Here is a 57,671-nt window from a genome sequence, read left to right as displayed (position 1 = left end):
GGCCTCAGGCGTGATCGCAAGTCTCGCCGGCCCGAGATTCAACTCGAGCGCTTCGCGAGAGCCATTGAACGCCGCCGGGCCGTTCTTCCAGTGCAAGGCATGAAGGGCGTCGTCGTAACCGCTTTCCGTACCGTCCAGATAAAGGCGACGCGTCAGCGAAGCCTGGGTCGAGGCGGGTGGAAACCGATTACCGTTAAGCCCGAACAACGCCACGGATTGAGCGCCGCCCTCGCCGCCGCCATGGTTCAGCAACAGGCATTGCTCGCCGACCGAGGGGATCCGCGACTCGCTTTGCGCCCCGGCGCTGGGGTTGAAAAAACGGATGGCGGGCGTCAGCAATCCTGAGTGACTGACCCGGCAGGTATTGCTGGCCGCATCGACTTCCTGGCACACGCCGATACGACACAGGCTGTCTGTGCGCCGGTGCACGTCTTCAAGTTCGGCCTCCATCTCGGCCAGACGCTCAATGATCGGGCCGAGCTGCTGACGTAAAAGCGCATCGAACATGGCTCAGTCCTCAAGTGCGGTGTATTGGTCCGGGTCATCGATGTTCGAGACTTCCCAAGTTTTGGCGAATTTCGGGATGCCCAGCGGGTCCTCCAGCAGCAATGCGCCGAGGTAAATCGTCTGGGTGAAGGAAAGGGTCCAGGCGAGGTACTCCTGCGAACCGCTGATGAGCGTCGACGGCAAGGCATCGATGTTCATGGGCAGGTCGCATTGGCTACCCGGCAGGCCCCAGCGGTTATCCGTGGCCAATCCCTTGAGTACGCTCGCCAGATCGCCAGCGGCCAACCCCGGATTACTCAGGGTCGGCGGCACAATGATTTGCAGCGAGATCGACAAAACATGGGCGATGCGCCCGTCATGGGCGCGGTCGCCGGCTGCATTGCGTTCGATGGCGATCAGGACCCACGCCTGATCGAACGTGCCGTCGAAGTCCTGACGGCCTCCGACCTTCAAACCCGGGCCAACCGCACGCAGCGCGTCGGCAATGGCAAAAAACAGACGCGACGGTTTATCGATGTCGGGGGACATAAGGGGCTTCCATTCAAATTTCGAGGCGTCCGGCTGCGTGGGTTCATGCAGCGGACCGGGGATGCCGGAACGGCAAAGGGACCTGGCTTTATTGATCCGGGCGGGAATCACGCGGCGGCACTTCACACACGCCGATCCGCTTGGCCGCCCAGCGTTCATAAAGGCCAATGGCGACATCGGCGCCGGCCATCGCCGTAAGGCAGCCAAACGCGCCGGCCGCCCAGATCGACAGGCCGGCGGCGTACAGCAGCATGATGGCCGACACCCCGCAAATCATGCAGGCCCCGGACCGCAAGGCCAGGCGCCGCAGCAATGACCAGCCGCGCGCGCCCTCCTTGTCGGCACGCCACATTTCGCCGGTTACCCCGCCCACCAGGGCGAGCACGATGACCAGCCAGATCGGCATGTCCAGCAACGCTTGTTGCTCGTTTGTCATGTCTCGCCTCCTGGGGTGAATTGCGTAACGAAAAGGCCCCGCGAATACGAGGCCATAAATAAGGGGCGCGTGTCTTTCCACGCTACCTGTCGAAGACCATCGTCCTGATTTTGCTTCGGATAGCAGGCCTGCCCATCGACAAGCCTGCCCTTCAACCACGTTACCGGGCGCAGAACTCAGGCAATGCCGGTGAGTTGCCCCCATCGCATACCCGCTATCAAACGTTTTCGTTACGGCGCATAGCCTGCAGCAACGCATAACCCTTCCACGTCAGTTGATAAAGTGGCGTGCCCTTCGGGCCAACGCCTTCGTTGGAGAAATAACCTCCGTCCATCAGTAATTTGAATTGGAACATCTCCTCTGCCTGCGCTGGACGATTGAAGGTTTTCTTGACCAGATCCTCCATCTCCACACCCGCAACGGGTGCGATCGCTTCGCACGCATTCATGAACGATTGGGCTACACCTGTAAAACGTTGCATATGTTTCTCCTGAACGATTAACCCAACAGCTCTATGCCAATTGGGAAGTTGCGGCATGTGCCGCTTCTTTGTCGCTCAACGGCGATCGCTCAAGGCTCGTGGCCTTCACGTGATTCAATGTTCCGCATCGGGAGCATTTGATCTGGAGCTCGGTGTACTCACCCACCCGGGCGAGCAGTCTTTTGCACTGCCCACATCTGCAATCTTTCAACATCACGACGCCTCCTGGCTTGTGCCGAATCCTTTCTGTGGATGAGGTTGATCGACCTCGTACGAGGTAGGCATTCCAAAAAGCCCGGCGCTTGCCGGGCTTTTCAGTAATGCGATCCTTCGCGTTGACCTTTCGGCGCTACTGGCGCGGTACGGGTCCATTCAGATTGTTTTTCCGACCGCGGTCCCTGCCCGCCGGATAACTGCTTCTGGTGCTTTACGCTGCACACCCGGGTCAGTTGCCAACCCTCTGAACCGTTGAGGCCGGTTCATCGCTGCCTTTGTCGTGGAACTAAAGAACTTCGTTTCGAGCTGCTTTGTTGAGCGGCTTGAGACAAAGAATATGCATGGATGCATATACAGTCAATGCATAAATGCATTTATTTATGCATTGCAAATGCACTGACGCATGGAAGCCCCACAGACAAAGGCGTTGGCGGTTTTCAGCAGGCGAAAAAAAACCCGCACGATGGCGGGTTTTATCTGACAGCGATGAGGTTAGCGGGCGTACATGCCCCACCAGAAGACGTGGCCGAGGATGACAATCTGCTCTTCCTGGATCTCCTGGAAGGTGTAGTCCTCGTCCGGATGTTCATCGCGATTGAAGCTGCGCAGGCGAATCCCCGTCGGCAAACGATAAAGCTGTTTAACCCGCAGCTGACCGTTGTGGTTGATCGCATAAAGGTCGCCATCGACGATATCGCCGATCCCGCACTTGCCGGCATTGACCCCCACGGTGGCGCCGTCGCGCAGTACCGGCAGCATGCTGTTACCACGCACCGTCACGCATTTGGCCTGGTCGAACTGCACACCGTTGTGGCGCAAGCTGCGCTTGCCGAAGCGCAGGCTAGAGCGCTCGCTTTCTTCGATGACGAATCTTCCTGATCCAGCAGCCAATTCAACCTCGCGAAGAAAGGGGACCGACACCTCGTCGTCATCGACAGGCGTATCGTCGTCCCACAGGCTTATGTCCTTGAGTTCGGAATGCAATTCATCGCGACCGGAATGGGCGGCAGGCGCGACATCCGCGCGGCCACGCAACTGATCGGTGCTCACGGCGAAGTACTCGGCGATCTTCGAAATGTGCTTATCCGAAGGATCGACAATCTTCCCGCTGAGGATCCGCGAGAGAGTGGATTGAGGCACGCCGGTGCGACGGTGAAGCTCCGTGGGGGAGATCCCGTGCTGATCGAGCAGCGCTCTTAATACGGAAGAAACATTGCGTTTTTGCATAACGCGCATAGTGCTTGATCTTTTTTACGGAGGCAAATGCAGAATTGCATAATTAGTGCATAGACAGCAGAAATGTATCGCACAGCTTTAGTTGCCTGCGTCGGGCGGACCGCCCATGGTAACCTTGCGCCCATCGCGGAAAAGCCGGGCCGATGTCCCTCCTTTGCCCTACACCTTTCAACGAATTTGCCTGATTATCCGATGAATAAAGCACTCTCCGATCTGTCCTCTCACACGCCAATGATGCAGCAGTACTGGCGCCTGAAGAACCAGCACCCCGACCAGTTGATGTTCTATCGCATGGGTGACTTCTACGAGATCTTCTATGAAGACGCGAAGAAGGCCGCCAAGTTGCTGGACATCACCCTGACCGCCCGTGGGCAGTCGGCCGGTCAGGCGATTCCGATGTGTGGGATTCCTTACCACGCCGCGGAAGGTTACCTGGCGAAACTGGTGAAGCTCGGCGAATCGGTGGTGATCTGTGAACAGGTCGGCGACCCGGCGACCAGCAAAGGCCCGGTGGATCGGCAGGTAGTGCGGATCATCACGCCGGGCACGGTCAGTGATGAAGCGCTGCTGGATGAGCGTCGGGACAACCTGATCGCCGCGGTGCTGGGTGACGAGCGTCTGTTCGGTCTGGCGGTGCTGGATATCACCAGCGGCAACTTCTCCGTGCTGGAGATCAAGGGCTGGGAAAACCTGCTGGCGGAACTGGAGCGGGTCAATCCGGTGGAGTTGATGATCCCGGATGACTGGCCGAAGGATTTGCCGGCGGAGAAACGCCGTGGGGTTCGTCGTCGTGCGCCGTGGGATTTCGAGCGCGACTCGGCGCTGAAAAGTCTCTGCCAGCAGTTTTCGACCCAGGACCTGAAGGGTTTTGGCTGCGAGAACCTGACCCTGGCCATCGGCGCTGCCGGCTGCCTGCTCAGCTATGCCAAGGAAACCCAGCGCACCGCCCTGCCCCATTTGCGCAGCCTGCGCCATGAGCGCCTGGACGACACCGTGGTGCTGGATGGCGCAAGCCGTCGCAACCTGGAACTGGACACCAACCTGGCCGGTGGTCGCGACAACACGCTGCAATCGGTGGTCGATCGCTGCCAGACCGCCATGGGCAGCCGCTTGCTGACTCGCTGGTTGAATCGTCCGCTGCGGGACCTGAACGTTTTGCTCGCGCGCCAGACCTCGATCACCTGTCTGCTCGACGGTTACCGTTTCGAAAAGCTGCAACCGCAGCTCAAGGAAATCGGTGACATCGAGCGGATTCTCGCGCGCATCGGTTTGCGTAATGCGCGCCCTCGCGACCTGGCGCGCCTGCGCGATGCCCTCGGTGCATTGCCTGAGCTGCAAGTGGCGATGGCAGAGCTGGAAGCGCCGCACATTATTCAACTGGCCAAGACCACCAGTACTTACCCGGAACTGGCGGCCCTGCTGGAAAAAGCCATCATCGACAACCCGCCTGCGGTGATCCGTGACGGCGGCGTGTTGAAAACCGGTTACGACAGCGAACTCGACGACCTGCAATCGCTCAGCGAAAACGCCGGGCAGTTCCTGATCGATCTGGAAGCACGCGAGAAGGCCCGCACCGGTCTGTCGCACCTGAAAGTCGGTTACAACCGCATTCACGGCTACTTTATCGAGCTGCCGAGCAAGCAGGCTGAATCGGCGCCGGCCGACTATATCCGTCGCCAGACGCTCAAAGGCGCCGAGCGCTTTATCACGCCGGAACTGAAGGCGTTCGAGGACAAGGCGCTGTCGGCCAAGAGCCGCGCCCTCGCCCGCGAGAAGATGCTCTACGAAGCGCTGCTCGAAGACTTGATCAGCCAATTGCCGCCGCTGCAAGACACCGCTGCTGCCCTGGCCGAGCTGGATGTGCTGAGCAACCTCGCCGAACGCGCGCTGAACCTCGACCTGAACTGCCCGCGCTTCGTCGACGAGCCGTGCATGCGCATCAGCCAGGGTCGTCACCCGGTGGTCGAGCAAGTACTGACCACGCCGTTCGTGGCCAACGACCTGAGCCTCGACGACAACACGCGCATGCTGGTGATCACCGGTCCGAACATGGGCGGTAAATCCACCTACATGCGCCAGACCGCGTTGATCGTACTGCTGGCGCACATCGGCAGCTTCGTGCCGGCGGCCAGTTGCGAATTGTCGCTGGTGGACCGGATCTTTACCCGGATCGGTTCCAGCGATGATCTGGCCGGTGGGCGTTCGACCTTCATGGTCGAAATGAGCGAAACCGCCAACATTCTGCACAACGCCACCGAGCGCAGCCTGGTGCTGATGGACGAAGTCGGTCGCGGCACCAGCACCTTCGACGGCCTGTCCCTGGCATGGGCGGCGGCTGAACGCCTGGCGCAGCTGCGGGCTTACACGCTGTTTGCCACGCACTATTTTGAACTGACGGTGCTACCGGAGGCGCAACCGCTGGTGGCCAACGTGCACCTCAATGCCACTGAGCACAACGAGCGCATTGTGTTCCTGCACCACGTGCTGCCTGGGCCTGCCAGCCAGAGTTATGGCCTGGCCGTTGCACAACTGGCCGGCGTGCCAAGCGAAGTGATCGTGCGCGCTCGCGAGCACCTGGGTCGACTGGAAGCCACCGCGCTGCCGCATGAAGTGCCCAAGGCTGCCAAAGGCAAATCGGCCGCGCCACAGCAAAGCGACATGTTCGCCAGCCTGCCGCATCCGGTACTCGAAGAACTGGCCAAACTGGATCTGGACGACCTGACACCGCGTCGTGCACTAGAAATGCTCTATACACTAAAGACACGGATCTAACGCACTTGCCTGCAAGCTGTTAGAATCTCGCGCGGTTTGGGATGCTGCAGGCTAATAGCCTGGCCTGCAGACTATCGCTCCCAAACCTGGCGACCCCAACGTGAAGGGGCTCCGCTGCCGCCGCCTGAGGAGAAAATTAGAAATGACCTTCGTCGTCACCGACAACTGCATCAAGTGCAAGTACACCGACTGCGTAGAAGTCTGTCCGGTGGACTGCTTTTACGAAGGCCCGAATTTCCTGGTGATTCACCCGGATGAGTGCATCGACTGCGCACTGTGCGAACCAGAATGCCCTGCCGTGGCCATCTTCTCCGAAGATGAAGTCCCGGAAGAGATGCAGGAATTCATTCAGCTGAACGTTGAGTTGGCCGAAATCTGGCCGAACATCACCGAGAAGAAAGAATCGTTGCCCGACGCCGAAGAGTGGGATGGCGTCAAAGGCAAGATCAAAGACCTCGAACGCTGATTGACCCTGCGTTCCCGAAAAGGCCCCTTGCGGGCCTTTTTGCTTTTTTGCAGGCAAAAAAATTGATAACGCAAAAACCTGTAGGAGCCAGCTTGCTGGCGATGGATTCAAGTGCGCCGCGTCTATCCAGGCAGCACGCGTTACCGTTGACCACCATCGCTGGCAAGCCAGCTCCTACAGATTCTGTGTCGTGTGAGAGAACCGGGATCACGCCACTCCTGTAGGAGCCAGCCTGCTGGCGATGGATTCAAGTGCGCCGCGTCTATCCAGACAGCACGCGCTACCGTTGACCACCATCGCTGGCAAGCCAGCGCCTACAGAGGGGCACGTACGCTTTTGATTCTCACCACTCATCAGGCCGAGCGTTAGCTCGCCTTCAGCTTTTGATCTTGAGGTACACGCCCCCTCGAGAGGCCGAGCGCAGGTTCTGCGCAGTGGGCAACCCGGCATGGATGCCGGGTTAGCCGCCCCCGGCCATGGATGGCCGATGGCGGCGGGCCCACGGAGCAGGACCGGAGTGAGGACATGCCGAGCCTAGGCGAGGCACCGAACGAAAGGGGCAAGAGCCCTTGGTTACTTGGGGCTCTTCCAAGTGACTCGCCGTAAGGGCGAAACCAATAGCCGCCGTTACCGCAGAAACGGATATGTACACCAGGAAGAAAACGGTCGGCTATCAAGCCGCCATCGCCAGCAAGCTGGCTCCTACAAAGAACAGTGCCCACGCGGAAAATAAAGTGGCACCCAAACCAAAAAAAGACAAAAAAAAGGGGCGGTTTGACCCGCCCACATTTTTTCCCTATTCCCTGTGTTCCTTTTCATCGTCCTGATGAATCGCATCCTGCAATGTCCTTTCCCCTCATCCTTGAAGGGCGTGTCTGTCCGTCGACACAACCTGAATACTAGAGAATTCCCGAGCAAGAGCAATCGCCCTCCCCCGCAAAAATCCGCTGTCATATGTTCCTAGCTTTTATAAATATTTATATAAATCAAAGCATTAAAACCAGCCTCGGCGAACAGTAGTCGTCTTCCAGGGTGTAAAAATAGCGAACACTTACGCAAGAGTAAGCCAAGACTTACACCGCAAGACTACAAACATATCGTCATTGCAGGCGCGTCAGCCAGACAACAAAAAGCCCCGAACCAGTCGGGGCTTTTTGCATGCCGCTCAAGCGATTTGCTTATTGGAACAGCGACTCACTCGACAAGCCATTTTTCTCCAGAATCTCCCGAAGACGCTTCAGGCCTTCAACCTGAATCTGTCTGACGCGTTCCCGGGTCAGGCCAATTTCCAGGCCTACATCTTCCAGCGTGCTGCTCTCGTGCCCGCGCAAGCCGAAGCGGCGTATGACCACCTCGCGCTGCTTGTCGGTCAGTTCCGAGAGCCATTGATCGATGCTCTGGGACAGGTCGTCATCCTGCAGCAGTTCGCATGGATCGGTCGGACGGTCGTCGGTAAGGGTGTCCAGCAGGGTTTTATCCGAATCCGGACCCAGTGAGACATCGACCGAAGAAACCCGCTCGTTCAGGCCCAGCATGCGCTTGACCTCGCCCACCGGTTTTTCCAGCAGGTTGGCGATTTCTTCGGGTGAGGGTTCATGATCGAGTTTTTGCGTCAGCTCCCGTGCGGCCCTCAGGTACACGTTAAGCTCTTTGACCACATGGATCGGCAACCGGATGGTCCGGGTCTGATTCATGATCGCGCGCTCGATGGTCTGACGAATCCACCAGGTTGCGTAGGTCGAAAAGCGGAAGCCACGTTCGGGGTCGAACTTTTCTACCGCCCGAATCAGTCCGAGGTTGCCCTCTTCGATCAGGTCCAGCAGCGACAAGCCACGATTGACATAGCGTCGGGCGATTTTCACCACCAGCCGCAGGTTGCTTTCAATCATGCGTTTGCGCCCGGCCGGATCGCCACTTTGCGACAAGCGTGCAAAGTGAACTTCTTCTTCGGGGGACAGCAGAGGGGAAAAGCCGATTTCATTGAGGTACAGCTGCGTGGCATCGAGCGCACGCGTGTAATCGATGTACTTGTGTTGCTTTAACGAGGCGGAGTGTCTGGATTTGGCACGAACGGAAGGTGGAGCAGCCCCTTCATCATTCGACATCGAATCCGTACCGATGCCGGTCTCCATCAGGAGAACCTCATCGTCGATGTCAAACTCCGGCACTTCTTTACTGAGAGCCATTGTTATAGTCCTTTGGTGAGTTCGACCTCAGGCTCAAGCGGCGCCTTTATCCTTGGCAACGCTGGAGCCTGTTCCCTCTACGTGACGGAACAGGCTGGTAACAAATCAACGACGTGGCAGGAACTGCAGCGGATCTACAGGTTTACCTTGTCGGCGAATCTCAAAATGCAGTTTCACCCGGTCTGTACCCGTTGACCCCATTTCGGCAATTGTCTGTCCGACCTTGACCTGCTGCCCCTCCCGAACCAACAGCCTGCGGTTGTGACCGTAGGCACTGACGTAGGTGTCGCTGTGTTTGATGATGACCAATTCGCCGTAGCCCCTTAAGCCACTCCCGGCGTATACCACCGTCCCATCAGACGCAGCTAAAACAGGCTGTCCCAAATCCCCGGCGATATCAATTCCTTTATTCAAACTACCGTTTGAAGAGAATTTTCCAATGAGAATGCCATTAGAAGGCCACCCCCAGCCGGTCGGGGCCGGGCCTGCAGGAGGCATCGGAGCGGGTGCTGGCTTGTTGGCGACGGACGGTGCAACCACCGTTGTCGTCGTAGTTGCGCCATTCGGCTGGCGCCGGATTACTGTGGTTTTACTCGACGATGAAGGCGCCGAATCGGCCGGGCTGGCCACCGCCGTCGGCGTTGAACCGGTGCGACCGTCAAAGCGAATCGTCTGACCCGGATGTATCGTGTAAGGCGCAGGAATGTTGTTGCGTGCGGCGAGGGCTTTGTAGTCCCAGCCGTAGCGAAAGGCGATGGAAAACAAGGTGTCTTTAGGTCGAACCACATACTGGCCCGTGGTCACTGCCGGACGCTGGGCCACGGCATTGTTGCGATCGACGACGCGTACGTCGCTCGACTTGTTGCTGGAACAACCGACCAGCAAGGTACTCAAGACTAGGCCAGTCACCAGGCGCTGAAAGCTCGTTATACCCATTCGCTGCGCAATGACTGTGAGACTCACCCGCCGCTCCCTTTGTGGTGGCTGAAATATTGAATTGCCGCGCTCCCGGCATGAAGTGTCACCAGTATAACGGGCTGTGCAGGCTTTACCTTTAATGAAGCGAAGCACACGTTTGCTACCTGACGATGAAACCCGTTTAACCGATCGACGCCGCTGTAAGACAGAGGCAATCGAAGAGAATTCACCGCGCCCGGACAAATGCTCAGGCCAGGGGGCCGTTGAGCAATGGAACGAAACGCACCGCCCCCAGAACACGCCTGGAAAACCCGTGCTCTTCGCGGATGATCAGCATCAACTGTTGCACTTCACCCGAGCCGACCGGTATGACCAGTCGCCCTCCAGGTGCCAACTGATCAAGCAAGGCCTGAGGCACATCGGTCGCCACCGCCGTCACGATAATGCCGTTGTACGGCGCCAGCGCAGGCCAGCCTTCCCAGCCATCGCCCCAGCGGAAAACCACATTGCGCAAGTTCAGATCAACCAGGCGTTCCTTGGCCCGGTCCTGCAGAACCTTGATGCGTTCGACGGAAAAAACCCGCTCGACCAGTTGCGACAGGATTGCGGTCTGATAACCCGACCCCGTGCCGATTTCCATTACCTTGTCCAGAGGCCCCGCTTCCAGCAGCAGCTCGCTCATGCGGGCCACCATGTAAGGCTGGGAGATCGTCTGGTTGTTACCGATCGGCAACGCCGTGTCTTCGTAGGCACGGTGTGCCAGCGCTTCGTCGACGAACAGGTGTCGTGGCGTAAGGCGGATCACTTCCAGCACCTTGGTGTTGGAAATGCCTTCCTCGTACAACCGCTGAATCAGGCGCTCGCGGGTACGTTGCGAGGTCATCCCGATACCGCGATGCATCGGGTCTTGTTCACGAGCCATCAGCGCAGTCCCTCCAGCCAGCCGTCGAGACTTGCGAAAGCATCATTGAAGGTGCGATCCAGTTGCAGCGGCGTGATGGATACATAGCCTTGCATCACCGCATGGAAGTCGGTGCCCGGGCCGCCGTCTTCGGCGTCCCCGGCGGCGGCGATCCAGTAACCGGACTTGCCGCGCGGGTCGACCACTTTCATCGGTGCCGCGGCGCGGGCGCGATGGCCGAGGCGCGTCAGCTGGATTCCGCGGATGTGGTCCAGCGGCAAATTGGGAATGTTCACGTTCAGCACCGTGCGCGGTGGCAGGTCAAGGTCAGCGTGGGCTTCCACCAGTTTGCGCGCAAAGTAAGCGGCTGTGGGAAGGTTCTCGACCTGCCGTGAGACCAACGAAAAGGCAAACGATGGCCGCTTCAGGAAACGCCCCTCGAGGGCCGCTGCCACGGTACCGGAATACAACACATCGTCCCCCAGGTTGGCGCCCAGGTTAATGCCGGAAACCACCATGTCCGCTTCGCGTTCCAGCAAGCCGTTGAGGCCCAGGTGCACGCAATCGGTCGGTGTGCCATTAAGGCTGATAAAGCCGTTGGCCAGGGTTTGCGGGTGCAACGGACGATCGAGCGTCAGCGAACTGCTGGCGCCGCTTTTGTCCTGGTCCGGGGCGATAACCACGCATTCGGTGTAATCTGCCAGCGCAGCATAAAGCGCGGCGAGACCGGGTGCGGTTACCCCATCGTCGTTAGAAATCAGAATACGCATGGGCTGTCCGTCTGCCCCACCGGCACCAGATCAACAAGCTCGCGCACCAATACAGTGGCAAAGCATCCGGCCGGCAGGACGAATTCCAGTTGCAGAATGTCAGGCTCGGGATAATGCCACGTCAACCCACCAATGGGCAGTCGCAGGATGCGACGTTCGTGGCTCATTCCGGCGTTAATCAACCAATCGCGAAGGTCTGCTTCGCGGGCGGCGATTGCCTGCTCCAGTTCATGGACAGCGCCCATCGCCGGCGAGTCACCTTCACCCCACTGCGGGCCGGTCGGGTGCAGGTCTAGAATCGCCAGTCGCGGGTCGCTGCACTCGGCCTCACCGGCCGGGAAAAAACTGCGGCTGTCGGTAAACGCCAACAGATCGCCAACCTGCGCTTGCTGCCAGGTGCCATCAGCAACGCGCGCCGCCAACACTTGGTTAAACAGAAAACTGCGGGCGGTGGAAAGCAGACGCGAACGCACGTTGCGCTGCTCCGGCAAGGCCTTGCGCGCGGCCCAGCTACGGGCATCGACCACGTTGCCACCGTCAAAGCCGAAACGCTGGGCGCCGAAATAATTCGGAATACCTTGTTTGGCGATCAGTTGCAGACGCGCTTCGATCGCCGCTTTGTCGCCAGCGAATTGCGTGAGACGCAAGGTGAAACCGTTGGCCGAGTGGGCACCGCGTTGCAGCTTGCGTTTGTGCCGACCGGTCTTGAGGATTTTCAGCGTATCGTTTTCCGCCGCCGACAGATCAGGGTCGGCCTTGCCCGGCAGTTGTACGCTGAACCACTGACGCGTCAGCGCCTGACGATCCTTGAGACCGGCGTAACTGACGGTGCGCAATGGCACGCCCGCCGCCTTGGCGATTCGACGTGCTGCCTCTTCGGTATTCAGGCCGCGTTTTTCCACCCAGATCCACAGGTGCTCGCCGTCGCCGCTGAGCGGAATATTGAGGACTTCATCGACCTGGAAATCTTCCGCCGTAGCTTTCAGTACAGCGGTGCCGAGAGCTTCACCATAGGCACGCGGGCCAAGCAATTGCAGTTCGTTCATGCGCGCAGCAACAAGGCAACGGAGTGCACGGCAATACCTTCTTCGCGACCGACAAAGCCGAGCTTTTCGGTGGTGGTAGCTTTCACGTTCACTTGATCCAACTCAACTTGAAGATCCGCGGCAATCAGCGCACGCATCGATTCGATATGCGGGGCCATTTTCGGCGCCTGGGCGACGATGGTGTTATCAACGTTGCCGACCTTCCAGCCCTTGGCGTGGACCAGTGCGACGACATGACGCAACAGCACACGGCTGTCGGCACCCTTGAATGTCGGGTCGGTGTCCGGGAAATGCTTGCCGATATCACCCAGCGCAGCAGCGCCGAGCAAGGCATCGCTCAAGGCGTGCAGCAGGACGTCACCGTCGGAATGAGCGAGCAGCCCGAAGCCGTGTGCAATGCGCACGCCGCCCAGAGTAATGAAATCGCCTTCAGCGAAACGGTGCACATCATAGCCGTGGCCAATACGCATAAAAAAACGCCCCGATTTTTGTCAGGGCGTGATTCTACCTGCTTTGTCAGTCATTAGGCGCTTAGAGCACGTCCATGATGCTGCAAGTGTTCATCGATGAAGCTGGCGATGAAGAAATAGCTGTGGTCGTAGCCCGGTTGCAAGCGCAACGTCAGCGGATGACCGGCCAGTTTGGCCGCCTGTTGCAAGGCTTCAGGCTTGAGCTGGGTGGCGAGAAAATCATCTCGATCACCTTGGTCGACCAACAGCGGCAGCTTCTCGTCAGCCTCGGCAATCAGCGCACAGGCATCCCACTCGCGCCACTTCGAACGGTCTTCGCCCAGGTAACGGGAAAAGGCTTTCTGCCCCCATGGGCAATCCATCGGATTGTTGATCGGCGAGAACGCCGACACCGACTGATAGCGCCCCGGATTGCGCAACGCACAGACCAGCGCGCCGTGACCGCCCATGGAGTGGCCGCTGATACCGCGCTTGTCCGAAGCCGGGAAATGGGCTTCGACCAATGCCGGCAATTCCTGCACGACATAGTCATGCATCCGATAATGCCGCGACCAGGGTTCCTGCGTGGCATTCAGATAAAACCCGGCGCCTAGGCCGAAGTCCCAGGCACCGTCCGGATCACCCGGCACATCGGGACCGCGCGGACTGGTGTCCGGGGCAACGATGATCAACCCAAGCTCGGCGGCCATGCGCATGGCGCCGGCCTTTTGCATGAAGTTTTCGTCGGTGCAGGTCAGGCCGGACAACCAGTACAGCACCGGCAGTTTGCCGCCCTGCTCCGCTTGCGGCGGCAGGTACACGGCAAACACCATGTCGCAACCGAGCACGTCGGAACGGTGCCGGTAGCGTTTGTGCCAGCCGCCGAAGCTTTTCTGGCAGGAGATATTTTCCAGGCTCATGACCGACCTCAGAAATGAATGACGGAACGGATGCTTTTTCCTTCATGCATCAGGTCGAAAGCCTTGTTGATATCTTCCAGGCCCATGGTGTGGGTGATGAACGTATCCAGCGGGATCTCGCCGGTCTCGGCCATTTCGACATAGCTCGGCAACTCGGTACGACCGCGCACACCGCCGAACGCCGAACCGCGCCAGACGCGACCGGTGACCAACTGGAATGGGCGGGTAGCGATTTCCTGACCGGCACCGGCGACGCCGATGATCACCGACTCGCCCCAGCCCTTGTGGCAGCACTCAAGTGCGGCGCGCATCAATTGGACATTGCCGATGCACTCGAAGGAAAAATCGACGCCGCCATCGGTCATGTCGACGATGACTTCCTGGATCGGACGGTCGAAGTCTTTCGGGTTCACGCAGTCGGTTGCACCCAACTGTTTGGCGATCTCGAATTTGGCCGGGTTGATGTCGATGGCGATGATGCGCGCAGCCTTGGCTTTTACCGCGCCAATGACCGCCGACAGACCAATACCGCCAAGACCGAAAATTGCCACGGTATCACCCGGTTTCACCTTGGCTGTATTGAGTACCGCGCCAATGCCGGTAGTGACGCCGCAGCCCAGCAGACAGACTTTTTCCAGTGGCGCTTCTTTAGGAATCTTGGCGACGGAGATTTCCGGCAGCACGGTGTATTCGGAGAACGTCGAAGTGCCCATGTAGTGGAAAATCGGCTGGCCCTTGTAGGAAAAACGCGTGGTGCCATCTGGCATCAGGCCTTTGCCCTGGGTCGCACGAATCGCCTGGCACAGGTTGGTCTTGCCCGACAGGCAGAATTTGCACTGGCGGCATTCCGGGGTGTACAGCGGGATCACATGATCGCCGACAGCGACCGAGGTCACGCCCTCGCCAATCGCCTCAACCACCGCGCCACCTTCGTGGCCGAGGATCGACGGGAAGATACCTTCCGGGTCAGCGCCCGACAGGGTGTAGGCATCGGTATGACAGACACCGGAGGCAACCACACGCAACAGAACTTCACCGGCCTTGGGCAGGGCGACATCGACTTCAACGATCTCGAGGGGTTTCTTGGCCTCGAAGGCAACGGCGGCGCGCGACTTGATCATGTTGGTTCTCCAGTGAATAAAACGAGACAGTGAGTGTAATACAGCGCCTTACGGTGAATAATCCGGACAAAAGCAAAACATTATTGCCATACAGGGATAATCGTTAATGTCCGAGAACCGCTGGGAAGGTATCGACGAGTTCGTTGCCGTGGCCGAATGCAGCCAGTTTACGGCGGCGGCAGAGCGTCTTGGGGTGTCGTCCTCCCACATCAGTCGCCAAATAGTACGCCTCGAAGAACGCCTTCAGACGCGCCTGCTGTACCGCAGCACCCGACGAGTCACGCTGACCGAAGCCGGGCAAACGTTTTTGCAGCATTGCCAACGGTTGCAGGACGGTCGTGAAGAAGCGCTCAGAGCCGTCGGCGACCTGACCAGCGAGCCCAAAGGCATGTTGCGCATGACCTGCGCGGTGGCCTATGGCGAACGCTTTATCGTGCCGCTGGTGACGCGATTCATGGGGCTCTATCCGCAACTGCGGATTGATATCGAGCTGAGCAACCGTCAACTCGACCTGGTGCATGAAGGCCTGGACCTGGCGATCCGCCTCGGCCGCCTTCAGGACTCACGACTGGTCGCCACGCGACTGGCACCGCGACGCATGTATTTGTGTGCGTCGCCGTCCTACCTGGAACGGTATGGTCGCCCACATAGCTTGTCGGAACTGAGCCGCCACAACTGCCTCATCGGTAGTTCGGACCTGTGGCAACTGGAACAGAACGGGCGGGAATTTTCCCAGCGGGTGCAGGGAAACTGGCGTTGCAACAGTGGGCAAGCAGTGCTGGATGCGGCGTTACAGGGCGTCGGGCTCTGTCAGTTGCCGGATTACTACGTGCTGGAGCATCTGAAAACCGGGGATTTGATTTCGCTGCTGGAGGCTCATCAGCCGCCGAACACTGCCGTTTGGGCGCTTTATCCACAGCAGCGGCATCTGTCGCCGAAGGTGCGCAAGTTGGTGGATTATTTGAAGGAAGGGTTGGCACAAAGACCGGAGTACCGAAGCTGATGTAAATCATTGCCGGATTTGCTGTCTGGACTACCGCTTTCGCGAGCAAGCCCGCTCCCACAGTTCACCGAGTTCCTTCAGAAAGAATGCGACCGAATGTGGGAGCGGGCTTGCTCGCGAAGGACGCGACGCGGTTTCAGAATGATGAAAGCACTCTAGCGGCGATTGGCCCAGCGTTGTCTCAACCATTCAAGATCTTCGGGACGTGTGACCTTGAGATTGTCGGAACGCCCTTCGATAAGGCGTGGCGATGAACCAGCCCACTCCATCGCCGACGCTTCATCAGTGATAACAGCATCCGCCACCAGACTGTCCGCCAACGCCCGATGCAACGCGCCAAGTCGAAACATCTGCGGCGTATACGCCTGCCAGATCACGCTGCGGTCCACGGTTTCAACGACACGACCGTGCTTGTCGACCCGCTTCAGGGTATCGCGTGCCGGAACCGCCAGCAGCCCGCCGACCGGATCGTCAGCCAGTTCAACCAGCAACTTGTCCAGATCATCGCGGCTCAGATTCGGTCGCGCAGCATCGTGGACCAACACCCAATCCTCATCGTCCGCACCCAACGCATGCAAGTGCAGCAAGGCATTGAGCACCGACCCGGAACGCTCGGCACCACCGTCAACGCGTTGAATACGCGAATCGCCGGCGCATGCCAGATTGGGCCAATAAGGATCATCAACAGCCAGACTGACCACCAGCCCCTTGAGGGAAGGATGGTCAAGGAAACAGCCAAGGCTGTGTTCAAGAATAGTGCGCCCGCCCAGGTGCAAGTATTGCTTGGGACGGTCTGCGGCCATACGGGCACCGACGCCCGCGGCAGGGATAACGGCCCAGAAGGCCGGTAACGAGGAATTCATTGAGCCAACTGGTAAAGGGTTTCACCGTCCTTGACCATGCCCAACTCATGGCGAGCCCGCTCTTCAACGGTCTCCATGCCTTTTTTCAATTCACTGACTTCAGCGTCCATGACCCGATTGCGCTCCAGCAGGCCTTCGTTCTCAGCATGTTGATCCGCGATCTGCTGAGTCAGCTCGGCCACTTGCGCCAGACTGCCATTACCCACCCACAGGCGGTATTGCAGGCCAGCCAGCAACAAGAGCAAGACGAGGAACAACCAATTGGGACTGCGCATCGAATATCAGGTATCCAGTGAAAAAAGACAGCCATGCCAAAACTTTGAAGCTTCTGATAGCACGAAGCCTGGAAAATCCAGGCTTGTGCTCTTAAGGCATCAGATTAGTGGCAAAAACGTCGCTGTCGCGATTTTTCCGACACAATCCGGTGTCTTTTTACCTTCTACAGCTTAACCGCGGAACTCGCTGCGGCCGTTGTACTTGGCTTTGCCGTTCAACTGCTCTTCGATACGCAGCAGTTGGTTGTACTTGGAAACGCGATCGGAACGGCACAGGGAGCCGGTCTTGATCTGGCCAGCCGAAGTGCCCACAGCCAGGTCGGCAATGGTCGAATCTTCGGTTTCGCCGGAGCGGTGCGAGATCACGGCGGTGTAACCGGCGGCCTTGGCCATCTGGATGGCTTCCAGGGTTTCGGTCAGGGTGCCGATCTGGTTGAACTTGATCAGGATCGAGTTGGCGATCTTTTTATCGATGCCTTCTTTCAGGATCTTGGTGTTGGTTACGAACAGGTCGTCGCCTACCAGCTGGGTCTTCTCGCCGATCTTGTCGGTGAGGATTTTCCAGCCAGCCCAGTCGGACTCGTCCAGGCCATCTTCGATGGAGATGATCGGGTAACGCTCGGTCAGGCCTTTCAGGTAATCGGCGAAACCTTCAGCGGTGAACACCTGGCCTTCGCCGGACAGGTTGTACTTGCCGTCTTCGTAGAACTCGCTGGCCGCGCAGTCCAGTGCCAGGGTCACGTCGGTGCCCAGCTTGTAACCAGCGTTGGCCACGGCTTCGGAGATCACTTTCAAAGCGTCTTCGTTGGAAGCCAGGTTCGGTGCGAAACCACCTTCGTCACCGACGGCAGTGCTCAGGCCACGAGCCTTCAACACAGCTTTGAGGTGATGGAAAATCTCGGTGCCCATGCGCAGACCTTCCGAGAAAGACTTGGCGCCAACCGGCTGAACCATGAATTCCTGGATGTCGACGTTGTTATCGGCGTGCTCGCCACCGTTGATGATGTTCATCATCGGAACCGGCATCGAGTAAACACCCGGGGTGCCGTTCAGGTTGGCGATGTGTGCGTACAGCGGCAGGTCCTGGTCCTGAGCTGCTGCCTTGGCCGCGGCCAGGGAAACGGCGAGGATCGCGTTGGCGCCCAGGGAGCCTTTGTTTTCAGTACCGTCCAGCTTGATCATCGCGTGATCCAGCGCTTTCTGGTCGCTCGGATCTGTACCTTTCAACAGGTCGCGGATCGGACCGTTGATGTTGGCGACGGCTTTCAGAACGCCTTTGCCCAGGTAACGGCTCTTGTCGCCATCACGCAGCTCGAGCGCTTCACGCGAGCCAGTGGAAGCACCGGACGGCGCGCAAGCACTGCCGATGATGCCGTTATCGAGAAGCACGTCCGCTTCCACGGTGGGGTTGCCACGGGAGTCGAGAACTTCACGACCTTTGATGTCGACGATTTTTGCCATTGTTGTAAACACTCCAAAGTTGACGAAAACGACGCAGCTGAAGGAAATCTTTTATCGCCGGCAAGTGATGTGCAACGGGCAGACTTGCGGACGATAAGGCTCAGGCCCGAGGGCCTGAGCAACAAATCGTGCGGTACTTTACCGGAGAAATGAGGATTACGCGGTTTCTACCGTCGGAAAACTCTTCACCAGTTCGTCCAAAGCTTTGAGCTGGGCCAGGAATGGCTCCAGTTTGTCCAGACGCAAGGCGCAAGGGCCGTCGCATTTGGCGTTGTCCGGGTCCGGGTGGGCTTCGAGGAACAGACCTGCCAGTGACTGGCTGATCCCGGCTTTCGCCAGATCGAGGACCTGGGCGCGACGACCGCCGGCGGAATCGGCACGACCGCCAGGCATTTGCAGCGCGTGGGTCACGTCGAAGAACACCGGGTACTCGAACTGCTTCATGATGCCGAAGCCAAGCATGTCGACCACCAGGTTGTTGTAGCCGAAGCTCGAACCACGCTCACAGAGGATCAACTGATCGTTACCCGCTTCCACGCACTTGTTCAGGATGTGTTTCATTTCCTGAGGTGCGAGGAACTGGGCTTTCTTGATGTTGATCACCGCACCGGTCTTGGCCATCGCGACCACGAGGTCGGTCTGGCGCGACAGGAAGGCCGGCAGCTGGATGATGTCGCAGACTTCAGCGACGACCGCGGCCTGTTCAGGCTCGTGGACGTCGGTGATGATCGGCACGCCGAAGGCTTGCTTGATGTCCTGGAAAATCCGCATGCCCTCTTCCAGGCCGGGGCCACGGTAAGAGGTCACGGAGGAACGGTTGGCCTTGTCGAAGCTGGCCTTGAACACGTAAGGGATACCGAGTTTCTCGGTAACCTTCACGTACTCTTCGCAGACCTGCATCGCCATGTCGCGGCTTTCCAGCACGTTCATGCCACCGAAAAGCACCATTGGCTTGTCGTTGGCAATCTCGATATCGCCTACGCGGATGATCTTCTGCGCCATAAGGTTCAAGCCTTCTTCTGGTGTTGAGCCAAAGCTGCTTTGACGAAGCCGCTGAACAACGGGTGACCGTCGCGTGGCGTCGAGGTGAACTCAGGGTGGAACTGACAAGCAACGAACCATGGATGATCCGGGGCTTCGACCACCTCAACCAGCGCGCCATCACCGGAGCGACCGGAGATTTTCAGACCTGCTTCCATGATTTTCGGCAGCAGGTTGTTGTTCACTTCGTAGCGGTGACGGTGACGCTCGACGATCACGTCCTTGCCGTAGCAGCCGTGAACCAGGGAACCCGGCTCCAGCAGGCAATCCTGTGCGCCGAGACGCATGGTGCCGCCCAGATCGGAGGTTTCGGTACGGGTTTCGACGGCGCCGGTGGCGTCTTCCCACTCGGTGATCAGACCCACGACCGGGTGACCGCTTGCACGATCGAACTCGGTGGAGTTGGCGTCTTTCCAGCCCATGACGTTACGAGCGAACTCGATGACCGCCACTTGCATGCCCAGGCAGATGCCGAGGTACGGAACCTTGTTTTCGCGAGCGTACTGGACGGCGGTGATCTTGCCTTCCACGCCGCGCAGACCGAAGCCGCCAGGCACCAGAATCGCGTCGACGCCTTCCAGCAGCGCGGTGCCCTGGTTTTCGATGTCTTCGGAATCGATGTAGCGCAGGTTGACCTTGGTGCGGTTGCTGATGCCGGCGTGACTCATCGCTTCGATCAGCGACTTGTAGGCGTCCAGCAATTCCATGTACTTGCCGACCATGGCGATGGTGACTTCGTGCTCAGGATTGAGCTTGGCGTCAACCACGGCTTCCCACTCGGACAGATCGGCACCGCCACATTGCAGGCCGAAACGCTCGACCACAAAATCATCCAGGCCTTGCGAATGCAGGATGCCCGGGATCTTGTAGATGGTGTCGGCGTCTTCCAGCGCGATCACCGCACGTTCTTCAACGTTGGTGAACTGAGCGATCTTGCGACGCGAGGAGATGTCGATCGGGTGATCGGAGCGGCACACCAGCACGTCAGGTTGCAGGCCGATGGAGCGCAGCTCCTTGACCGAGTGCTGGGTTGGCTTGGTTTTGGTTTCGCCGGCAGTGGCGATGTACGGCACCAGTGTCAGGTGCATCAGCATCGCGCGCTTGGCGCCGACTTCGAAACGCAGCTGGCGGATGGCTTCGAGGAACGGTTGGGATTCGATGTCACCCACGGTGCCACCGATCTCGACCATGGCCACGTCGGCATCGCCGGCGCCCTTGATGATCCGGCGCTTGATTTCGTCGGTGATGTGCGGGATCACCTGGATGGTCGCGCCCAGGTAATCACCACGGCGCTCTTTGCGCAGGACGTGTTCGTAGACACGGCCAGTGGTGAAGTTGTTGTTCTGGGTCATGGTCGTGCGGATGAACCGCTCGTAGTGACCCAGGTCCAGGTCGGTCTCGGCGCCGTCGTGGGTGACGAACACTTCACCGTGCTGGAACGGGCTCATGGTGCCCGGATCGACGTTGATGTACGGATCCAGCTTCAGCATGGTGACCTTAAGTCCCCGCGCCTCCAGGATGGCCGCCAATGAAGCCGATGCAATGCCTTTCCCCAATGAAGAAACAACACCGCCCGTGACGAATATGTAGCGCGTCATGAAAAACCCTAGAAGTCTGCGTTAAAGCGGTCCGAGCCGCCGGGGAAAGCGAAGGAAGGCCGAAGCCCCCGATCACCTGCATTAATCACAGTGCACCTTTCAAAAAAACCGCCGCGTTGGGACAGACCGGAAGATGAAACACCGGTACGTTGCTCGCTACACATTTTTTGGAATCGCCCAGCAAAGACTGCTTGGTAATCGGCAACTCCTGCAATTCAGGCGAATCCACAGAAGTTGTATCAAGAAGGGAGCGTAGTCTACCGGAAAGCCCCTTTCAGCTCAAACCTTGATCTTCGTTCGGTGGCTGCCAATGCAAATTCCAGCCGTCCTGCTCACTGCCATTCAATCCTCGTAGCCTCGCCACCGCCAGCAATTGCTCGCCCTGATAGAGCAGCGGCAATCGGCCACGGACGAAGCCCGGGACGCCGCGTTCGTTGAGCAAACGCTTCAGATCACGATGACCGCGCTCGGGCAGACTCATGACCTCGCCCCCTTCACGATAGCGGATATGCAGCGGGCCATCGGGGGTTTGACCGGTGAGCGAGAGCACGCCGTTATCCGGCAACGCCAGCGATAGCGAGGGATCAGGCCAATCAGGCGCGGGCGGCGGCGTTCGCAGCCAGCAGCCCGACAGCCACCAGATCCGCCCGTTCGCCCGATGCAATTCCCCATCGGCCAAGCGCCAGACCGGAGAGGCATCCGCGGCAGCATCACGAAAATCTTCCCAACCCGACCAATGGTCACTGTCCGGTAAACGAGTCAGTGCCGAGAGCCAGTGACTCACTGCATTTCGCTGGCGAGCGGCGGACAGGCTGGCAAGCGTAGAAAGCTCAAGTGACGGCACACCCAGCCAATCGAATTCACTGATGGAGCCGGCCTGGGCCAGATCGATTTGCGCCAACTCATCGAGCAGTTCCTGCGCTTCGCTCAGATGCGCGGCGCTGCGAGCCATCGTCGCCATCGCTTGAGGCCAGCGCTCGGTCAGCACCGGGAACACCTGATTGCGCAAGTAATTACGCGAGAAACGTCGATCCTGATTGGAAGGATCCTCGATCCAGCTCAATGAGTACTGGTTCGCGTAACCCTCCAACTCTGCTCGCGAGACATCGAGCAAGGGTCGCAGCAGATGCCCTTTGCCCAACACACGCTGGCGCGGCATCCCTGACAACCCTCTCACCCCTGCCCCACGCAGCAATCGGAACAACAGGGTTTCCGCCTGATCATCACGATGCTGGGCGGTCAACAGCACTTCATTGGCTTGAGTAGCCTCGATGAACGCGCCATAGCGCGCGTCACGGGCTGCACGCTCAAGGCTGGCGCCGGGCTGAACCTGGACGTGAACGACCTGTAGCGGTATTCCCAGCGCATCACAGACTGACTGGCAATGCTCCGGCCACGCATCGGCCGCAGACTGGAGGCCGTGATGAATGTGGATAGCTTTCAGCTCAGGGAGGTGTTCGGTTTTGGCGAGATGGGCGAGAAGGTGCAAAAGGACCGTGGAGTCGAGTCCACCGGAGAAGGCGATGAGCCATTTCGCAGCATTGCGCCACGGGTTCAGGGCTTGCAGAAGATTGGCGGGGAGGTCCGGTCTGGGTCTCATCTCAAATACCACCGCAATCCGGAACAGAACTACAGATTCAATACCTGTGAAGATCAAATGTAGGAGCCGGCTTGCTGGCGATGGGATCGGTCAGACACCGCCGGCCTTCCGGCCGCCATCGCCAGCAAGCCGGCTCCTACATTAGTACTGCGTCAATCTCAGAGACCGTAGCTCATCAGTCGCTCGTAACGGCGCTTGAGCAGCGCTTCGTTGTCGAACTTCTTCAGCATCGCCAGTTGCGAGGTCAGCTCGGCACGGATCGATGCAGCAGCCGCCACCGGGTCGCGATGAGCGCCACCCAGAGGTTCGCCGATCACTTTGTCTACGATGCCCAGGCCTTTCAGGCGCTCGGCGGTGATGCCCATGGCTTCAGCGGCATCCGGCGCTTTTTCGGCGGTTTTCCACAGAATCGACGCACAACCTTCCGGCGAGATCACCGCGTAGGTCGAGTACTGCAGCATGTTCAACTGATCGCACACGCCGATTGCCAGTGCACCACCGGAACCACCTTCACCGATGACGGTGGCGATGATCGGGGTTTTCAGGCGAGCCATGACACGCAGGTTCCAGGCAATCGCTTCGCTCTGGTTGCGCTCTTCAGCGTCGATGCCCGGGTAAGCACCCGGGGTATCGATGAAGGTCAGGATCGGCATTTTGAAGCGCTCGGCCATTTCCATCAGGCGGCACGCCTTGCGGTAGCCTTCCGGACGCGGCATGCCAAAGTTGCGGCGAACCTTCTCGCGCACTTCGCGGCCTTTCTGGTGACCGATGATCATCACCGGCTGGTCGTCCAGACGGGCCACGCCGCCAACGATGGCAGCGTCGTCGGAGAAGTGACGGTCGCCGTGCAGCTCGTCGAACTCGGTGAAGATGTGTTCGATGTAGTCCAGGGTGTATGGACGTTTCGGGTGACGCGCCAGACGCGCGATCTGCCAGCTGGTCAGCTTGCCGAAGATGTCTTCGGTCAGCGTGCTGCTTTTGTCCTGTAGGCGGGAGATCTCATCGCCGATATTCAGCGAATTGTCGTTACCGACCAAGCGCAACTCTTCGATCTTGGCTTGCAGGTCGGCGATCGGCTGTTCGAAATCTAGAAAATTCGGGTTCATAGGCGTCCGTCTTGGGTCGACGTCCAAGAGAGCTTGGGCCGGCCGGTTGTCTATTCGCGCCCTACCTTAAGGGAGAGGCGCGTTCAGGTCGAGATTAAAAATTCAGGTCGAGATCAGGGCGTTCAGTTGCTACCTGACCGTCAACGGTATTGGAGGAAGACGTTGTCTCGCCCGAACTGGTCACGCAAGGCTTGAATCAACGCATCCGCCGGGTCGATTCGCCAGGTCTCGCCGAACTGCAGCAAGGCCTTCGCATCGGGGCTCGTGTACTCCATGGTGATCGGGCACGCACCTCGGTGACGCTTGAACAGCTCACCCAGCCAGCGTAGCTGATCGCCTTTCAAATCCTTGGTCTGCAGCTTCAAGCGCAGACTTTCGGCCAGGTTGGTGCGCGCATCTTCCATGCTCATCACCCGTTTGACCCGCAGGCGCAAACCGCCGGAGAAATCGTCGTTGCTGACTTCGCCTTCGACAACAACCATCGCATCAGTCTGCAACAGCGACTGCGCCGAATGGAACGCATCGGCAAACAACGAAGCTTCGATCCGCCCAGAGCGATCGTCAAGGGTGATGAACCCCATCTTGTCGCCCTTTTTGTTCTTCATCACACGCAGGGCGATGATCATGCCCGCGACGGTCTGTGTATCGCGAGCCGGCTTCAGGTCGATGATGCGCTGACGGGCAAAACGGCGGATTTCACCTTCGTATTCGTCGATCGGGTGACCGGTCAGGTACAGGCCCAGGGTGTCTTTCTCCCCTTTCAGGCGCTCCTTCAGGGTCAGCTCTTTCGCCTTGCGGTGATTGGCGTAGACGTCGGCGTCTGCCTCGACGAACAGCCCGCCAAACAGATCGGCGTGACCACTGTCGTGGGTACGAGCGGTTTGTTCGGCGGCCTTGATCGCCCCTTCCATCGCATTCAGCAGCACTGCGCGGTTCTGGTCGATGCTCGCTTGATAGGCTTTCGGTTCGTCATGGAAATACGGGCCCAGACGATCCAGCGCACCGCTGCGGATCAAACCGTCGAGGGTGCGCTTGTTGATGCGCTTGAGGTCGACACGGGCGCAGAAATCGAACAGATCCTTGAACGGACCGTCCTGACGCGCCTCGGTAATCGCCTCGACCGGGCCTTCGCCCACACCCTTGATCGCGCCAAGGCCGTAGATGATGCGGCCTTCGTCGTTCACCGTGAACTTGAACTCAGAAGTATTCACATCCGGCGCGTCGAGACGCAGCTTCATGGTGCGAATTTCTTCGATCAAGGTCACGACCTTGTCGGTGTTGTGCATATCCGCCGACAGAACCGCAGCCATGAACGGCGCCGGGTAGTGCGTTTTCAGCCACGCGGTCTGGTACGACACCAGCCCGTAGGCGGCGGAGTGGGATTTGTTGAAGCCGTAACCGGCGAATTTCTCTACCAGGTCGAAAATGTTACCGGCCAGGTCGGCTTCGATATTGTTGGTCTTGCAACCTTCAATGAAACCGCCGCGCTGCTTGGCCATTTCTTCGGGCTTTTTCTTACCCATGGCCCGCCGCAGCATGTCCGCACCGCCGAGGGTGTAACCGGCCATGACCTGGGCGATCTGCATCACCTGTTCCTGATACAGGATGATGCCGTAAGTCGGCGCCAGTACCGGTTTCAGGCCTTCGTACTGGTAATCCGAGTGCGGGTACGCGAGTTCGGCGCGGCCGTGCTTACGGTTGATAAAGTCGTCAACCATGCCGGATTGCAAGGGGCCCGGACGGAACAGGGCCACCAGTGCGATCAAGTCTTCCAGGCAGTCGGGCTTGAGCTTTTTGATCAGCTCTTTCATGCCGCGCGACTCGAGCTGGAACACCGCGGTGGTTTCCGCTTTTTGCAGCAGCGTGTAGGTCGGCTTGTCGTCCAGCGGGATGAACGCGATGTCCAGCGGCGGTTCGTTGACCTTGGCGCGGTCGCGGTTGATGGTTTTCAGCGCCCAGTCGATAACTGTCAGGGTCCGCAGACCGAGGAAGTCGAACTTCACCAGGCCGGCGGCTTCAACGTCGTCCTTGTCGAACTGGGTTACCAGACCGTCACCGGCCTCATCGCAATAGATCGGCGAGAAATCGGTCAGCTTGGTCGGCGCGATAACCACGCCACCGGCGTGTTTACCGACGTTACGCACGACGCCTTCGAGCTTGCGCGCCATTTCCCAGATTTCCGCGGCTTCTTCATCGACCTTGATGAAGTCACGCAGGATTTCTTCCTGTTCGTAGGCTTTCTCCAGGGTCATGCCGACTTCGAACGGAATCATCTTCGACAGACGATCCGCCAGGCCGTAGGACTTGCCTTGCACCCGCGCCACGTCACGGACCACAGCCTTGGCGGCCATGGAACCGAAAGTGATGATCTGGCTTACCGCGTTGCGCCCGTATTTCTCGGCCACGTAGTCGATCACGCGGTCACGACCGTCCATGCAGAAGTCAACGTCGAAGTCGGGCATGGAGACCCGTTCCGGGTTGAGGAACCGCTCGAACAGCAGGTCATATTCCAGCGGGTCGAGGTCGGTGATTTTCTGCACATAGGCCACCAGCGACCCGGCACCCGATCCACGGCCAGGACCTACCGGTACGCCGTTGCTCTTGGCCCACTGGATAAAGTCCATCACGATCAGGAAGTAACCGGGGAAGCCCATCTGGATGATGATATCCAGCTCGAAATTCAACCGGTCGACGTAGACCTGGCGCTTGGCTTCATAGTCTTCGGTGGTGTCCTTGGGCAGCAGAACGGTCAGCCGTTCTTCCAGGCCATCGAAGGACACTTTGCGGAAATACTCGTCGATGGTCATGCCATCGGGAATCGGGAAGTTGGGCAGGAAGTGCGTGCCCAGCTTCACTTCGATGTTGCAGCGCTTGGCGATCTCGACGGTGTTTTCCAGCGCCTCGGGAATGTCGCTGAACAGCTCGGCCATTTCCTCGGCGCTTTTGAGGTATTGCTGATCGCTGTAGTTCTTCGAACGCCGCGGATCGTCGAGGGCACGGCCCTCACCGATGCAGACGCGGGTTTCGTGAGCGGCGAAGTCTTCCTGCTTGATGAAGCGCACGTCGTTGGTCGCTACCAGTGGCGCGCCGATTTTCTCGGCCAGGGCCACGGCGCCGTGCAGTTGTTCTTCATCATTAGGGCGGTTGGTGCGCTGGATTTCCAGATAGAAACGATCCGGGAACACCGCCATCCATTCGCGTGCCAGTTTTTCCGCTTCCGCCGGATTGCCGCTGAGCATGGCCAGGCCGATTTCGCCTTCCTTCGCCGCCGACAGCATGATCAAGCCTTCGCTGGCCTCGGCCACCCACTCACGCTCGATGATGATCGAGCCATTACGCTGGCCGTCGATGAAACCGCGGGAGATCAGCTCAGTCAGGTTGCGATAGCCGACAGCGTTCATCGCCAGCAGGCTGATCCGGCTCAGGGCGTTGTCCGGGTCCTTGTTCGACAGCCACAAGTCGGCGCCGCAGATTGGCTTGATGCCTGCGCCCATCGAGGCTTTATAGAATTTGACCAGGGAACACATGTTGTTCTGATCGGTGACCGCTACGGCAGGCATGTTCATGCCGACCAGGGTCTTGACCAGCGGCTTGATCCGCACCAGACCGTCGACCAGGGAGTATTCAGTGTGCAGGCGTAGGTGAACGAATGAAGCCGGCATAGTGATCCTGCGTTATGTCATGAAAACAACAAGGCCCGGATTGTACCGGGCCTTGGCGAAAACATCAGCCTCGCGACTAACTCTCGATGAGGCTTTCGCGCGCCTCATACGCCAACCGCACCGGTGCGAACGAGCGGCGGTGAATCGGCGTCGGCCCCAAGCGTGCCAGCGCGTCCAGATGAACGGGCGTCGGGTAGCCTTTGTGGCCGCCGATGCCGTAACCCGGGTAAATCAGTTCAAATGCCGCCATTTCACGGTCGCGGCTGACCTTGGCCAGAATCGAGGCGGCAGCGATGGCCGGGACCTTGCTGTCGCCCTTGACCACGGCTTCAGCGCGCATGGCCAGTTTCGGGCAGCGGTTACCGTCGATCATCGCCAGTTTTGGCTGAATGTGCAGGCCTTCGATCGCACGCTGCATGGCCAGCATGGTGGCATGGAGGATGTTCAGCTCGTCGATTTCTTCGACTTCCGCGCGCGCGATGCACCAGCTCAGGGCTTTTTCGCAGATTTCGTCGAAGAGTTTTTCGCGGCGGGCTTCGGTGAGCTTCTTCGAATCGTTGAGGCCAAGGATCGGACGATTTGGATCGAGGATCACCGCTGCCGTCACCACAGCGCCACAGAGCGGGCCGCGACCGACTTCATCCACACCGGCAACCAGCTCTTCGACTTCGGCGACCAGGGTGAAATCAAGGCCCATCTGTTGTGCTTTTGTCATTGTGTTTTGCCGATCAGATTCAATACCGCGTCCGCTGCCTGATTGGAGGCATCCAGGCGCAAGGTCCGGTGGATTTCATCGAAGCCGCGGGTCTGTTCTTCACCACCTTCGATCAGGGGCGACAGCGTCTGGGCCAAGGCTTCAACCGTTGCATCGTCCTGTAACAATTCAGGCACCAAGAGGCGCTGGGCGAGCAGGTTCGGCAACGAGACGTAAGGGCTTTTCACCATGCGCTTGAGGATCCAGAACGTCAGCGGTGCCAGGCGATAAGCCACCACCATCGGGCGCTTGTACAGCAAGGCTTCGAGGGTCGCCGTTCCGGAGGCGATCAACACTGCGTCGCAGGCGGCCAGCGCCAGATGGGACTTGCCGTCGAGCAGGGTCAGCGGCAGATCGCGACCGGCCAGCAGTTCTTCAAGCTGCACGCGGCGCTGAGGGCTGGCGCAAGGAATAATGAACCGCACGCCAGGGCGCATGGCGCGCAAACGCTCGGCGGCATCGAGGAACAAAGCGCCCAGACGCCCGACTTCGCCACCGCGACTGCCCGGCATCAGCGCGACCAATGGGCCATCAGGCAAACCGAGCTCGGCGCGTGCGGCACGACGATCAGCCTCAAGGGGTATCGCATCGGCCAAGGTGTGACCGACAAACCGCACCGGCACGCCCTTCTCTTCATAGAATTTCGCTTCGAACGGGAACAGCGTCAGCATCAGGTCGCAACCTTCGCGAATCTTCAGCACCCGCTTCTGCCGCCATGCCCACACCGACGGGCTGACGTAATGCACGGTCTTGATCCCGGCCTGACGCAGCTTCAGTTCGATGTTGAGGTTGAAATCCGGCGCATCGATACCGATGAACACGTCCGGTTTCTCGGCGATCAGGTCTGCGATCAGCTTCTTGCGGCGTTTCAACAACTCGCGCAGCCGACCGAGCACTTCCACCAGCCCCATGACCGAGAGACGTTCCATCGGAAAATACGAGGTCAGGCCTTCAGCCTGCATCAGCGGGCCACCGACACCGATGAACTCGACCGCCGGATGCTGAGCCTTGAGCGCACGCATGAGACCGGCGCCCAGAATGTCACCGGAAGCCTCACCCGCCACCAGCGCAATACGCAGATTAGCCATGATTAACGTGTGATGCCGCGGGTCGAAGACTGGATAGAGTCACGGAACACCGCAACTTCCGGAAACTGCTCCGAAGGTTCGGCCAGCTCCGCGAGTGCCTGCTCAACCGTAAGGCCTTGGCGATAAACCACCTTGTAGGCACGGCGCAGGGCGTGGATCGCGTCTTCGCTGAAACCACGACGGCGCATGCCTTCGAAGTTCATGCTGCGAGCTTCGGCCGGGTTGCCGAACACCGTGACGTACGCTGGAACGTCCTTGCCGATGGCGGTGCCCATACCGGAAAAGCTGTGGGCGCCGATGTGGCAATACTGGTGAACCAGGGTAAAACCGGACAGGATCGCCCAGTCTTCAACATGCACATGGCCCGCCAACGCGGTGTTGTTGACCAGGATGCAATGGTTGCCGATGACGCTGTCGTGGCCGATGTGAGCGTAGGCCATGATCAGGTTGTGATCGCCCAGGGTCGTTTCGGAACGGTCCTGAATGGTCCCGCGGTGAATGGTCACGCCTTCACGGATGACGTTGTGGTCACCGATGACCAGACGGGTTTCTTCACCCTTGTATTTCAGATCGGGCGTGTCTTCGCCTACCGAAGAAAACTGGTAGATGCGGTTGTGCTTACCGATTCGGGTCGGGCCTTTGAGAATCACATGCGGCCCGATCACTGTCCCCTCGCCGATTTCCACACCAGCGCCGACGATCGACCAAGGGCCGACCTCGACGTCGTCGGCCAGGATGGCCGTCGGATCGATGATTGCGCGAGGGTCAATCAAACTCATACTTTTTGTTCCGCACAGATGATCTCGGCCGAGCAGACCGGCTTGCCATCTACCGATGCCTGGCATTCGAACTTCCAGATCTTGCGCTTGCAGCTGATGAACGTGGCTTCAAGGATCAACTGGTCGCCAGGCTTGACCGGCTGACGGAAACGCAGTTTGTCGGAGCCTACGAAGTAGTACAGGGTGCCATCAGCCGGCTTCACGTCCAGCATCTTGAAACCAAGGATCCCGGCAGCCTGAGCCATCGCTTCGATGATCAGTACGCCCGGCATGATTGGATGCGCAGGGAAGTGACCATTGAAGAACGGTTCGTTGATGCTGACATTCTTGTAGGCGCGAATGCGCTTGCCTTCCACATCCAGATCCACGACCCGGTCCACCAGCAGGAACGGGTAACGGTGAGGCAGGTATTCGCGAATCTCGTTGATGTCCATCATTTCGGGGGGAAGCCTATGTAAAGATTGGGAACGCGCGACTGACGCGCGCTCCTCTAGCAAATCAAGGAGGCAGTCTAGCGGCTGTGCACACTTGATATGGAAATGGTATCAGCCATCTGATGAAGCAATACCGTCAGGGGTCACTTCCCCTACTCGCTTTTCCAGCTGTCGCAGCCGCCGCGCGATGTCATCGAGCTGACGGATACGTGCCGCGCTTTTGCGCCATTCGGCAGCCGGTTGCATGGCCGTACCGGAAGAATAGGAGCCCGGCTCGGTAATCGAGTGGGTCACCATGGTCATCCCGGTAATGAAAACCTTGTCGCAAATTTCGATATGTCCCACCAGCCCTACGCCACCGGCGAGCATGCAATGCTTGCCGATTTTGGTGCTGCCGGAAATCCCCACGCACGCCGCCATGGCAGTGTGATCACCAACCTGAACGTTGTGGGCGATCTGAATCTGATTGTCGAGCTTGACGCCATTACCAAGAATGGTATCGGCCAGTGCACCGCGGTCGATGGCGGTATTCACGCCGATCTCCACATCGTCACCGACCAGAACGCCACCGATCTGGGCGATTTTCTGCCAGATGCCTTTCTCGTTGGCAAAGCCGAAGCCTTCGCCACCCAACACTGCACCGGACTGAATCACCACCCGCTTGCCGATACGCACGTCGTGATACAGCGTGACGCGCGGTGCGAGCCAGCCACCTTCGCCGATAACGCTACGAGCGCCGATGAAGCAATGCGCGCCGATGGTCGTGCCTGCATCAACTCGCGCCCCGCTCTCGATGACCACAAAGGCACCGATGCTCGCCGCTGGATCAACCACCGCGTCCGCCGCAATCACTGCGGTCGGATGAATGCCGGCAGCCGCCTTGGGCTTGGGATCGAACAGGTGGGAAACACGAGCGTAGGCGGCGTACGGATCAGGTACGACCAATGCATTCCCGGCAAAACCTTCAGCGTCAGCGGCTTTCAGCAACAGTGCTGCAGCCCGGCTGTCAGCCAGGTATTTGCGGTATTGAGGATTTGCCAGAAAGCTCAACTGAGCTGGGCCAGCCTCTTGCAAAGTGGCTAGCCCAGTAATTTCCTTCTCTGGGTCGCCACGTAGGGTGGCGCCGAGGAACTCGGCCAACTGGCCGAGTTTTATGGTCGCTGTCATGGATTACTTCAGCTGATTCATGCGCTCGATAACCTGGCGAGTGATGTCGTACTGAGGTTTGACATCAATCACTGCGCCACGCTCGAAGACCAGGTCAAAAGCACCTTTCTTGATGACTTCTTCCACAGCGCTGTCCAGTTTCGGCTTGAGCTGCTTCAGCATTTCACGGTCGGCAACGGCTTTGGCTTCGTTCAATTCCTTGGACTGGAACTGGAAGTCACGGGCCTTTTGCTTGAATTCAAGTTCCAGACGCTCACGCTCGCCTTGCTGCATCTTGTCGCCGCCAGCCATCAGACGGTCCTGAATACCCTTGGCACTGCTTTCCAGCGTCTTGAGCTTGGTCAGTTGCGGGCCGAACTTCTTCTCGGCATCCACGGCGTACTTCTTGGCCGCATCGGATTCCAGCAAAGCCATTTGATAGTTCAGAACGGCAATTTTCATGTCGGCAAAAGCCGGGCCTGCTACCAGTACGGTCGCCAGGAGAACCAATTGAGTCAACTTACGCACGATGCACTCCTACAAAATCCATTGTCGTTATCTTGGGTCAGACGCTTAGAACGTCTGGCCGAGGGAGAATTGGAACACTTGAGTTTCAGCCTCATCCGGTTTCTTGATCGGCATGGCCAACGCGAAACTCAGAGGACCCAGTGCGGTAACCCATGTCACGCCTACACCGACAGAGCTGGCCATGTTGCTCAGGCTGATGTCGTTGCACTGTGTATTGGACTTCGAACCATCGGCATTGGTGGTCGACTTGCACTGCGAGTCGAACACGTTACCCACGTCCCAGAATACCGAGGTGCGCAGGGAACGCTGATCCTTGACGAACGGCAGAGGGAAAAGAACCTCCACACCGCCCTGGATCAGGACGTTACCACCGAACGGCAGCGGATCCTGGTCCGGATCGAGCGCAGTGCCAGGGTTCTTGCCGGTACTTGGAGTACTGCGAGGACCCAGGGTGCTGTCCTTGAAGCCACGAACCGAGTTGAAACCACCAGCATAGTAGTTTTCATAGAACGGCAAGCCATCGGTCGAACCGTAGCCATCGCCATAACCCAGCTCGGTATGCAGGCGCATGGTGTAGTTTTCGGTCAACGGCTGGAACAACTGGCCACGGTAGTCGAGCTTGAAGAACGACAGGTCGCTGCCAGGGGTCGTGGTTTCCAGCACGAGGCTTTGCGAATGACCACGGGTCGCCAGCACGCCTTTGTTCAGGGTCGACTCGGACCAACCGGCCGAAGCCTTGAAGTTCAGGTAGCTGTCGCCTTCCTTGTTAACGAAGTCGAAGATTTCGTCAACGGTGTACAGGCCAGTCTTGATCTTGTCCTGTTGCGCAGTCAGGCCGAAGGTCAGACGCGAAGTCTCGCTGATCGGATAACCGACGCTCGCGCCGGCACCGTAGCTGTCTACCGCATAGCTGGCAACGTCGACGTCGAGGTCTTTGTAGTCAGTGGTGCGATAGAACGCGTTGTAGCCCAGGCTCACACCGTCAGCAGTCCAGTACGGGTCAACATAACCGAAGTTATAGCGGCTCTGGTATTCACTGCGGGTCAAGCCAACGCTGACCTTGTTACCGGTACCGAGGAAGTTGTTCTGGGTGATCGAACCACCGAGGATCAGACCCGCACTCTGTGCAAAGCCGACGCTGGCGGTAATCGAACCGGACGCTTGCTCTTCAACGCTGTAGTTCACGTCAACCTGGTCATCGACACCCGGTACAGCCGGGGTTTCAACGTTGACTTCCTTGAAGAAGCCCAGACGCTCAAGACGGGTCTTGGATTGGTCGATCAGGTAAGTCGAAGCCCAGCCGCCTTCCATCTGACGCATTTCACGGCGCAGCACTTCGTCTTCGGACTTGGTGTTGCCACGGAAGTTGATGCGGTTAACGTAAGCACGCTTGCCCGGATCGACCGCGAAAGTGATATCGACGGTGTGGTCTTCATCGTGCGGCTGAGGTACGCCGTTGACGTTGGCGAAGGTGTAACCCTCGTTACCCAGGCGACGGGTGATCAGTTCGGACGTAGTGGTCATCAGCTTGCGCGAGAACACCTGGCCTTTCTGCACCAGCAGCAGGGACTTGACCTGGTCTTCAGGAACTTTCAGGTCGCCGCTCAGCTTGACGTCACGAACGGTGTACTTCTCGCCTTCGTTGACGTTGACGGTGATGTAGACGTGCTTCTTGTCCGGGGTGATGGACACCTGGGTCGAAGCGATATCCATGTTGATATAGCCACGGTCCAAGTAGTAGGAACGCAGACGCTCCAGGTCACCGGACAGTTTTTCACGAGCGTACTTGTCGTCGTTCTTGAAGAACGACAACCAGTTGGTGGTCTTGAGTTCGAACAGGTCGATCAGGTCTTCATCAGGGAAGACCGTGTTACCCACCACGTTGATGTGCTGGATAGCTGCAACGGTGCCTTCGTTGATATTGACCTTGAGGCCGACGCGGTTACGCGGCTGCGGCACCACTTCGGTGTCAACGGTAGCCGAGTAGCGGCCCTGAGCGACGTACTGGCGCTGCAGCTCGTTACGAACACCTTCGAGGGTGGCGCGCTGGAAGATCTCGCCTTCGGCCAGACCGGACTGTTTGAGGCCCTTCATCAGGTCTTCAGTGGAGATCGCCTTGTTACCCTCGATCTCGATACTGGCGACGGACGGACGCTCGACTACAGTAATGACCAGGACGTTGCCATCGCGGCCCAGCTGGATATCTTGAAAGAACCCGGTTTTGAACAGCGCACGAGTGGATTCCACCAGGCGACGATCATCCGCCTGTTCACCGACGTTCAACGGCAAGGCACCAAAGACGCTACCCGCGGAGACCCGCTGGAGGCCATTGACGCGAATATCAGAGATAGTGAAGGACTCGGCGTGAACTTCGGCGATCATCAATACGGTGAGAACCGCAGTTAGCAGCAGACGTTTCATGAAGTCCTTTCTTATTCCAACTGGCAATAAACAAACTGCCGCAAAATGCGGCAGATTCGCAATTCAGCGAAGTGTTACAGACGACCCAAATCATTGACCAGAGCGAGCAACATCACCCCGACCACCAAACTGATGCCGATCTGTATCCCCCAACCCTGCACCCGATCCGACAAGGGGCGACCACGCGCCCACTCAATCAGATAAAACAACAAATGCCCCCCATCCAGTACCGGAATGGGCAACAAATTCAGAACACCCAGGCTAATACTCAGATAAGCAAGGAAATTCAGGAAATCAGCGACGCCCGACTGGGCAGAAGCGCCCGCCACTTTAGCAATGGTTATCGGTCCACTCAAGTTTTTTACCGAGAGCTCACCGAACAACATTTTCTTGAGCGAATCGAGGGTCAGTATGCTCATGGTCCAGGTGCGTCGAGCCCCCTCGCCAATCGCGGCCAAAGGACCGTAACTGACCTCGCGAATCATCTCCGGCGGCCAATCGATCGCTTTCACCCCGGCACCGAGATAACCACTGGGCGACTTTTTCTCGCCGCGAGCAGCGAGCGTCACAGGGACGTCGATTTGAGCACCATCGCGCTCGACGCGCAGCATGATTTTGGTATCAGGATGAATACGGACGATATCGACAACTTGTTGCCAGTCATCGAGCGCCTTGCCATCCAGGGCCAACAATCGGTCTCCGGTTTTCAGGCCGGCAGCCTGCGCCGGGCCTTTCGGATCGAGTTCTGCCAGAACCGGCGGCAACGCCGGACGCCATGGGCGAATACCCAGCGAGCGAATCGGATCCGGCTCGTCAGCGCCCTTGAGCCATTTATCCAGCACCAGCTCACGCGGCGAATCCGCTGTGGAACCCTGCTCACGGACCAGCAACTGAAGGGAACCGCTCTCGCCAAGACGGCGAACCAGTTGCAGATTTACGGCGCCCCAGCCCGACGTCGGCTCACCATCAATGGCAACAATTTCCTGACCTGCACTCAAACCCGCCCTGGCGGCGATGCTGCCGGATTCAACAGCACCGATGACTGGCCGCACCTGCTCGCTGCCAAGCATGGCGAGCACCCAGAAAAAAATCATCGCCAGCAAGAAGTTGGCAATCGGCCCCGCCGACACGATAGCAATGCGCTGACGGACGGATTTGCGATTGAAGGATTGATCGAGCTGATCGGCCGGCACTTCACCTTCGCGCTCGTCGAGCATTTTCACGTAGCCACCCAGCGGGATGGCGGCAATCACGAACTCAGTGCCTTTCTTGTCGTGCCAGCGCAGCAACGGCATACCGAAGCCCACGGAGAAACGCAGCACTTTGACTCCACAGCGACGTGCGACCCAGAAATGGCCGAATTCGTGGAAGGTGACCAGCACGCCCAGGGCTACCAGGGTGCCGACAATCATATAGAGCGCGCTCATCTACTTTCTCCGCAACTTATCCGGTGCTGCATGGGCCAACGTACTGCAGCACTTACCGCCCGTGACGACTCAACCACTGCCCGGCCAGTACTCGCGCTTTCGCGTCAGCCGTGAACACCGCCTCGAGATCATCCACCGCAACCACGGGCTCGAGATTTAACACTTCTTCGATGATACTCGCGATTTCCAGATAGCGAACCCGCCCGTCGAGAAAGGCCGCGACAGCCACTTCATTCGCCGCATTGAGCATGGCTGGCGCGCTATTGCCAGCCTCTGCGGCCTGACGCGCCAGGCGCAGGCATGGGAAACGCTCTTCATCGGGAGCCTGGAAATCCAGGCGCGCAATGGCAAACAGATCCAGCGGTGCGACACCCGAATCGATACGTTCCGGCCAGGCGAGCGCATTGGCGATAGGCGTGCGCATGTCGGGATTACCCAACTGAGCCAGGACCGAACCATCGATGTAATCGACAAGCGAATGAATCACGCTCTGCGGGTGAATCACCACTTCGACCTGCGACGGCTTGGCATCAAACAGCCAGCAGGCTTCGATCAGCTCGAGGCCCTTGTTCATCATGCTGGCCGAATCTACGGAAATCTTGCGCCCCATGGACCAGTTCGGATGGGCACACGCCTGATCAGGGGTTACATGCACCAGCTCAGCCATAGGCGTCTGACGGAAAGGACCGCCCGAAGCTGTCAGCAAGATCCGACGGACACCGACCGCACCCAGCCCACGAGCAAAATCCTGCGGCATGCACTGGAAAATCGCGTTGTGCTCGCTGTCGATCGGCAGCAGCACCGAACCGCTTTTACGCACGGCCTGCATGAACAACGCACCGGACATCACCAGTGCTTCTTTGTTGGCCAGGAGTATTTTCTTGCCAGCCTCGACCGCCGCCAGCGTCGGGCGCAGGCCCGCCGCACCGACAATGGCGGCCATGACGGCATCGACTTCAGGATCGGCGGCGACCTGACACAGCCCCTCCTCCCCCACCAGAACGCGGGTCGACAACCCGGCTGCACGCAAGTCGTCCTGCAAGCCTCGGGCAGCGCCCTGCTCCGGCACAACGGCGAACCGTGGCGTATGGCGGACGCACAACGCGAACAACTCACTCAGGCGAGTGAAACCGCTCAAGGCGAACACCTGATAACGCTCGGGATGACGGGCAATGACGTCGAGCGTGCTCAGACCGATCGAGCCGGTAGCCCCCAGAACGGTAATCTGTTGAGGGCGGCTCACGGTGCCGCCATCCACAACAACACCGCGAACACCGGGATCGCTGCCGTCAGGCTGTCGATGCGATCGAGTACACCACCGTGGCCGGGCAGCAGATTGCTACTGTCCTTGATCCCGGACTGGCGCTTGAACATGCTTTCGGTGAGATCACCCACTACCGAGATGAACACGATAATTGCGGCACCGATCAACCCTTTGAAAAGCTCGGCAACCGTCCAGTCGCGAACCAGGCCGACAATGACGGTGATGACCAGGCTCAGCGCCAGACCGCCATACACGCCTTCCCAGCTCTTGCCGGGACTGACCTGCGGTGCCAGCTTGCGCTTGCCGAAGGCCCGACCGGAAAAGTAAGCACCGATGTCGGCACCCCAGACCAGCACCATGACGGCCATGATCAACCAGTTGCCCAATGGGTATTGTTTGATCTGCACCAGACCTTGCCAGGCCGGCAGGAGAATCAACAGACCGATCACCAGTTTGGTCGCCGCACTGGACCAACGCTCGCTCGAACGCGGATACGTCAACACCAGGTACGTCGCCACGCCCCACCACAGCACCGAAGCGCCCAGCACCCAAGGTGCCAGCCCCGGCAGGATATGCATGACAAACAGCATCAACGCGACGACTGCAGCATAGGCAACGCGGATCGGCTGCTCAGTGAAGCCCGCCAGACGCGCCCATTCCCAGGCACCGAGGGTCACGACCAGCCCGATGAACAGCGCGAAACCGGAGCCTTCGAGCAGGAAAAACCCGCACAAGGCGATCGGCAGCAGGATCAGCGCGGTGATGATTCGTTGTTTGAGCATTAAACCCGGGCCCCAGCCTCGACCTGCTCGCTCGTTTTACCGAAGCGGCGCTGGCGAGAAGCGAAATCGGCCAGCGCGGTGCGCATGGCGTCGTGTTTGAAGTCCGGCCAGAACAGGTCGGAGAAGTACAACTCGGCGTAGGCCAGTTGCCACAGCAGGAAGTTGCTGATGCGGTGCTCGCCACCGGTACGGATGCACAAGTCCGGCAACGGCAGATCGCCAGTGGCCAGGCAGGTTTGCAACAGTTCCGGAGTGATGTCTTCCGGACGCAGATGCCCGGCCTGAACTTCCCGCGCCAGACGCTGTGCGGCTTGCGCGATGTCCCACTGACCGCCGTAGTTGGCGGCGATCTGCAGAACGAAGCGATTGGTGCCCGCGGTCATCGCTTCCGCTTCACGCATCGCAGCCTGAAGCTCCGGATGGAAACGCGAACGGTCGCCAATGATGCGCAGACTGATGTTGTTGTCGTTGAGGCGCTTGGCCTCACGACGCAACGCCTTGAAGAACAGATCCATCAAGGCACTGACTTCATCGGCCGGACGCTGCCAGTTCTCGCTGGAGAAGGCGAACAGGGTCAATACCTCGACCTTGGCCTCGGCACACACCTCGATCACTGCACGAACTGCGTCCACACCCGCTTTATGCCCGGCGACACCCGGCATAAAGCGTTTTTTCGCCCAGCGATTATTGCCATCCATGATGATCGCGACATGACGCGGCACCGCGGACGGCACTGACTGCTTGGTCTTTTCCATGAAAACGCGACCCTTATACGGCCATCAGGTCTTTTTCTTTCTGCGCCAAATTCGCGTCGATTTCAGCCACGTACTTTTTGGTCAGATCATCAATTTCACCAGTGGCGCGACGCTCTTCGTCTTCACTGATTTCCTTTTCCTTGACCAGATCCTTGAGCTGGCTGTTCGCATCACGACGGATGTTGCGCACGGCAACACGGGCATCTTCAGCGACATCACGAGCCTGCTTGGTGAAGCCCTTGCGGGTCTCTTCGGTCAGGGCCGGCATGGAGATCAGCAGCAACTCACCCAGGTTGGTCGGGTTGAGGTTCAGACCAGCACTGCCGATGGCCTTGTCGACGGCGCCCAGCATGTTGCGCTCGAAAGCGACCACTTGCAGGGTACGGGCGTCTTTGACGGTGATGTTGGCGACTTGCTTGATCGGGGTGTCGGAACCGTAGTACGGCACCATCACGCCTTCGAGAATGCTTGGGTGCGCCTGGCCAGTACGAATACGGCCGAAGTTGTGCATCAGCGACTCGACGGATTTCTGCATACGCTCTTTAGCGTCTTTCTTGATTTCGTTGATCATTGTTGGCCTTCCTCGATCAGGGTCCCTTCAGCGCCGCCATGCACGATGTTCAGCAGGGCGCCGGGTTTGTTCATGTTAAATACGCGCAACGGCATCTTGTGGTCGCGGCACAGGCAAATGGCGGTCAGATCCATAACACCCAGCTTGCGATCCAGCACTTCATCGTAGGTCAGATGATCGAACTTCTCGGCATGCGGGTCTTTGAATGGATCAGCGGTGTAGACACCATCGACCTTGGTCGCTTTCAGCACGACATCGGCATCGATTTCGATTGCTCGCAGGCAGGCCGCCGAATCCGTGGTGAAGAACGGATTGCCGGTACCGGCCGCGAAGATCACGACTTCCTTGGCGTTCAGGTGGCGCATGGCTTTGCGACGATCGTAGTGATCAGTCACGCCAACCATGGAAATCGCCGACATCACGATGGCCGAGATATTGGCACGTTCCAGCGCGTCGCGCATGGCCAAGGCATTCATCACGGTGGCCAGCATACCCATGTGGTCGCCGGTGACCCGATCCATGCCGGCCGCGCTCAGCGCAGCACCGCGGAACAGGTTGCCGCCGCCGATCACCAGGCCGACCTGGACGCCGATGCCGACCAGTTGGCCGACTTCCAGCGCCATGCGGTCCAGAACTTTCGGATCGATCCCGAACTCTTCCGAGCCCATCAGGGCCTCGCCGCTAAGCTTGAGTAGAATGCGTTTATAGCGAGCCTGATAACCACTGCCCTGCTGAGCCATTGCGAATCTCTCCTGCGGCGTATTTTAAAAATTCTTTGCGAGCTGTTTACAGCTGGCGTTCACTCTAGCTTGGCGCTGCTTCAGCGCCATCGGAACATGGCTTTGTAAGCCAGTTCCAAAAGGAAACCAATTAAAAATTGGTGCCCCATCTGAAAAGAGGCTGCGCGCGTAAGCGGGCAGCCTCTTCAGGGCGACAGTTAAAAAACCGTCTTATTGCTTGGCGGCAGCCAGCTGGGCAGCAACTTCTTCAGCGAAGTTGTCGACCGGCTTCTCGATGCCTTCGCCTACTTTGAAGTAGGTGAAAGAAACGATTTCTGCACCGGCTTTCTTGGCCAGTTCGCCAACCTTGATTTCAGGGTTCTTGACGAACGCCTGCTCAACCAGGCTTGCTTCAGCCAGGAACTTGCTGATACGGCCTTTGACCATGTTCTCAACAATGTTTTCTGGCTTGCCTTTGATTTTTTCTTCGTTCAGCTGCAGGAACACGGCTTTTTCGCGCTCGATAGCTTCAGCAGAAACTTCCGATGGCAGCAGGAACTCAGGGTTGCTGGCCGCTACGTGCATAGCGATGTCTTTGGCCAGCTCAACGTCGCCGCCCTTCAGAACAACCGCAACACCGATTTTGTTGCCGTGCAGGTAACCACCAACAACATCACCTTCAACGCGAACCAGGCGACGGATGTTGACGTTTTCGCCAACCTTGCCGACCAGTACCAGGCGAGCAGCTTCTTGAGCTTCGATCAGCGGAGCGACGTCAGTCAGCTTGTCGGCGAACGCTTTTTCAACGCTGGCAGCAACAAATGCCTTGAAGTCGTCCTGCAGAGCCAGGAAGTCGGTCTGCGAGTTCACTTCCAGCAGAACGGCGGATTTACCGTCTTCTTTCAGAGCGATAGCGCCTTCAGCAGCCACGTTGCCTGCTTTCTTGGCAGCCTTGATGGCGCCCGAAGCACGCATGTCATCAATGGCTTTTTCGATGTCGCCGCCAGCCTTGGTCAAGGCCTTTTTGCAGTCCATCATGCCTTCGCCAGTACGCTCGCGCAGTTCTTTGACCAACGCTGCAGTAATCTCTGCCATTTCAAAATTCCTCTTGGATAGGTTTTCAACCATTCCACCCGATCGAACGGGCGTTCAATTCTTCCCGAACCACCCTTGTTAGCAGCTGCAAGTTACAAATGATGTAAATGCGCCACCAGACAAATGGTTTTCGAGGTGGCAAAAAGGGGGCCAAGCCCCCTTTTTGCTTACTGAGTCAACGCCAAGGCGTCAGTTACTCAGCTGCAGCTGCCGGAGCTTCTTCAACGAACTGCTCGGTGCCGCCAGCAACGTGGTTGCGACCGCGGATTACAGCGTCAGCCATCGAACCCATGTACAGCTGGATAGCGCGGATTGCGTCATCGTTGCCTGGGATGATGTAGTCAACGCCTTCCGGGCTGCTGTTGGTATCGACTACGCCGATAACCGGGATGCCCAGCTTGTTGGCTTCGGTGATCGCGATGCGCTCGTGATCAACGTCGATAACGAACAGAGCGTCTGGCAGACCGCCCATGTCCTTGATACCACCCAGGGAACGATCCAGCTTTTCCAGGTCACGGGAGCGCATCAGCGCTTCTTTCTTGGTCAGCTTGGCGAAAGTACCGTCTTCGGCTTGTACTTCAAGGTCACGCAGACGCTTGATGGAAGCACGGATGGTTTTGAAGTTGGTCAGCATGCCGCCCAACCAGCGGTGATCGACGTACGGCGAACCGCAACGTGCTGCTTCTTCAGCAACGATCTTGCCAGCGGAACGCTTGGTGCCGACGAACAGAATCTTGTTTTTGCCCTGGGCCAGACGCTCTACGAAAGTCAGAGCTTCGTTGAACATTGGCAGGGTTTTTTCAAGGTTGATGATGTGGATCTTGTTACGCGCGCCGAAAATGTATTTACCCATTTTCGGGTTCCAGTAACGGGTCTGGTGACCGAAGTGCACACCGGCCTTCAGCATATCGCGCATGTTGACTTGGGACATGATAGTTCCTTAATAAGTCGGGTTTGGCCTCCACGTATCCCAATGACCAACCAGCAGCATCAGCTGAAGGCACCCAGGTCATCGTGTCGACACGTGTGTGGATTTAAGCCTTTCGGGGTATCCCCGGAAAGCGGCGCATTTTATATCACAAGGCTCGCAAAAACGGAACCCGGATTCTCAATTCCTGACGCGCGCCTTTATCCGCGCCCTTGGAATCGCTCAAGAATGCGCCTATCTATAGAGAGAAGCGATGTACAGAGGCTCAGATTTGCGCTGTTCGTCTGTTAGAATCGCGTTTTTCAGGGCGGTAAAGATTGATCGCACACTGCCCATTCCGTTTTGACAAGCGCCATCGAGCGTAGAGAGAGCCTGTATGACCGTCACCCTCAAAACCCCGGAGGACATCGCAAAAATGCGTGTCGCCGGCAAACTGGCCGCCGATGTGCTGGAAATGATTGCTGAACATGTCAAGCCGGGCGTGACCACTGAAGAGCTGGACCGCATCTGCCACGACTACATCGTCAACGTGCAGCAGGCCATCCCTGCCCCGCTCAACTACAAAGGCTATCCGAAGTCGATCTGTACCTCGATCAACCACGTGGTCTGCCACGGCATCCCGAACGAGAAGCCATTGAAGGACGGCGACACGCTGAACATCGACGTCACCGTCATCAAGGACGGCTACCACGGCGACACCAGCCGCATGTTCCACGTCGGCACCGTGCCGGTCTGGGCCGAACGCCTGTCGCAAGTGACCCAGGAATGCATGTACAAGGCCATCGAAATCGTCAAACCCGGCTGCCGCCTGGGCGACATCGGTGAAGTGATCCAGAAGCACGCCGAAAAGAACGGCTTCTCGGTGGTTCGCGAGTTCTGCGGCCACGGCATTGGCAAGGTGTTCCACGAAGAGCCGCAGATCCTGCACTACGGCCGCGCCGGCACCGGCATGGAACTGAAAGCGGGCATGACCTTCACCATCGAGCCGATGATCAACCAGGGCAAGGCCGACACCAAGGTGTTGGGCGATGGCTGGACCGCGATCACCAAGGACCGCAAGCTCTCGGCCCAGTGGGAACACACCCTGGCAGTGACCGAAACCGGTTACGAGATCTTCACCCTGCGCAGCGACGACACCATCCCGCGCGTTTCGGCCTGATCCGGTCCGCACAGCTCTCAGCCTTATAGATAGGAAAGCCAATCGATGCCGCAGGTGGATCCCGAACTCTTCGACCGTGGCCAGTTCCAGGCTGAACTGGCCCTGAAGGCCAGCCCGATCGCGGCCTTCAAGAAGGCCATCCGCCAGGCGCGCGAGGTGCTCGACGAGCGCTTTCGCAGCGGCCGGGAGATTCGCCGGCTGATCGAGGATCGTGCGTGGTTCGTCGACAACATCCTGCAAAAGGCCTGGGAGCAGTTCAACTGGAGTGAAGATGCCGACATCGCGCTGGTCGCGGTCGGCGGCTACGGTCGCGGGGAATTGCACCCTTATTCCGATATCGATTTGCTGATCCTGCTGGACAGCGCCGACCACGAAGTTTTCCGCGATTCCATCGAGCGTTTTCTGACGTTGTTGTGGGACATCGGCCTGGAAGTCGGTCAGAGCGTTCGCTCGGTTGAAGAATGCGCCGTTGAAGCCCGCGCCGACCTGACGGTTGTCACCAACCTGATGGAAAGCCGCACCATCTGCGGCCCCGAGCATTTGCGCCAGCGCATGCTCGACGTCACCAGCACTGCGCACATGTGGCCGAGCAAGGAGTTCTTCCTGGCCAAGCGCGCCGAGCAGAAAGCCCGTCATCACAAGTACAACGACACCGAATACAACCTGGAGCCCAACGTCAAAGGCTCGCCCGGCGGACTACGGGATATTCAGACGATTCTGTGGGTCGCCCGCCGCGAATACGGCACCCTGAACCTGCGGGCATTGGCCGGCGAAGGGTTTCTGGTCGAGAGCGAAAACGCCCTGCTGGCTTCATCCCAGGAATTCCTGTGGAAAGTCCGCTACGCGCTGCACATGCTCGCCGGCCGCTCGGAAGACCGCTTGCTGTTCGACCACCAGCGTTCGATTGCCGGCCTGCTGGGGTTCAAGGGCGATGACGCCAAGCAAGCCATCGAAAACTTCATGCAGCAGTATTACCGGGTGGTCATGAGCATCGCCCAGCTCAGCGACCTGATCATCCAGCACTTCGAGGAAGTCATCCTCGCGCCCGAAGACGAAGCGCCACCGCAGCCGATCAACTCGCGATTCCAGTTGCACGATGGCTACATCGAGGCGCGCAACGACAATGTGTTCCGCCGCACGCCGTTCGCCATGCTCGAAATCTTCGTGCTGATGGCCCAGCAGCCGGAAATCAAAGGCGTGCGCGCCGACACCATTCGTCTGCTGCGGGAAAACCGGCACCTGATCGACGACGATTTCCGCAACGACATTCGCAATACCAGCCTGTTCATCGAACTGTTCAAGTGCAAGATCGGCATTCACCGCAACCTGCGGCGGATGAACCGTTACGGCATCCTCGGGCGCTATTTGCCGGAGTTCGGCTTCATTGTCGGGCAGATGCAGCACGACCTGTTTCACATCTATACGGTCGACGCGCACACCCTGAACCTGATCAAGCACCTGCGTAAGTTGCAGTACACGCAAGTGTCGGAAAAATTCCCGCTGGCCAGCAAGCTCATGGGCAAGCTGCCCAAGCCCGAGCTGATCTATCTCGCCGGCCTGTACCACGACATCGGCAAGGGCCGGCATGGCGATCACTCGGAAATCGGCGCAGTGGACGCCGAAGCCTTTTGCCAGCGCCATCAATTGCCGATCTGGGACAGCCGCCTGATCGTCTGGCTGGTGCAGAATCATCTGGTGATGTCGACCACCGCCCAGCGCAAGGACTTGTCCGACCCGCAGGTGATCCATGATTTCGCGCAGATCGTCGGTGACGAAACCCGCCTGGATTACCTGTACGTGCTGACAGTCGCCGACATCAACGCCACCAACCCGACGCTGTGGAATTCCTGGCGCGCCAGCCTGCTGCGCCAGCTCTACACCGAGACCAAGCGTGCGTTGCGTCGCGGTCTGGAAAACCCGGTGGATCGCGAAATGCAGATCCGCCAGACTCAGAGCGCCGCCCTGGACATTCTGGTACGCGGCGGCAACGACCCCGACGACGTCGAGCAGTTGTGGTCGCAACTGGGCGATGACTATTTCCTGCGTCACACCGCCGGCGATGTGGCCTGGCACACTGACGCGATCCTGCAGCAGCCGGCCGATGGCGGCCCGCTGGTGCTGATCAAGGAAACCACCCAGCGCGAGTTCGAGGGCGGCACGCAGATCTTCATCTACGCGCCGGACCAGCACGACTTCTTCGCCGTGACCGTGGCCGCGATGGACCAGCTCAACCTGAACATTCACGACGCCCGGGTCATCACCTCCAGCAGCCAGTTCACCCTCGACACCTACATCGTGCTCGACACCGACGGCGACTCGATCGGCGATAACCCGGCGCGGGTCAAACAGATTCGCGAAGGCCTGACTGAAGCCCTGCGCAACCCGGACGATTACCCGACGATCATCCAGCGTCGCGTACCGCGCCAGCTCAAGCATTTCGCGTTTGCACCTCAGGTGACGATCCACAACGACGCCCAGCGCCCGGTGACGGTGCTGGAGCTCAGCGCCCCGGATCGCCCAGGGTTGTTGGCGCGGATTGGCACGATTTTTCTGGAATTCGACCTGTCATTGCAGAACGCCAAGATCGCCACGCTAGGCGAGCGTGTGGAAGACGTGTTCTTCATTACCGACGCCAACAACCAACCGTTGTCTGACCCACTGTTGTGCAGCCGTTTGCAGGATGCGATCGTCGAACAGCTCAGTGTCAGCCAGGAACCCGATATCAAACTGTCGCGAATCAGTATCTGAATTAACAAATTTCCCCCTGTGGAGACCTGTCCTTTGTAGGAGCCGGCTTGCTAGCGATAGCATCGCCTCGGATTGTCAGTCGTACCGGAGTGATGCAATCGCCAGCAAGCCGGCTCCTACAGAGGGCAGGCCTCCACATTGAACGAGATCTACCGATGAACAACGCTCTGTCCCAGTTGCAGCCTTACCCGTTCGAGAAGCTCCGCGCCCTGCTCGGCAGCGTCACGCCAAACCCGGACAAGCGCCCTATCGCGCTGTCCATCGGCGAGCCGAAGCACCGTTCGCCAAGCTTTGTCGCCGAAGCCCTGGCAAGCAATCTGGACCAGATGGCCGTGTATCCGACCACCCTCGGCATTGCTGCCCTGCGTGAAGCCATCGCCGCGTGGTGCGAACGCCGCTTCAACGTGCCGAACGGCTGGCTCGACCCGGCACGCAACGTGCTGCCGGTCAACGGCACCCGCGAAGCGCTGTTCGCGTTCACCCAGACCGTGGTCAACCGTGGCGACGACGCCCTGGTGGTCAGCCCGAACCCGTTCTATCAGATCTATGAAGGTGCCGCGTTCCTCGCCGGCGCCAAGCCGCATTACCTGCCGTGCCTGGACGAGAATGGCTTCAACCCGGATTTCGATGCCGTTCCCCCGGACATCTGGAAGCGTTGCCAGATCCTGTTCCTGTGCTCGCCGGGCAACCCGACCGGCGCGCTCATCCCGGTCGAAACCCTGAAAAAGCTGATCGCCCTGGCCGATGAGTACGACTTCGTGATCGCTGCGGACGAGTGCTACAGCGAACTGTATTTCAACGAACAAACCCCGCCCGCCGGCCTGCTCAGCGCCTGCGCGGAACTGGGCCGCAAGGACTTCAAACGCTGCGTGGTGTTCCACAGTCTGTCCAAGCGCTCCAACCTGCCGGGCCTGCGTTCGGGTTTCGTGGCGGGTGATGCCGACATTCTCAAAGGCTTCCTGCTGTACCGCACCTACCACGGCTGCGCGATGCCGGTTCAGACTCAACTGGCCAGCGTTGCTGCGTGGAATGACGAAGTGCATGTGCGCGCCAACCGTGCGCTGTATCGCGAGAAGTATGACGCGGTGCTGGAAATCCTCGGCCCGGTGATGGACGTGCAGCGCCCGGATGGCGGTTTTTACCTGTGGCCGAATGTTGAAGGTGATGACGAGGCGTTCTGCCGCGATCTGTTCGTCGAAGAACACGTGACCGTGGTGCCTGGCTCTTATCTGTCCCGTGACGTTGACGGCGCGAATCCGGGTGCCGGTCGGGTGCGCATGGCGCTGGTTGCGCCACTGGCCGAGTGTGTGGAAGCCGCTGAACGTATCCGCGCCTTCATCCAGCGCCGCAAATAAACACAAACCTGTAGGTGCCGGCTTGCCGGCACGAGCGACGCTATTTCACCTGCCCCAGATTGGCTTCGCTCAAGTCCAGCTCCCCCAGCACCTCGCGCAACACGTCATCACCAATCTGGTGATGACGGCTGAGCTTATACAACTCCAGGCGTTGCGCCCGCAGCGCCTTCAAGCGCAGACGCCGTTCCAGCAGGTCCATCTGAAACGCCAGCGCCTGGGCTTCCGCCGAATCGTTGAACACCTCCAGTTGATGCCGATACTCGGACATGATCCGTGCCTTGAGTTCGACAGCGAGCGCTGCCTGGGCGGCGTCCTGCGGATTGGCCTCTTCGGTTTCGAGCGCATGAATGGCGGCTTCGGCGGTCTTGCGCCAGGCATCGCGCACTTCACTGCGACGTTTGTCGTCAGGGCTCTTCTCGATGCCGCGAAGCAACATTGGCAATGCAATGCACGCGGCAATCAGCGACAGCAGAATGACCCCGGCCGCGATGAAAATCAGCAGATCGCGCTCAGGAAACGCCTCATTCCCCATCAGTATCGGTACTGACAACACACCCGCCAGCGTCACCGCACCGCGCACCCCGCCGACGGTCAACAACCAGCAAGAGCGCGCCGTCGGCACTTGCGTCATTTCGCCCTTGCCGCGCCAGCGACGCAGCAGCCCCGACAATCGCCAGATGCTCTGCACCCAGACAAACCGCAACACCACCAACACCAGGAAAATCGCCACCACGTCGAGGCAGCGATACAGCAGCGTTGGCCACAACGAAGTTTCGTGGCTGGCCACGGCTTTGATGATGTCCGGCAACTGCAAACCCAGCAGCAGGAAGATCAGCCCGTTAAACGCGAACTCCAGCAGTGACCAGACGCTGCGGTTGAGCAGTCGGGTGCTGGTCTGGCGCGGCAGCAGATCGAGCCAGCTCTGCATCATGCCCGCCGCCACGGCAGACAGAATCCCCGAGCCCCCCAGGCGTTCGGCCAGCACGTAAGCCGCAAACGGCAGCAACAACATGAAGACCACGTGAGTCGCCGGATCATCCCAACCGCGAGCGATCATCCACGAGCGCAAGCGCCCGACCAGCCAGCTCAACGCAACACCAACCGCCAGGCCACCGACCGCCACCAACACGAACGTCAGACTGGCGTTGGCCAGCGAGAACACCCCGGTCACCGCCGCGACCAGGGCGAACTTGAAGGTCACCAGGCCCGACGCGTCATTCATCAGCGCCTCGCCCTGCAACATGTGCATCAGTGGTGTCGGCAGTCGGTTTTGAGAAATCGCCGAGACGGCCACCGCGTCCGTTGGTGACAACACCGCCGCCAAGGCAAAGGCCACCGGCAGCGGAATGCTCGGCAGCAACCAATGGATGAAGTAACCCGCACCGACGACGGTAAACAGCACCAGGCCGACCGCCAAGGTCAGGATCGGCCCCCGCAGTCGCCAAAGTTCGCGCTTGGGCATGCGCCAGCCGTCGGAGAACAACAGCGGCGGCAGAAACAAAAACAGAAACAATTCCGGATCCAGGGCGACGTGCAAACCGAGCGTCGGCCAGGCCAGCAAGGCGCCGGCACCGATTTGCACCAGCGGCAATGGCAACGGGATCACGCGTCCGACCAGGCGCGAAACACTGACCAGCATCAACAGGATCAGGACGGTGTAGGCGGTTTGCATAAAGCGCGGTTCCCGGACAATCGACAGCATTGAAGTGCCATATTAGCCGCTTAGACTGCGGGTTGACCGTTGTACCAATGTCGCAGGCTGTCGCCAGTCTCGAAAAACCCCCAAACCCTGCAGGAGCCGAGCTTGCTCGCGAAAGCGGAAGGTCAGCCACTATCAATGTTGAATGTTAAGCCGCTTTCGCGAGCAAGCTCGGCTCCTACAGGGTTTTGCGTTTTAAGCGGACGGTCATGGCATAATCCGTCACCTTTTTTTTCCAGCACCTGTAAAGGGGGCAATTCCTTGACCGATTCAAGCAAAACGTTGCACCTTTTCGGCATCAAAGCCTGCGACACCATGAAAAAGGCGCGCACCTGGCTCGATGAACACGCTGTCAGCTATGACTTTCATGATTACAAAGCGGTCGGAATCGATCGTGAACACCTGAGCCAATGGTGCGACGAGCACGGCTGGCAAGTGGTGTTGAACCGTGCAGGCACGACCTTTCGCAAGCTCGACGACGAACGCAAAGCCGATCTCGACCAGCCGAAAGCCATCGAACTGATGCTCGCACAACCCTCGATGATCAAGCGCCCGGTGCTCGATCTCGGTGACCGAACCCTGATTGGCTTCAAGCCAGATATCTACGCGGCAGCGCTCAAGTAAGCCAGCCCGTTCAATTTTGTTAGAGGTATTTACATGTCCACTTCCGTATTCAGCCTGGCCTTTGGTGTCGGCACTCAAAATCGTCAGGGCGCATGGCTCGAAGTGTTTTACGCTCAGCCGCTGCTCAACCCGTCGGCCGATCTGGTCGCGGCCATCGCGCCGGTTCTGGGTTACACCGAAGGCAATCAGGCCATCGCGTTCAGCACCGCCCAGGCTTCGCAACTGGCTGAAGCACTGAAAGGTGTCGACGCAGCCCAGGCTGCCCTGCTGACCCGTCTGGCCGAAAGCCACAAGCCGCTGGTCGCCACCATTCTGGCCGAAGATGCGCCGCTGACTTCCACGCCTGAGGCTTACCTCAAGCTGCACCTGCTGTCCCATCGCCTGGTCAAGCCGCACGGCCTGAACCTGGCCGGCGTGTTCCCGCTGCTGCCGAACGTCGCATGGACCAGCCAGGGCGCGATCGACCTCGCCGAACTGGCCGAACATCAACTGGAAGCCCGTCTGCGCGGCGAGCTGCTGGAAGTTTTCTCGGTAGACAAATTCCCGAAAATGACCGACTACGTCGTGCCGGCCGGCGTGCGTATCGCTGATGCCGCCCGTATCCGTCTGGGCGCTTACGTCGGCGAAGGCACAACCGTGATGCACGAAGGTTTCGTCAACTTCAACGCTGGCACCGAAGGCCCGGGCATGATCGAAGGCCGCGTTTCCGCCGGCGTGTTCGTCGGCAAGGGTTCGGACCTGGGCGGCGGTTGCTCGACCATGGGCACCCTGTCGGGCGGCGGCAACATCGTGATCAAGGTTGGCGAAGGCTGCCTGATCGGCGCCAACGCCGGTATCGGTATCCCGTTGGGCGACCGCAACACCGTTGAATCGGGCCTGTACGTGACTGCTGGCACCAAAGTGGCGCTGCTGGACGAAAACAACAAACTGGTCAAAGTCGTGAAGGCTCGTGAACTGGCCGGTCAGCCGGACCTGCTGTTCCGCCGCAATTCGGAAACCGGTGCCGTGGAATGCAAAACCCACAAATCGGCGATCGAACTGAACGAAGCGCTGCACGCTCACAACTAAGCAGAGCGTCACGACCACTTGTAGGAGCAAAGCTTGCTCGCGAAGGGGCCCTCGAGGCCGCAAAAAGCTTCGCGGGCAAGCCTCGCTCCTACAGGGACTGCATACACCTGTCAGATCAGGCGTACGTCCGCCCATGTTTAGCAGGGCCCGATACCATGATGATTCTCTCCCCCTGGCGCGCCGATTTTCCGGCCATCGCCGCCCTGCAACGGCAAGACCAGACCTATCTGGACAACGCCGCCACCACGCAAAAACCTCAAGCCCTTCTGGATGCCCTGGCGCATTACTACGCCAATGGCGCAGCCAACGTGCATCGGGCGCAACACTTGCCCGGCGCGCATGCCACCCAGGCGTTCGAGGACAGCCGCAATAAAGTCGCGCAATGGCTGAATGCCGGTGATTGCGGGCAGATCATCTTCACCCACGGCGCGACCTCTGCGCTGAACCTCCTCGCCTATGGCCTGGAACATCTTTTCTATCCGGGCGATGAAATTGTCATCAGCGCCCTGGAGCATCACGCCAACCTGCTGCCATGGCAGCAACTGGCCCACCGTCGCGATCTGAAACTGGTGATCCTGCCGCTGGACGCCGACGGCTTGATCGACCTGGATGCCGCCGCCGCGTTGATCGGCCCGCGAACCCGCTTGCTGGCGGTCAGTCAGCTGTCCAATGTGCTCGGCGCCTGGCAGCCATTGCCCGCGCTGCTGGCGATGGCCAAGGCACACAACGCGTTGACCGTGGTCGATGGCGCCCAAGGCGTGGTCCATGGCCGACACGATGTGCAGGCGCTGGGTTGCGACTTTTATGTCTTTTCCAGCCACAAGCTCTATGGCCCGGATGGCCTGGGGGTGTTGTTCGGCCGCCATGAGGCGCTCAAGCAACTGCGCCATTGGCAGTTCGGCGGCGAAATGGTGCTGGATGCGGATTACCAGAACGCGCGCTTTCGTCCTGCTCCGCTGGGTTTCGAGGCAGGAACGCCGCCGATCTCCAGCGTGATTGGTCTCGGTGCGACGCTCGATTACCTCGCTGGCCTCGATCAGGACGCGGTTTCGGCCCATGAAGCCGCGCTGCATGACTATTTGTTGAAAGGTCTCGAGGCGCGCAACGGCATTCGTCTGCTGGGCAAACCGCAACTGGCCTTGGCGAGTTTTGTCGTCGAGGGTGTGCATAACTCTGATCTGGCGCACTTGCTGACAGAACAAGGCATCGCGGTGCGCGCCGGTCATCATTGCGCGATGCCGCTGCTGAAAAGCTTTGAACTGGCCGGGGCGATTCGGGTGTCGTTGGCGCTTTACAACGACTCCGAGGACCTGCAACGGTTCTTTGATGCGCTGGATCAAGCGCTGGAGTTGTTGCGATGAACCTCCCTGCTGATGCCGAAATGGCGCTCGAAACTTTTCAGGCCGCCGCAGGCTGGGAGCAACGCGCGCGACTGCTGATGCAATGGGGCGACCGGCTGCCGGCATTGAGCGATGTGGATAAGGTCGACGCCAACCGCGTGCATGGCTGTGAAAGTCAGGTGTGGTTGGTGGGATCGTTGCAGGACGGCCACTGGCAGTTTGCCGCGAGCAGCGATGCGCGGTTGATTCGCGGGTTGGTGGCGTTGTTGCTGGCGCGAGTTAACGGGTTGTCGGCGGTCGAATTGCAGCAGGTGGATTTGCCGGACTGGTTCAACCAGCTTGGACTCAGCCGGCAGTTGTCACCTTCGCGCAGCAATGGCCTCAATGCCGTGCTTCAGCGAATGAATGAGTTGGCCGCGCCCCTGTAGGAGCGAGGCTTGCCCGCGAAGGCGCCGTACCTGACACACCGCTTTCGCGGGCAAGCCTCGCTCCTACAGGTATTGCAAACCATTTCCTGTCAGGCAGGTTTAACCCGATCCGCCGGGCGCCGCACACCCGCCACAATCTTATCCACAGCCTTGGTCGCCGCGACCATGCCGAACGTCGCCGTCACCATCATCACCGCACCAAACCCGCCCGCGCAGTCCAGCTTCACGCCATCCCCGACAAAACTCTTCTGCAGGCAAATGCTGCCGTCCGGTTTCGGATAACGCAGCTGCTCGGTGGAGAACACGCACGGAACGCTGTAATGGCGGGTCACGGTACGGGAGAAGTTGTAATCGCGGCGCAGGGTCGAGCGCACTTTCGAGGCCAACGGGTCGTTGAATGTGCGGTTCAGGTCGCAGACCTGGATCAACGTCGGGTCGATCTGCCCGCCCGCCCCGCCCGTGGTGATGATCTGGATCTTGCGGCGTTTGCACCAGGCAATCAGCGCAGCCTTGGCGTTGACGCTGTCGATGCAGTCGATCACACAGTCGATGTTCGGCGTGATGTATTCGGCCATGGTGTCGCGGGTGACGAAATCCGCCACCGCGTGCACCGTGCAATCCGGGTTGATCCCGCGCAGGCGCTCAGCCATCACCTCGACCTTGGGCTTGCCGACGGTGCTGTCCAGCGCATGCAACTGACGGTTGGCGTTGCTGACGCAGACGTCGTCGAGGTCGAACAGCGAAATCTCGCCCACGCCACACCGCGCCACCGCTTCCGCAGCCCAGGAACCGACGCCACCGACGCCGACGATCGCCACGTGCGCCGCGCGCAAGCGCTCTAGCCCTTCGATGCCATACAAACGGGCGATGCCTGCAAACCGCGGATCTTCTGTACTCATGACCATTACCCCAAAAACCGGCGCGCATTATAGGGCTTCGCAGCGGCAAGTTTTAAGTTTCAAGCTACAAGTGTAAGAACTTATGTGAAAGCCGATTGCCCAATGTCGTGCAATTCCCTGTCCGATGTACGTTCAGTGAACTGCCGGTGTAGGATGCGCGCCCCTTGGCGATCGCCAACCGTTCCTTCGTTCCACAGCCTTTGGAACCCGAAATAGCTATGTCATCGCGTAAATTTGGACTCAACCTGGTCGTGGTGCTCGCCATCGCAGCCTTGTTTACCGGCTTCTGGGCGCTGATCAATCGCCCGGTCACCGCCCCCAACTGGCCTGAACAGATCTCCGGTTTCTCGTACTCGCCATTCCAGCAAGGCCAGTATCCGCAGAAAGAGCAGTACCCGACCGACGATCAAATGCGTCGCGATCTGGAGATCATGAGCAAGCTGACGGACAACATCCGTACCTACTCGGTCGATGGCACCTTGGGAGACATTCCCAAACTGGCAGAGGAATTCGGCCTGCGGGTTACCCTGGGGATCTGGATCAGCCCGGACCTGGAACGCAACGAGCGGGAAATCACCCGGGCCATCGAAATCGCCAACTCCTCACGCAGCGTGGTTCGTGTGGTCGTAGGCAACGAGGCCATCTTCCGTAAGGAAATTACCGCTGCCGAACTGAGCGTGCTCCTTGATCGCGTTCGCGCAGCCGTGAAGGTGCCGGTCACCACGTCCGAGCAATGGCACGTCTGGGAAGAACACCCGGAACTGGCCAAGCACGTCGACCTGATTGCCGCGCACGTCCTGCCTTACTGGGAATACATCCCGGTGGACAAGGCCGGCCAGTTCGTCCTCGACCGCGCTCGCGATCTGAAAAAGATGTTCCCGAAAAAACCGCTGCTGCTCTCGGAGGTTGGCTGGCCGAGCAACGGCCGCATGCGTGGCGGCACCGATGCGAGCCCGGCAGATCAGGCGATCTACCTGCGTACGCTGGTGAACAAGCTTAACCGCCAGGGTTTCAACTACTTCGTGATCGAAGCGTTCGACCAGCCGTGGAAGGCCAGTGACGAAGGTTCGGTGGGCGCGTATTGGGGCGTGTTCAACGCTGCGCGTCAGCAGAAATTCAACTTCGAAGGCCCGGTCGTCGCGATCCCGCAATGGCGCGTGCTGGCCATCGGCTCGGCGGTGTTGGCCCTGCTGTCCCTGACCTTGCTGATGATTGACGGCTCGGCCCTGCGTCAACGTGGCCGCACCTTCCTGACTTTTATCGCCTTCTTGTGCGGTTCGGTGCTGGTGTGGATCGGCTACGACTACAGTCAGCAATACAGCACCTGGTTCAGCCTGACCGTAGGATTTCTCCTCGCACTCGGCGCACTCGGGGTCTTTATCGTCCTGCTGACCGAGGCGCATGAACTGGCCGAAGCGGTCTGGACCCACAAACGCCGGCGTGAATTCCTGCCGGTGGTGGGCGATTCGGACTACAGGCCGAAAGTCTCGATTCACGTGCCGTGCTACAACGAGCCGCCGGAGATGGTCAAACAGACCCTCAACGCCCTAGCCAACCTCGACTATCCGGACTTCGAAGTCCTGATCATCGACAACAACACCAAGGACCCGGCCGTCTGGGAGCCGGTGCGCGATTACTGCGCAACCCTCGGCCCGCGCTTCAAGTTCTTCCACGTCGCACCGCTCGCCGGCTTCAAGGGCGGCGCGCTGAACTACCTGATTCCGCACACCGCCAAAGATGCCGAAGTGATTGCGGTGATCGACTCTGACTACTGCGTCGACCCGAACTGGCTCAAGCACATGGTGCCGCACTTCGCCGATCCGAAAATCGCTGTGGTGCAGTCGCCGCAGGATTATCGCGACCAGAACGAAAGCACCTTCAAGAAGCTCTGCTACGCGGAATACAAAGGCTTCTTCCACATCGGCATGGTCACCCGTAACGACCGCGACGCGATCATCCAGCACGGCACCATGACCATGACCCGACGCTCGGTGCTCGAGGAACTCGGCTGGGCCGACTGGTGCATCTGCGAAGACGCCGAGTTGGGTCTGCGCGTGTTCGAGAAAGGCTTGTCGGCGGCGTACTACCACACCAGCTACGGCAAAGGCCTGATGCCCGATACCTTTATCGACTTCAAGAAACAGCGTTTCCGCTGGGCCTACGGTGCGATTCAGATCATCAAGCGTCACACCGCCAGTCTGCTGCGCGGCAAGGACACCGAGCTGACCCGTGGCCAGCGCTACCACTTCCTCGCGGGCTGGTTGCCGTGGGTGGCGGATGGCATGAACATCTTCTTCACCGTGGGCGCACTGTTGTGGTCGGCGGCGATGATCATCGTGCCGCAGCGGGTCGATCCGCCGTTGCTGATTTTCGCGATCCCGCCATTGGCGCTGTTCGTGTTCAAGGTCGGCAAGATCATCTTCCTCTACCGTCGCGCCGTTGGCGTGAACCTCAAGGATGCGTTCTGCGCGGCGCTGGCCGGGCTGGCGTTGTCGCACACCATCGCCAAAGCGGTGCTGTACGGCTTCTTCACCAGCAGCATTCCGTTCTTCCGCACGCCGAAAAACGCCGATAACCACGGCTTCTGGGTGGCGATTTCGGAAGCGCGTGAAGAGATGTTCATCATGCTGCTGTTGTGGGGCGCGGCGCTGGGGATCTTCCTGGTGAACGGGCTGCCGAGCAACGACATGCGCTTCTGGGTGATCATGTTGCTGGTGCAGTCGCTGCCGTACCTGGCGGCGCTGATCATGGCGTTCCTGTCCTCGCTGCCTAAACCGGCCGTCGAGGCCGAAACGGCACCGGCAGTCTAAATCTTTGCAGATGTACTAAACGGCGGCCAATGGCCGCCGTTTTGCTTTAAGATAACCGCCATTTTCCAGGCCTTGCCCCCCATTTCCCGTAGGAGCGAGGCTTGCCCGCGAACGAAGCGACTCGGTGTAACAGATACACCTCATTATCGTTCTTCGCGGGCAAGTCGGATCGCCGCATCGCTCGCTCCTACAGATAACGCACCGGAGTTTTTCCATGACGGCCCACGCCGACCTTTCGCCGACCCTTCAACTCGCCATCGACCTGATCCGCCGTCCGTCCGTGACGCCGGTCGACGCCGATTGCCAGAAGCAGATGATGCAGCGCCTGGGCGATGCCGGTTTTATGCTTGAGCCAATGCGCATCGAAGATGTGGATAACTTCTGGGCCACCCACGGCAAACACGACGGCCCGGTGCTGTGCTTCGCCGGCCACACCGACGTGGTCCCGACCGGCCCGGTGACCGCCTGGCAGATCGACCCGTTCAACGCGCTGATCGACGAACACGGCATGCTCTGCGGTCGTGGCGCAGCGGACATGAAAGGCAGCCTGGCGTCCATGACCGTGGCCGCCGAGCGCTTCGTCGCCGATTACCCGGATCACAAGGGCAAAGTCGCGTTCCTGATCACCAGCGATGAAGAAGGCCCGGCGCACCACGGCACCAAAGCGGTGGTTGAACGCCTGGCGGCGCGCAAGGAGCGTCTGGACTGGTGCATCGTCGGCGAACCGTCGAGCACTACGCTGGTCGGTGACGTGGTCAAGAATGGCCGTCGCGGTTCCCTCGGCGCCAAGCTGACCGTACGCGGTGTGCAAGGTCACGTTGCGTATCCGCACCTCGCCAAGAACCCGATCCACCTCGCCGCCCCGGCGCTGGCCGAACTGGCCGCCGAGCATTGGGACCACGGCAACGATTTCTTCCCGCCGACCAGTTTCCAGATTTCCAATGTGAATTCCGGCACTGGCGCGACCAACGTGATCCCCGGTGATCTGATAGCGGTGTTCAATTTCCGCTTCTCCACCGAGTCCACTGTTGAAGGCTTGCAGAAGCGCGTCGCCGATATCCTCGACAAGCATGGCCTGGACTGGCACATCGACTGGGCGCTGTCCGGTCTGCCGTTCCTCACCGAACCGGGCGCGTTGCTGGACGCCGTCGCGTCGAGCATCAAGGACATCACCGGTCGCGAAACCAAAGCCTCCACCAGCGGTGGCACCTCCGATGGGCGCTTTATCGCGACCATGGGTACACAGGTGGTTGAACTGGGCCCGGTCAACGCGACGATCCACCAGGTC

At 59.2% G+C, this 57,671-nt stretch carries 51 protein-coding genes (2 of these 51 cut by a window edge); 12 read left to right on the top strand and 39 right to left on the bottom strand.

Going from position 1 to position 57,671, the window contains the following annotated elements; all coding sequences use genetic code 11:
• The 6 genes from ACM6IO_RS19460 to ACM6IO_RS19435 form a co-directional block, all read right to left on the bottom strand.
• Positions 1-507, bottom strand: the 5' portion of a protein-coding gene (locus ACM6IO_RS19460) for a phage baseplate assembly protein V (protein WP_223435436.1). The gene continues 105 nt to the left of window position 1, outside the view; only the first 507 of its 612 coding nucleotides appear in the window; it begins with the start codon at positions 505-507; its stop codon lies off the left edge, out of view.
• Between the two features lie 3 nt (positions 508-510).
• The gene (locus ACM6IO_RS19455; RefSeq protein ID WP_223435437.1) at positions 511-1,035 is read right to left on the bottom strand and encodes a hypothetical protein; all 525 of its coding nucleotides are present in this window, start codon (positions 1,033-1,035) and stop codon (positions 511-513) included.
• Between the two features lie 88 nt (positions 1,036-1,123).
• Complete coding sequence (locus ACM6IO_RS19450; RefSeq protein WP_008039324.1) at positions 1,124-1,471, bottom strand: phage holin family protein; 348 nt, start codon at positions 1,469-1,471, stop codon at positions 1,124-1,126.
• 217 nt (positions 1,472-1,688) lie between these two features.
• A complete protein-coding gene (locus ACM6IO_RS19445) occupies positions 1,689-1,952 on the bottom strand; it encodes a hypothetical protein (RefSeq protein ID WP_008039325.1) in 264 nt (87 codons plus the stop codon).
• 31 nt (positions 1,953-1,983) lie between these two features.
• Positions 1,984-2,166 carry a Com family DNA-binding transcriptional regulator gene (locus ACM6IO_RS19440; RefSeq protein ID WP_414912044.1) on the bottom strand — a complete coding sequence of 61 codons (183 nt, stop codon included), beginning with the start codon at positions 2,164-2,166 and terminating at the stop codon, positions 1,984-1,986.
• A gap of 494 nt (positions 2,167-2,660) precedes the next feature.
• Positions 2,661-3,395, bottom strand: a complete 735-nt coding sequence (locus ACM6IO_RS19435) for an XRE family transcriptional regulator (RefSeq protein WP_414912043.1) — start codon at positions 3,393-3,395, stop codon at positions 2,661-2,663.
• A gap of 201 nt (positions 3,396-3,596) precedes the next feature.
• Here ACM6IO_RS19435 and mutS point away from each other — a divergent pair, with 201 nt between their 5' ends.
• On the top strand, positions 3,597-6,176 hold the full coding sequence (gene mutS, locus ACM6IO_RS19430; RefSeq protein ID WP_008029969.1) for a DNA mismatch repair protein MutS: 2,580 nt from the start codon (positions 3,597-3,599) through the stop codon (positions 6,174-6,176).
• Between the two features lie 142 nt (positions 6,177-6,318).
• On the top strand, positions 6,319-6,642 hold the full coding sequence (fdxA, locus tag ACM6IO_RS19425; protein ID WP_007908827.1) for a ferredoxin FdxA: 324 nt from the start codon (positions 6,319-6,321) through the stop codon (positions 6,640-6,642).
• A gap of 1,178 nt (positions 6,643-7,820) precedes the next feature.
• On the opposite strand, the gene rpoS is transcribed toward fdxA, so the two are convergent.
• The 8 genes from rpoS to ACM6IO_RS19385 form a co-directional block, all read right to left on the bottom strand.
• A complete protein-coding gene (rpoS, locus tag ACM6IO_RS19420; protein WP_008029016.1) occupies positions 7,821-8,828 on the bottom strand; it encodes an RNA polymerase sigma factor RpoS in 1,008 nt (335 codons plus the stop codon).
• A 105-nt stretch (positions 8,829-8,933) separates the two neighbouring features.
• Positions 8,934-9,791 (bottom strand): peptidoglycan DD-metalloendopeptidase family protein, encoded by an 858-nt coding sequence (locus tag ACM6IO_RS19415; protein WP_008039422.1) that lies wholly within the window; start codon positions 9,789-9,791, stop codon positions 8,934-8,936.
• A 202-nt stretch (positions 9,792-9,993) separates the two neighbouring features.
• Positions 9,994-10,629 carry a protein-L-isoaspartate(D-aspartate) O-methyltransferase gene (locus ACM6IO_RS19410; protein ID WP_177318174.1) on the bottom strand — a complete coding sequence of 212 codons (636 nt, stop codon included), beginning with the start codon at positions 10,627-10,629 and terminating at the stop codon, positions 9,994-9,996.
• Between the two features lie 38 nt (positions 10,630-10,667).
• Positions 10,668-11,417: a 5'/3'-nucleotidase SurE gene (surE, locus tag ACM6IO_RS19405; RefSeq protein ID WP_008029009.1), complete on the bottom strand. Its 750-nt coding sequence runs from the start codon at positions 11,415-11,417 to the stop codon at positions 10,668-10,670.
• Positions 11,405-12,463: a tRNA pseudouridine(13) synthase TruD gene (truD, locus tag ACM6IO_RS19400; protein ID WP_192417915.1), complete on the bottom strand. Its 1,059-nt coding sequence runs from the start codon at positions 12,461-12,463 to the stop codon at positions 11,405-11,407. The genes surE and truD overlap by 13 nt, the downstream gene beginning before the upstream one ends.
• On the bottom strand, positions 12,460-12,933 hold the full coding sequence (ispF, locus tag ACM6IO_RS19395) for a 2-C-methyl-D-erythritol 2,4-cyclodiphosphate synthase (RefSeq protein WP_008029005.1): 474 nt from the start codon (positions 12,931-12,933) through the stop codon (positions 12,460-12,462). The genes truD and ispF overlap by 4 nt, the downstream gene beginning before the upstream one ends.
• Positions 12,934-12,986: 53 nt before the next feature.
• Entirely contained in the window at positions 12,987-13,832 is an 846-nt protein-coding gene (fghA, locus tag ACM6IO_RS19390; protein ID WP_008029003.1) for an S-formylglutathione hydrolase, read from the bottom strand.
• Between the two features lie 8 nt (positions 13,833-13,840).
• A complete protein-coding gene (locus ACM6IO_RS19385) occupies positions 13,841-14,953 on the bottom strand; it encodes an S-(hydroxymethyl)glutathione dehydrogenase/class III alcohol dehydrogenase (protein WP_008029001.1) in 1,113 nt (370 codons plus the stop codon).
• Between the two features lie 106 nt (positions 14,954-15,059).
• Here ACM6IO_RS19385 and ACM6IO_RS19380 point away from each other — a divergent pair, with 106 nt between their 5' ends.
• A complete protein-coding gene (locus tag ACM6IO_RS19380; RefSeq protein WP_223453199.1) occupies positions 15,060-15,956 on the top strand; it encodes a LysR substrate-binding domain-containing protein in 897 nt (298 codons plus the stop codon).
• Positions 15,957-16,111: 155 nt separating this feature from the next.
• Here ACM6IO_RS19380 and ispD read toward each other — a convergent pair whose 3' ends face one another.
• The 23 genes from ispD to rpsB all read right to left on the bottom strand — a co-directional run bounded on the left by ispD (position 16,112) and on the right by rpsB (position 42,256).
• Positions 16,112-16,819: a 2-C-methyl-D-erythritol 4-phosphate cytidylyltransferase gene (ispD, locus tag ACM6IO_RS19375; RefSeq protein ID WP_008028996.1), complete on the bottom strand. Its 708-nt coding sequence runs from the start codon at positions 16,817-16,819 to the stop codon at positions 16,112-16,114.
• Positions 16,816-17,094 (bottom strand): cell division protein FtsB, encoded by a 279-nt coding sequence (gene ftsB, locus ACM6IO_RS19370; RefSeq protein WP_008028992.1) that lies wholly within the window; start codon positions 17,092-17,094, stop codon positions 16,816-16,818. Before ftsB ends, ispD begins: the two co-directional genes overlap by 4 nt.
• Before the next feature lie 171 nt (positions 17,095-17,265).
• The gene (gene eno, locus ACM6IO_RS19365; protein WP_008039408.1) at positions 17,266-18,555 is read right to left on the bottom strand and encodes a phosphopyruvate hydratase; all 1,290 of its coding nucleotides are present in this window, start codon (positions 18,553-18,555) and stop codon (positions 17,266-17,268) included.
• Between the two features lie 156 nt (positions 18,556-18,711).
• Positions 18,712-19,557 carry a 3-deoxy-8-phosphooctulonate synthase gene (gene kdsA, locus ACM6IO_RS19360; protein WP_008028990.1) on the bottom strand — a complete coding sequence of 282 codons (846 nt, stop codon included), beginning with the start codon at positions 19,555-19,557 and terminating at the stop codon, positions 18,712-18,714.
• A 5-nt stretch (positions 19,558-19,562) separates the two neighbouring features.
• Positions 19,563-21,194, bottom strand: coding sequence for a CTP synthase (locus ACM6IO_RS19355; protein ID WP_008028989.1), 1,632 nt, complete (start codon positions 21,192-21,194; stop codon positions 19,563-19,565).
• A 274-nt stretch (positions 21,195-21,468) separates the two neighbouring features.
• Entirely contained in the window at positions 21,469-22,794 is a 1,326-nt protein-coding gene (gene tilS / locus ACM6IO_RS19350; protein WP_414912061.1) for a tRNA lysidine(34) synthetase TilS, read from the bottom strand.
• Between the two features lie 158 nt (positions 22,795-22,952).
• Positions 22,953-23,900 carry an acetyl-CoA carboxylase carboxyltransferase subunit alpha gene (locus tag ACM6IO_RS19345; protein WP_008028987.1) on the bottom strand — a complete coding sequence of 316 codons (948 nt, stop codon included), beginning with the start codon at positions 23,898-23,900 and terminating at the stop codon, positions 22,953-22,955.
• Positions 23,901-24,040: 140 nt separating this feature from the next.
• On the bottom strand, positions 24,041-27,562 hold the full coding sequence (gene dnaE, locus ACM6IO_RS19340) for a DNA polymerase III subunit alpha (protein WP_008028986.1): 3,522 nt from the start codon (positions 27,560-27,562) through the stop codon (positions 24,041-24,043).
• Between the two features lie 76 nt (positions 27,563-27,638).
• On the bottom strand, positions 27,639-28,277 hold the full coding sequence (gene rnhB, locus ACM6IO_RS19335; protein WP_414912042.1) for a ribonuclease HII: 639 nt from the start codon (positions 28,275-28,277) through the stop codon (positions 27,639-27,641).
• On the bottom strand, positions 28,274-29,404 hold the full coding sequence (gene lpxB / locus ACM6IO_RS19330) for a lipid-A-disaccharide synthase (RefSeq protein WP_192228497.1): 1,131 nt from the start codon (positions 29,402-29,404) through the stop codon (positions 28,274-28,276). Before lpxB ends, rnhB begins: the two co-directional genes overlap by 4 nt.
• Before the next feature lie 2 nt (positions 29,405-29,406).
• Positions 29,407-30,183 carry an acyl-ACP--UDP-N-acetylglucosamine O-acyltransferase gene (lpxA, locus tag ACM6IO_RS19325; protein ID WP_008039405.1) on the bottom strand — a complete coding sequence of 259 codons (777 nt, stop codon included), beginning with the start codon at positions 30,181-30,183 and terminating at the stop codon, positions 29,407-29,409.
• On the bottom strand, positions 30,180-30,620 hold the full coding sequence (gene fabZ / locus ACM6IO_RS19320) for a 3-hydroxyacyl-ACP dehydratase FabZ (RefSeq protein ID WP_008028982.1): 441 nt from the start codon (positions 30,618-30,620) through the stop codon (positions 30,180-30,182). The genes lpxA and fabZ overlap by 4 nt, the downstream gene beginning before the upstream one ends.
• Before the next feature lie 108 nt (positions 30,621-30,728).
• Entirely contained in the window at positions 30,729-31,784 is a 1,056-nt protein-coding gene (gene lpxD, locus ACM6IO_RS19315) for a UDP-3-O-(3-hydroxymyristoyl)glucosamine N-acyltransferase (RefSeq protein ID WP_008039404.1), read from the bottom strand.
• Positions 31,785-31,787: 3 nt separating this feature from the next.
• Positions 31,788-32,291: an OmpH family outer membrane protein gene (locus tag ACM6IO_RS19310; protein WP_008028980.1), complete on the bottom strand. Its 504-nt coding sequence runs from the start codon at positions 32,289-32,291 to the stop codon at positions 31,788-31,790.
• A gap of 45 nt (positions 32,292-32,336) precedes the next feature.
• Positions 32,337-34,712 carry an outer membrane protein assembly factor BamA gene (bamA, locus tag ACM6IO_RS19305; RefSeq protein WP_008039402.1) on the bottom strand — a complete coding sequence of 792 codons (2,376 nt, stop codon included), beginning with the start codon at positions 34,710-34,712 and terminating at the stop codon, positions 32,337-32,339.
• Between the two features lie 74 nt (positions 34,713-34,786).
• Positions 34,787-36,139, bottom strand: coding sequence for a sigma E protease regulator RseP (gene rseP, locus ACM6IO_RS19300; RefSeq protein WP_008039401.1), 1,353 nt, complete (start codon positions 36,137-36,139; stop codon positions 34,787-34,789).
• Between the two features lie 52 nt (positions 36,140-36,191).
• Positions 36,192-37,382 (bottom strand): 1-deoxy-D-xylulose-5-phosphate reductoisomerase, encoded by a 1,191-nt coding sequence (gene ispC / locus ACM6IO_RS19295; RefSeq protein ID WP_008028975.1) that lies wholly within the window; start codon positions 37,380-37,382, stop codon positions 36,192-36,194.
• Positions 37,379-38,185 (bottom strand): phosphatidate cytidylyltransferase, encoded by an 807-nt coding sequence (locus ACM6IO_RS19290; protein WP_008028973.1) that lies wholly within the window; start codon positions 38,183-38,185, stop codon positions 37,379-37,381. Before ACM6IO_RS19290 ends, ispC begins: the two co-directional genes overlap by 4 nt.
• The gene (gene uppS, locus ACM6IO_RS19285; RefSeq protein WP_008039394.1) at positions 38,185-38,940 is read right to left on the bottom strand and encodes a polyprenyl diphosphate synthase; all 756 of its coding nucleotides are present in this window, start codon (positions 38,938-38,940) and stop codon (positions 38,185-38,187) included. The genes ACM6IO_RS19290 and uppS overlap by 1 nt, the downstream gene beginning before the upstream one ends.
• A 13-nt stretch (positions 38,941-38,953) precedes the next feature.
• A complete protein-coding gene (gene frr / locus ACM6IO_RS19280; RefSeq protein ID WP_008028968.1) occupies positions 38,954-39,511 on the bottom strand; it encodes a ribosome recycling factor in 558 nt (185 codons plus the stop codon).
• Positions 39,508-40,251 carry a UMP kinase gene (gene pyrH, locus ACM6IO_RS19275; protein WP_003172271.1) on the bottom strand — a complete coding sequence of 248 codons (744 nt, stop codon included), beginning with the start codon at positions 40,249-40,251 and terminating at the stop codon, positions 39,508-39,510. Before pyrH ends, frr begins: the two co-directional genes overlap by 4 nt.
• Before the next feature lie 210 nt (positions 40,252-40,461).
• Positions 40,462-41,325 (bottom strand): translation elongation factor Ts, encoded by an 864-nt coding sequence (gene tsf, locus ACM6IO_RS19270; protein ID WP_008028965.1) that lies wholly within the window; start codon positions 41,323-41,325, stop codon positions 40,462-40,464.
• 193 nt (positions 41,326-41,518) lie between these two features.
• A complete protein-coding gene (gene rpsB / locus ACM6IO_RS19265; protein WP_008028964.1) occupies positions 41,519-42,256 on the bottom strand; it encodes a 30S ribosomal protein S2 in 738 nt (245 codons plus the stop codon).
• A 373-nt stretch (positions 42,257-42,629) separates the two neighbouring features.
• Here rpsB and map point away from each other — a divergent pair, with 373 nt between their 5' ends.
• The 3 genes from map to dapC all read left to right on the top strand — a co-directional run bounded on the left by map (position 42,630) and on the right by dapC (position 47,515).
• A complete protein-coding gene (gene map, locus ACM6IO_RS19260) occupies positions 42,630-43,412 on the top strand; it encodes a type I methionyl aminopeptidase (protein ID WP_008028962.1) in 783 nt (260 codons plus the stop codon).
• Positions 43,413-43,457: 45 nt separating this feature from the next.
• Entirely contained in the window at positions 43,458-46,160 is a 2,703-nt protein-coding gene (locus ACM6IO_RS19255) for a [protein-PII] uridylyltransferase (RefSeq protein ID WP_008039391.1), read from the top strand.
• Positions 46,161-46,315: 155 nt separating this feature from the next.
• The gene (dapC, locus tag ACM6IO_RS19250; protein ID WP_414912041.1) at positions 46,316-47,515 is read left to right on the top strand and encodes a succinyldiaminopimelate transaminase; all 1,200 of its coding nucleotides are present in this window, start codon (positions 46,316-46,318) and stop codon (positions 47,513-47,515) included.
• Between the two features lie 40 nt (positions 47,516-47,555).
• Here the strand turns inward: dapC and ACM6IO_RS19245 are convergent, their stop codons facing one another.
• Entirely contained in the window at positions 47,556-49,187 is a 1,632-nt protein-coding gene (locus tag ACM6IO_RS19245; RefSeq protein WP_414912040.1) for a Na+/H+ antiporter, read from the bottom strand.
• Positions 49,188-49,475: 288 nt separating this feature from the next.
• Here ACM6IO_RS19245 and ACM6IO_RS19240 point away from each other — a divergent pair, with 288 nt between their 5' ends.
• From ACM6IO_RS19240 to ACM6IO_RS19225, 4 genes are all read left to right on the top strand, one after another.
• Positions 49,476-49,838 carry an ArsC family reductase gene (locus tag ACM6IO_RS19240; protein ID WP_008039388.1) on the top strand — a complete coding sequence of 121 codons (363 nt, stop codon included), beginning with the start codon at positions 49,476-49,478 and terminating at the stop codon, positions 49,836-49,838.
• A gap of 33 nt (positions 49,839-49,871) precedes the next feature.
• Positions 49,872-50,906 (top strand): 2,3,4,5-tetrahydropyridine-2,6-dicarboxylate N-succinyltransferase, encoded by a 1,035-nt coding sequence (gene dapD / locus ACM6IO_RS19235; RefSeq protein WP_008039387.1) that lies wholly within the window; start codon positions 49,872-49,874, stop codon positions 50,904-50,906.
• 155 nt (positions 50,907-51,061) lie between these two features.
• Complete coding sequence (locus tag ACM6IO_RS19230; protein ID WP_414912039.1) at positions 51,062-52,267, top strand: aminotransferase class V-fold PLP-dependent enzyme; 1,206 nt, start codon at positions 51,062-51,064, stop codon at positions 52,265-52,267.
• Positions 52,264-52,674 (top strand): SufE family protein, encoded by a 411-nt coding sequence (locus ACM6IO_RS19225; protein WP_414912038.1) that lies wholly within the window; start codon positions 52,264-52,266, stop codon positions 52,672-52,674. Before ACM6IO_RS19230 ends, ACM6IO_RS19225 begins: the two co-directional genes overlap by 4 nt.
• 89 nt (positions 52,675-52,763) lie before the next feature.
• Here the strand turns inward: ACM6IO_RS19225 and tcdA are convergent, their stop codons facing one another.
• Positions 52,764-53,573, bottom strand: coding sequence for a tRNA cyclic N6-threonylcarbamoyladenosine(37) synthase TcdA (gene tcdA, locus ACM6IO_RS19220; protein WP_192228490.1), 810 nt, complete (start codon positions 53,571-53,573; stop codon positions 52,764-52,766).
• A gap of 218 nt (positions 53,574-53,791) precedes the next feature.
• Between tcdA and ACM6IO_RS19215 the strand changes: the two genes are divergently transcribed.
• The gene (locus tag ACM6IO_RS19215; protein ID WP_032829235.1) at positions 53,792-56,383 is read left to right on the top strand and encodes a glycosyltransferase; all 2,592 of its coding nucleotides are present in this window, start codon (positions 53,792-53,794) and stop codon (positions 56,381-56,383) included.
• A gap of 214 nt (positions 56,384-56,597) precedes the next feature.
• Positions 56,598-57,671: the 5' portion of a succinyl-diaminopimelate desuccinylase gene (gene dapE / locus ACM6IO_RS19210; RefSeq protein ID WP_226298698.1), read on the top strand. Its footprint extends 78 nt past the window's final position; only the first 1,074 of its 1,152 coding nucleotides appear in the window; its start codon is at positions 56,598-56,600; the stop codon falls past the right edge of the window.

It is taken from the genome of Pseudomonas sp. IT-P44 (assembly GCF_949768225.1).
Taxonomy (GTDB): Bacteria; Pseudomonadota; Gammaproteobacteria; order Pseudomonadales; family Pseudomonadaceae; genus Aquipseudomonas; species Aquipseudomonas migulae.
This window is presented reverse-complemented; position numbering and strand designations above follow the sequence as displayed.

Bases quoted from the DNA above. Each gene is read 5' to 3' on its own strand.
- rpoS (WP_008029016.1), bottom strand. From the start codon at position 8,828: ATGGCTCTCAGTAAAGAAGTGCCGGAGTTTGACATCGACGATGAGGTT.
- ACM6IO_RS19455 (WP_223435437.1), bottom strand. From the start codon at position 1,035: ATGTCCCCCGACATCGATAAACCGTCGCGTCTGTTTTTTGCCATTGCC.
- frr (WP_008028968.1), bottom strand. From the start codon at position 39,511: ATGATCAACGAAATCAAGAAAGACGCTAAAGAGCGTATGCAGAAATCC.
- ACM6IO_RS19215 (WP_032829235.1), top strand. From the start codon at position 53,792: ATGTCATCGCGTAAATTTGGACTCAACCTGGTCGTGGTGCTCGCCATC.
- ACM6IO_RS19440 (WP_414912044.1), bottom strand. From the start codon at position 2,166: ATGTTGAAAGATTGCAGATGTGGGCAGTGCAAAAGACTGCTCGCCCGG.
- ACM6IO_RS19355 (WP_008028989.1), bottom strand. From the start codon at position 21,194: ATGACGCGCTACATATTCGTCACGGGCGGTGTTGTTTCTTCATTGGGG.
- fghA (WP_008029003.1), bottom strand. From the start codon at position 13,832: ATGAGCCTGGAAAATATCTCCTGCCAGAAAAGCTTCGGCGGCTGGCAC.
- ftsB (WP_008028992.1), bottom strand. From the start codon at position 17,094: ATGCGCAGTCCCAATTGGTTGTTCCTCGTCTTGCTCTTGTTGCTGGCT.
- map (WP_008028962.1), top strand. From the start codon at position 42,630: ATGACCGTCACCCTCAAAACCCCGGAGGACATCGCAAAAATGCGTGTC.
- surE (WP_008029009.1), bottom strand. From the start codon at position 11,417: ATGCGTATTCTGATTTCTAACGACGATGGGGTAACCGCACCCGGTCTC.
- fdxA (WP_007908827.1), top strand. From the start codon at position 6,319: ATGACCTTCGTCGTCACCGACAACTGCATCAAGTGCAAGTACACCGAC.
- ACM6IO_RS19445 (WP_008039325.1), bottom strand. From the start codon at position 1,952: ATGCAACGTTTTACAGGTGTAGCCCAATCGTTCATGAATGCGTGCGAA.
- ACM6IO_RS19245 (WP_414912040.1), bottom strand. From the start codon at position 49,187: ATGCAAACCGCCTACACCGTCCTGATCCTGTTGATGCTGGTCAGTGTT.
- rpsB (WP_008028964.1), bottom strand. From the start codon at position 42,256: ATGTCCCAAGTCAACATGCGCGATATGCTGAAGGCCGGTGTGCACTTC.
- truD (WP_192417915.1), bottom strand. From the start codon at position 12,463: ATGAACGAACTGCAATTGCTTGGCCCGCGTGCCTATGGTGAAGCTCTC.
- ispD (WP_008028996.1), bottom strand. From the start codon at position 16,819: ATGAATTCCTCGTTACCGGCCTTCTGGGCCGTTATCCCTGCCGCGGGC.
- ACM6IO_RS19380 (WP_223453199.1), top strand. From the start codon at position 15,060: ATGTCCGAGAACCGCTGGGAAGGTATCGACGAGTTCGTTGCCGTGGCC.
- fabZ (WP_008028982.1), bottom strand. From the start codon at position 30,620: ATGATGGACATCAACGAGATTCGCGAATACCTGCCTCACCGTTACCCG.
- ACM6IO_RS19230 (WP_414912039.1), top strand. From the start codon at position 51,062: ATGATGATTCTCTCCCCCTGGCGCGCCGATTTTCCGGCCATCGCCGCC.
- pyrH (WP_003172271.1), bottom strand. From the start codon at position 40,251: ATGGCTCAGCAGGGCAGTGGTTATCAGGCTCGCTATAAACGCATTCTA.
- dapC (WP_414912041.1), top strand. From the start codon at position 46,316: ATGAACAACGCTCTGTCCCAGTTGCAGCCTTACCCGTTCGAGAAGCTC.
- ACM6IO_RS19225 (WP_414912038.1), top strand. From the start codon at position 52,264: ATGAACCTCCCTGCTGATGCCGAAATGGCGCTCGAAACTTTTCAGGCC.
- ACM6IO_RS19290 (WP_008028973.1), bottom strand. From the start codon at position 38,185: ATGCTCAAACAACGAATCATCACCGCGCTGATCCTGCTGCCGATCGCC.
- ACM6IO_RS19450 (WP_008039324.1), bottom strand. From the start codon at position 1,471: ATGACAAACGAGCAACAAGCGTTGCTGGACATGCCGATCTGGCTGGTC.
- lpxD (WP_008039404.1), bottom strand. From the start codon at position 31,784: ATGACAGCGACCATAAAACTCGGCCAGTTGGCCGAGTTCCTCGGCGCC.
- tsf (WP_008028965.1), bottom strand. From the start codon at position 41,325: ATGGCAGAGATTACTGCAGCGTTGGTCAAAGAACTGCGCGAGCGTACT.
- ACM6IO_RS19345 (WP_008028987.1), bottom strand. From the start codon at position 23,900: ATGAACCCGAATTTTCTAGATTTCGAACAGCCGATCGCCGACCTGCAA.
- dnaE (WP_008028986.1), bottom strand. From the start codon at position 27,562: ATGCCGGCTTCATTCGTTCACCTACGCCTGCACACTGAATACTCCCTG.
- rseP (WP_008039401.1), bottom strand. From the start codon at position 36,139: ATGAGCGCGCTCTATATGATTGTCGGCACCCTGGTAGCCCTGGGCGTG.
- ispF (WP_008029005.1), bottom strand. From the start codon at position 12,933: ATGCGTATTGGCCACGGCTATGATGTGCACCGTTTCGCTGAAGGCGAT.
- kdsA (WP_008028990.1), bottom strand. From the start codon at position 19,557: ATGGCGCAGAAGATCATCCGCGTAGGCGATATCGAGATTGCCAACGAC.
- ACM6IO_RS19255 (WP_008039391.1), top strand. From the start codon at position 43,458: ATGCCGCAGGTGGATCCCGAACTCTTCGACCGTGGCCAGTTCCAGGCT.
- lpxB (WP_192228497.1), bottom strand. From the start codon at position 29,404: ATGGCTAATCTGCGTATTGCGCTGGTGGCGGGTGAGGCTTCCGGTGAC.
- tilS (WP_414912061.1), bottom strand. From the start codon at position 22,794: ATGAGACCCAGACCGGACCTCCCCGCCAATCTTCTGCAAGCCCTGAAC.
- lpxA (WP_008039405.1), bottom strand. From the start codon at position 30,183: ATGAGTTTGATTGACCCTCGCGCAATCATCGATCCGACGGCCATCCTG.
- eno (WP_008039408.1), bottom strand. From the start codon at position 18,555: ATGGCAAAAATCGTCGACATCAAAGGTCGTGAAGTTCTCGACTCCCGT.
- mutS (WP_008029969.1), top strand. From the start codon at position 3,597: ATGAATAAAGCACTCTCCGATCTGTCCTCTCACACGCCAATGATGCAG.
- dapD (WP_008039387.1), top strand. From the start codon at position 49,872: ATGTCCACTTCCGTATTCAGCCTGGCCTTTGGTGTCGGCACTCAAAAT.
- tcdA (WP_192228490.1), bottom strand. From the start codon at position 53,573: ATGAGTACAGAAGATCCGCGGTTTGCAGGCATCGCCCGTTTGTATGGC.
- ACM6IO_RS19435 (WP_414912043.1), bottom strand. From the start codon at position 3,395: ATGCAAAAACGCAATGTTTCTTCCGTATTAAGAGCGCTGCTCGATCAG.
- ACM6IO_RS19385 (WP_008029001.1), bottom strand. From the start codon at position 14,953: ATGATCAAGTCGCGCGCCGCCGTTGCCTTCGAGGCCAAGAAACCCCTC.
- rnhB (WP_414912042.1), bottom strand. From the start codon at position 28,277: ATGACAAAAGCACAACAGATGGGCCTTGATTTCACCCTGGTCGCCGAA.
- ACM6IO_RS19410 (WP_177318174.1), bottom strand. From the start codon at position 10,629: ATGACCTCGCAACGTACCCGCGAGCGCCTGATTCAGCGGTTGTACGAG.
- bamA (WP_008039402.1), bottom strand. From the start codon at position 34,712: ATGAAACGTCTGCTGCTAACTGCGGTTCTCACCGTATTGATGATCGCC.
- uppS (WP_008039394.1), bottom strand. From the start codon at position 38,940: ATGGAAAAGACCAAGCAGTCAGTGCCGTCCGCGGTGCCGCGTCATGTC.